Annotated in this window: 49 protein-coding genes and 1 tRNA gene (1 of these 50 running past the window's edge); 27 read left to right on the top strand and 23 right to left on the bottom strand. The window is 40.2% G+C overall.

Translation table 11 applies throughout. From position 1 onward, the window contains the following. The 6 genes from ACFE6N_RS20235 to ACFE6N_RS20210 all read right to left on the bottom strand — a co-directional run. Window positions 1–1,622, bottom strand: partial view of a penicillin-binding protein gene (locus ACFE6N_RS20235; RefSeq protein ID WP_134204015.1) — the 5' portion only. It extends 481 nt beyond the left edge of the window; 1,622 of the gene's 2,103 nt are visible here — the first part of the coding sequence; it begins with the start codon at window positions 1,620–1,622; the stop codon falls past the left edge of the window. Then, window positions 1,612–2,034: an FtsL-like putative cell division protein gene (locus ACFE6N_RS20230; protein ID WP_090982481.1), complete on the bottom strand. Its 423-nt coding sequence runs from the start codon at window positions 2,032–2,034 to the stop codon at window positions 1,612–1,614. Before ACFE6N_RS20230 ends, ACFE6N_RS20235 begins: the two co-directional genes overlap by 11 nt. Continuing rightward, window positions 2,031–2,936: a 16S rRNA (cytosine(1402)-N(4))-methyltransferase RsmH gene (gene rsmH / locus ACFE6N_RS20225; protein ID WP_378939495.1), complete on the bottom strand. Its 906-nt coding sequence runs from the start codon at window positions 2,934–2,936 to the stop codon at window positions 2,031–2,033. The genes ACFE6N_RS20230 and rsmH overlap by 4 nt, the downstream gene beginning before the upstream one ends. Further along, a complete protein-coding gene (mraZ, locus tag ACFE6N_RS20220; protein ID WP_090982477.1) occupies window positions 2,926–3,393 on the bottom strand; it encodes a division/cell wall cluster transcriptional repressor MraZ in 468 nt (155 codons plus the stop codon). The genes rsmH and mraZ overlap by 11 nt, the downstream gene beginning before the upstream one ends. A gap of 404 nt (window positions 3,394–3,797) precedes the next feature. Continuing rightward, the gene (locus ACFE6N_RS20215) at window positions 3,798–4,991 is read right to left on the bottom strand and encodes a phosphoglycerate kinase (protein ID WP_145856413.1); all 1,194 of its coding nucleotides are present in this window, start codon (window positions 4,989–4,991) and stop codon (window positions 3,798–3,800) included. A 6-nt stretch (window positions 4,992–4,997) separates the two neighbouring features. Next, entirely contained in the window at window positions 4,998–5,435 is a 438-nt protein-coding gene (locus ACFE6N_RS20210; protein WP_378939476.1) for a GNAT family N-acetyltransferase, read from the bottom strand. Window positions 5,436–5,802: 367 nt separating this feature from the next. On the opposite strand from ACFE6N_RS20210, the gene ACFE6N_RS20205 reads away from it, so the two are divergent. Next, the gene (locus ACFE6N_RS20205) at window positions 5,803–6,192 is read left to right on the top strand and encodes a hypothetical protein (protein ID WP_090982469.1); all 390 of its coding nucleotides are present in this window, start codon (window positions 5,803–5,805) and stop codon (window positions 6,190–6,192) included. Between the two features lies 1 nt (window position 6,193). On the opposite strand, the gene gap is transcribed toward ACFE6N_RS20205, so the two are convergent. Beyond that, complete coding sequence (gene gap, locus ACFE6N_RS20200; protein WP_378939473.1) at window positions 6,194–7,189, bottom strand: type I glyceraldehyde-3-phosphate dehydrogenase; 996 nt, start codon at window positions 7,187–7,189, stop codon at window positions 6,194–6,196. 178 nt (window positions 7,190–7,367) lie between these two features. Here gap and pepE point away from each other — a divergent pair, with 178 nt between their 5' ends. Beyond that, entirely contained in the window at window positions 7,368–8,063 is a 696-nt protein-coding gene (gene pepE / locus ACFE6N_RS20195) for a dipeptidase PepE (RefSeq protein WP_378939471.1), read from the top strand. 125 nt (window positions 8,064–8,188) lie between these two features. Here pepE and ACFE6N_RS20190 read toward each other — a convergent pair whose 3' ends face one another. Next, entirely contained in the window at window positions 8,189–9,460 is a 1,272-nt protein-coding gene (locus tag ACFE6N_RS20190; RefSeq protein WP_378939469.1) for an MFS transporter, read from the bottom strand. A gap of 452 nt (window positions 9,461–9,912) precedes the next feature. Here ACFE6N_RS20190 and ACFE6N_RS20185 point away from each other — a divergent pair, with 452 nt between their 5' ends. The 3 genes from ACFE6N_RS20185 (at window position 9,913) to ACFE6N_RS20175 (ending at window position 14,448) form a co-directional block, all read left to right on the top strand. Next, complete coding sequence (locus ACFE6N_RS20185; RefSeq protein WP_378939467.1) at window positions 9,913–10,668, top strand: hypothetical protein; 756 nt, start codon at window positions 9,913–9,915, stop codon at window positions 10,666–10,668. A gap of 613 nt (window positions 10,669–11,281) precedes the next feature. After that, window positions 11,282–11,878, top strand: a complete 597-nt coding sequence (locus tag ACFE6N_RS20180; protein ID WP_378939465.1) for a GIN domain-containing protein — start codon at window positions 11,282–11,284, stop codon at window positions 11,876–11,878. 296 nt (window positions 11,879–12,174) lie between these two features. After that, window positions 12,175–14,448, top strand: a complete 2,274-nt coding sequence (locus ACFE6N_RS20175) for a GH92 family glycosyl hydrolase (RefSeq protein WP_378939463.1) — start codon at window positions 12,175–12,177, stop codon at window positions 14,446–14,448. Window positions 14,449–14,538: 90 nt separating this feature from the next. On the opposite strand, the gene ACFE6N_RS20170 is transcribed toward ACFE6N_RS20175, so the two are convergent. After that, the gene (locus ACFE6N_RS20170) at window positions 14,539–14,829 is read right to left on the bottom strand and encodes a hypothetical protein (RefSeq protein WP_378939461.1); all 291 of its coding nucleotides are present in this window, start codon (window positions 14,827–14,829) and stop codon (window positions 14,539–14,541) included. Between the two features lie 275 nt (window positions 14,830–15,104). Here ACFE6N_RS20170 and ACFE6N_RS20165 point away from each other — a divergent pair, with 275 nt between their 5' ends. The 3 genes from ACFE6N_RS20165 to ACFE6N_RS20155 all read left to right on the top strand — a co-directional run bounded on the left by ACFE6N_RS20165 (window position 15,105) and on the right by ACFE6N_RS20155 (window position 17,419). Continuing rightward, on the top strand, window positions 15,105–15,614 hold the full coding sequence (locus ACFE6N_RS20165; protein ID WP_378939459.1) for a PRC-barrel domain-containing protein: 510 nt from the start codon (window positions 15,105–15,107) through the stop codon (window positions 15,612–15,614). Window positions 15,615–15,901: 287 nt separating this feature from the next. Beyond that, window positions 15,902–16,717, top strand: a complete 816-nt coding sequence (locus ACFE6N_RS20160; protein WP_378939457.1) for an MOSC domain-containing protein — start codon at window positions 15,902–15,904, stop codon at window positions 16,715–16,717. Between the two features lie 258 nt (window positions 16,718–16,975). Next, window positions 16,976–17,419 (top strand): GNAT family N-acetyltransferase, encoded by a 444-nt coding sequence (locus tag ACFE6N_RS20155; RefSeq protein WP_378939455.1) that lies wholly within the window; start codon window positions 16,976–16,978, stop codon window positions 17,417–17,419. A gap of 228 nt (window positions 17,420–17,647) precedes the next feature. Here the strand turns inward: ACFE6N_RS20155 and ACFE6N_RS20150 are convergent, their stop codons facing one another. The 7 genes from ACFE6N_RS20150 to ACFE6N_RS20120 all read right to left on the bottom strand — a co-directional run bounded on the left by ACFE6N_RS20150 (window position 17,648) and on the right by ACFE6N_RS20120 (window position 28,930). Further along, window positions 17,648–19,498 (bottom strand): glycoside hydrolase family 2 protein, encoded by a 1,851-nt coding sequence (locus ACFE6N_RS20150; RefSeq protein WP_378939453.1) that lies wholly within the window; start codon window positions 19,496–19,498, stop codon window positions 17,648–17,650. Window positions 19,499–19,733: 235 nt separating this feature from the next. Next, window positions 19,734–20,813, bottom strand: coding sequence for a 1,4-beta-xylanase (locus tag ACFE6N_RS20145; protein WP_378939451.1), 1,080 nt, complete (start codon window positions 20,811–20,813; stop codon window positions 19,734–19,736). Window positions 20,814–20,840: 27 nt separating this feature from the next. Continuing rightward, window positions 20,841–21,866, bottom strand: coding sequence for a family 43 glycosylhydrolase (locus ACFE6N_RS20140; RefSeq protein ID WP_378939449.1), 1,026 nt, complete (start codon window positions 21,864–21,866; stop codon window positions 20,841–20,843). A gap of 86 nt (window positions 21,867–21,952) precedes the next feature. Then, entirely contained in the window at window positions 21,953–22,918 is a 966-nt protein-coding gene (locus ACFE6N_RS20135) for a glycoside hydrolase family 43 protein (RefSeq protein ID WP_378939447.1), read from the bottom strand. Between the two features lie 170 nt (window positions 22,919–23,088). Then, entirely contained in the window at window positions 23,089–23,790 is a 702-nt protein-coding gene (locus tag ACFE6N_RS20130; RefSeq protein WP_378939445.1) for a DUF3823 domain-containing protein, read from the bottom strand. A gap of 12 nt (window positions 23,791–23,802) precedes the next feature. After that, window positions 23,803–25,707, bottom strand: coding sequence for a RagB/SusD family nutrient uptake outer membrane protein (locus ACFE6N_RS20125; RefSeq protein ID WP_378939443.1), 1,905 nt, complete (start codon window positions 25,705–25,707; stop codon window positions 23,803–23,805). Window positions 25,708–25,726: 19 nt separating this feature from the next. Beyond that, window positions 25,727–28,930, bottom strand: a complete 3,204-nt coding sequence (locus ACFE6N_RS20120) for a SusC/RagA family TonB-linked outer membrane protein (RefSeq protein WP_378939441.1) — start codon at window positions 28,928–28,930, stop codon at window positions 25,727–25,729. 467 nt (window positions 28,931–29,397) lie between these two features. Between ACFE6N_RS20120 and ACFE6N_RS20115 the strand changes: the two genes are divergently transcribed. The 6 genes from ACFE6N_RS20115 (at window position 29,398) to ACFE6N_RS20090 (ending at window position 36,424) form a co-directional block, all read left to right on the top strand. Beyond that, complete coding sequence (locus ACFE6N_RS20115) at window positions 29,398–29,916, top strand: hypothetical protein (RefSeq protein WP_378939439.1); 519 nt, start codon at window positions 29,398–29,400, stop codon at window positions 29,914–29,916. Window positions 29,917–30,106: 190 nt separating this feature from the next. Next, window positions 30,107–33,277 (top strand): two-component regulator propeller domain-containing protein, encoded by a 3,171-nt coding sequence (locus ACFE6N_RS20110; protein ID WP_378939437.1) that lies wholly within the window; start codon window positions 30,107–30,109, stop codon window positions 33,275–33,277. Continuing rightward, window positions 33,262–34,083 (top strand): response regulator, encoded by an 822-nt coding sequence (locus ACFE6N_RS20105; RefSeq protein ID WP_378939435.1) that lies wholly within the window; start codon window positions 33,262–33,264, stop codon window positions 34,081–34,083. The genes ACFE6N_RS20110 and ACFE6N_RS20105 overlap by 16 nt, the downstream gene beginning before the upstream one ends. 198 nt (window positions 34,084–34,281) lie before the next feature. Continuing rightward, on the top strand, window positions 34,282–34,728 hold the full coding sequence (locus tag ACFE6N_RS20100) for a DoxX family protein (RefSeq protein WP_134204038.1): 447 nt from the start codon (window positions 34,282–34,284) through the stop codon (window positions 34,726–34,728). A 173-nt stretch (window positions 34,729–34,901) separates the two neighbouring features. Beyond that, window positions 34,902–34,986, top strand: a tRNA-Ser gene (locus ACFE6N_RS20095). Between the two features lie 229 nt (window positions 34,987–35,215). Then, a complete protein-coding gene (locus ACFE6N_RS20090) occupies window positions 35,216–36,424 on the top strand; it encodes an ATP-binding protein (RefSeq protein WP_378939432.1) in 1,209 nt (402 codons plus the stop codon). Between the two features lie 42 nt (window positions 36,425–36,466). On the opposite strand, the gene ACFE6N_RS20085 is transcribed toward ACFE6N_RS20090, so the two are convergent. Genes ACFE6N_RS20085 through ACFE6N_RS20075 form a run of 3 tightly spaced genes read right to left on the bottom strand, consistent with a single transcriptional unit; the run spans window position 36,467 to window position 38,919 of the window. Further along, on the bottom strand, window positions 36,467–36,922 hold the full coding sequence (locus ACFE6N_RS20085; protein ID WP_378939430.1) for a pyridoxamine 5'-phosphate oxidase family protein: 456 nt from the start codon (window positions 36,920–36,922) through the stop codon (window positions 36,467–36,469). 30 nt (window positions 36,923–36,952) lie between these two features. Further along, window positions 36,953–37,990, bottom strand: coding sequence for an alcohol dehydrogenase AdhP (gene adhP / locus ACFE6N_RS20080; protein WP_378939429.1), 1,038 nt, complete (start codon window positions 37,988–37,990; stop codon window positions 36,953–36,955). A 53-nt stretch (window positions 37,991–38,043) separates the two neighbouring features. Continuing rightward, the gene (locus ACFE6N_RS20075; RefSeq protein WP_378939427.1) at window positions 38,044–38,919 is read right to left on the bottom strand and encodes a universal stress protein; all 876 of its coding nucleotides are present in this window, start codon (window positions 38,917–38,919) and stop codon (window positions 38,044–38,046) included. Between the two features lie 369 nt (window positions 38,920–39,288). On the opposite strand from ACFE6N_RS20075, the gene ACFE6N_RS20070 reads away from it, so the two are divergent. Continuing rightward, entirely contained in the window at window positions 39,289–39,828 is a 540-nt protein-coding gene (locus tag ACFE6N_RS20070; protein WP_378939425.1) for an AAA family ATPase, read from the top strand. A 95-nt stretch (window positions 39,829–39,923) separates the two neighbouring features. On the opposite strand, the gene ACFE6N_RS20065 is transcribed toward ACFE6N_RS20070, so the two are convergent. Further along, on the bottom strand, window positions 39,924–41,783 hold the full coding sequence (locus ACFE6N_RS20065) for a LuxR C-terminal-related transcriptional regulator (protein WP_378939423.1): 1,860 nt from the start codon (window positions 41,781–41,783) through the stop codon (window positions 39,924–39,926). A gap of 196 nt (window positions 41,784–41,979) precedes the next feature. Here ACFE6N_RS20065 and ACFE6N_RS20060 point away from each other — a divergent pair, with 196 nt between their 5' ends. The 3 genes from ACFE6N_RS20060 (at window position 41,980) to ACFE6N_RS20050 (ending at window position 43,590) form a co-directional block, all read left to right on the top strand. After that, entirely contained in the window at window positions 41,980–42,312 is a 333-nt protein-coding gene (locus tag ACFE6N_RS20060; RefSeq protein ID WP_378939421.1) for a DUF4870 domain-containing protein, read from the top strand. Between the two features lie 92 nt (window positions 42,313–42,404). Next, window positions 42,405–43,061 carry a suppressor of fused domain protein gene (locus ACFE6N_RS20055; protein ID WP_378939419.1) on the top strand — a complete coding sequence of 219 codons (657 nt, stop codon included), beginning with the start codon at window positions 42,405–42,407 and terminating at the stop codon, window positions 43,059–43,061. A gap of 7 nt (window positions 43,062–43,068) precedes the next feature. Continuing rightward, window positions 43,069–43,590: a hypothetical protein gene (locus tag ACFE6N_RS20050; protein ID WP_378939417.1), complete on the top strand. Its 522-nt coding sequence runs from the start codon at window positions 43,069–43,071 to the stop codon at window positions 43,588–43,590. A gap of 13 nt (window positions 43,591–43,603) precedes the next feature. Here ACFE6N_RS20050 and ACFE6N_RS20045 read toward each other — a convergent pair whose 3' ends face one another. After that, window positions 43,604–45,448, bottom strand: a complete 1,845-nt coding sequence (locus ACFE6N_RS20045; RefSeq protein WP_378939415.1) for a helix-turn-helix transcriptional regulator — start codon at window positions 45,446–45,448, stop codon at window positions 43,604–43,606. A gap of 228 nt (window positions 45,449–45,676) precedes the next feature. Here ACFE6N_RS20045 and ACFE6N_RS20040 point away from each other — a divergent pair, with 228 nt between their 5' ends. The 5 genes from ACFE6N_RS20040 to ACFE6N_RS20020 all read left to right on the top strand — a co-directional run bounded on the left by ACFE6N_RS20040 (window position 45,677) and on the right by ACFE6N_RS20020 (window position 49,088). Then, on the top strand, window positions 45,677–46,006 hold the full coding sequence (locus tag ACFE6N_RS20040) for an import component protein (RefSeq protein ID WP_090499355.1): 330 nt from the start codon (window positions 45,677–45,679) through the stop codon (window positions 46,004–46,006). A gap of 162 nt (window positions 46,007–46,168) precedes the next feature. Further along, complete coding sequence (locus ACFE6N_RS20035) at window positions 46,169–46,636, top strand: hypothetical protein (protein ID WP_378939413.1); 468 nt, start codon at window positions 46,169–46,171, stop codon at window positions 46,634–46,636. A 17-nt stretch (window positions 46,637–46,653) separates the two neighbouring features. Then, complete coding sequence (locus tag ACFE6N_RS20030) at window positions 46,654–47,145, top strand: hypothetical protein (protein ID WP_378939411.1); 492 nt, start codon at window positions 46,654–46,656, stop codon at window positions 47,143–47,145. Window positions 47,146–47,211: 66 nt separating this feature from the next. Further along, window positions 47,212–48,201 (top strand): hypothetical protein, encoded by a 990-nt coding sequence (locus ACFE6N_RS20025; protein ID WP_378939409.1) that lies wholly within the window; start codon window positions 47,212–47,214, stop codon window positions 48,199–48,201. Continuing rightward, a complete protein-coding gene (locus ACFE6N_RS20020; protein WP_378939407.1) occupies window positions 48,201–49,088 on the top strand; it encodes a hypothetical protein in 888 nt (295 codons plus the stop codon). The genes ACFE6N_RS20025 and ACFE6N_RS20020 overlap by 1 nt, the downstream gene beginning before the upstream one ends. Window positions 49,089–49,098: 10 nt before the next feature. Here the strand turns inward: ACFE6N_RS20020 and ACFE6N_RS20015 are convergent, their stop codons facing one another. Both ACFE6N_RS20015 and ACFE6N_RS20010 read right to left on the bottom strand, forming a co-directional pair. Beyond that, window positions 49,099–50,532 (bottom strand): ATP-binding protein, encoded by a 1,434-nt coding sequence (locus ACFE6N_RS20015; RefSeq protein WP_378939405.1) that lies wholly within the window; start codon window positions 50,530–50,532, stop codon window positions 49,099–49,101. 336 nt (window positions 50,533–50,868) lie between these two features. Beyond that, window positions 50,869–51,552, bottom strand: coding sequence for an arylesterase (locus ACFE6N_RS20010; protein ID WP_378939403.1), 684 nt, complete (start codon window positions 51,550–51,552; stop codon window positions 50,869–50,871). 88 nt (window positions 51,553–51,640) lie between these two features. On the opposite strand from ACFE6N_RS20010, the gene ACFE6N_RS20005 reads away from it, so the two are divergent. From ACFE6N_RS20005 to ACFE6N_RS19990, 4 genes are all read left to right on the top strand, one after another. Further along, the gene (locus ACFE6N_RS20005) at window positions 51,641–52,333 is read left to right on the top strand and encodes an ABC transporter ATP-binding protein (protein ID WP_378939401.1); all 693 of its coding nucleotides are present in this window, start codon (window positions 51,641–51,643) and stop codon (window positions 52,331–52,333) included. Continuing rightward, window positions 52,323–54,857 carry an ABC transporter permease gene (locus ACFE6N_RS20000; RefSeq protein ID WP_378939399.1) on the top strand — a complete coding sequence of 845 codons (2,535 nt, stop codon included), beginning with the start codon at window positions 52,323–52,325 and terminating at the stop codon, window positions 54,855–54,857. Before ACFE6N_RS20005 ends, ACFE6N_RS20000 begins: the two co-directional genes overlap by 11 nt. A gap of 265 nt (window positions 54,858–55,122) precedes the next feature. After that, a complete protein-coding gene (locus tag ACFE6N_RS19995; protein WP_378939397.1) occupies window positions 55,123–55,305 on the top strand; it encodes a hypothetical protein in 183 nt (60 codons plus the stop codon). 50 nt (window positions 55,306–55,355) lie between these two features. Continuing rightward, window positions 55,356–56,645, top strand: a complete 1,290-nt coding sequence (locus ACFE6N_RS19990) for a gluconate:H+ symporter (RefSeq protein ID WP_378939395.1) — start codon at window positions 55,356–55,358, stop codon at window positions 56,643–56,645. Window positions 56,646–57,671: the final 1,026 nt, after the last annotated feature.

Raw genomic sequence — 57,671 nt, 5'->3', positions numbered from 1 at the left:
TTTGCAGGAAAATAACCTACAAAAGAGGCTTGATACTGTTTATTCGCCCTATATCCTTTATTGGCATCAGCCACCTGTGCAGTACCGGTTTTACCAGCAATCGGGTATAACGGATTGTAAACAATCTGCTTTCCGCTACCCTCAGTTACCACCCCTTCAAGCATTTTTTTGATCTTGCTCAGTGTAACATCAGAACAAATTTTTTCATTGATCACCCTGGCTTTAAACTGCTCAATCGGGTTTCCCAACCTTCTGATCTCTTTTACAAAAATCGGCTGAAGCATCTTACCATTATTGGCCACCGCATTATAAAGCGATAACATTTTCAATGGTGTCAACTGCATTTCATATCCATATGCCATTTGCGGCAAGGTCATATTCTTGTTCCAACTTTTATTGGTAACCGGATTTTTTACTGCGGGCCTGGCTTCACCCGGAATCTGCAAACCCATTTTTTCATGCAAGTGCCAGTCATACAGATGATCGGTAAACTTTTTCGGATTTGCACCATATTTACTGTTAATCAGGTAGGCAATCGCCGCATTGGATGATTGTTCAAAAGCTTTTTTAACGGTTACCACACCGATGCTTCCGTGAGAATCTTTAATGGTATGCCCGGGGATTTTATAAGTACCCGTTCCAACCATGGTATTGGTATCAACCAGTTCATCCTCCAGCAAAGCCATGTAAGAAGCGAGTTTAAAAGTAGAACCCGGATCCTGGTTACCGGCGATGGCGTAATTAAATTTCTCTTTATAAACACCTTCTTCAACTTTGGAGAAATTAGCCACTGCACGGATTTCGCCCGTTGCCACTTCCATTACAATTACTGCACCATGATCTGCCTTTGATTTAATCAACTGTTTCTCTAAGGCACTTTGTGCCAGATCCTGCATATTCACATCAATGGTCGAGATAATGTCAGCCCCATCCTTTGGCGCAACCTCTGCTTCTTCATTCACCGGGATATAAACACCTCCGGCAATACGCTGCATCAATCTTTTTCCGGTTTCACCGTTAATATATTCTTTATAAGCACCTTCCAAACCTACACCATTGGCTACATTTTCGTTTTTATAACCGATGGTACGGGCAGCTAGTGCCTGAAAAGGAAGAATCCGTTTATTCTGTTGCACAGCAATTAAGCCACCACTAAATTTACCAATGTTATAAAGCGGAAAAGTCCTGATCGTTTTTAGATCGGCATAACCTACTTTACGGTGAATCAATAAATAACGTGCACTGTCCTGACGGCCCTTACGCAGGTAACGCGCATATTCTTTTGCAGTTTTATCCTGAAAAATCTGCGATAATTTATAACCCAGCGAATCTACTTTCTCATTGAATACTTTATCATCAGCAATACCGCCGGCAAACATATCCATACGCAGTTCATATTCCGGCACCGAAGTAGCCAGCAAACTGCCATCATTGGAGTAAATGTTGCCACGGGTAGCTTCTACATTTACATAACGGGTAGAAAGACTATCTGCCATAGCTTTCCATTTTTTTCCCTGTACAAACTGCACCTGACCCAGGCGTAAAAACACCGCGAAAGCAAAAAGCACAATTAAGCCAAATGCCAGATATACACGAAGCAAGATGTTTGCTCTAATATTCATCGCTTTTAACAATTATTTTTTTTGGTGGTTCAATCAGTTCTTTTATACCAAGGGTATCTACCTTTTTAGCAACCTCTGTTAATTTACTTTTGAACATCAGGTCGGCCTTAAGGGATTTATACTCCCATCTTAATTCTTTTACTTCTTTATTTAATTTATCAATACGGCGAACATTGTTTACCGCAAAATGGCTATTGGCGATATAAATCATCCCCAAAAAAGCCAGAAAACACAAATAAGGCAAAGCATCTGTTGCCGCCTCTTTACTTACCAATCCATCATTAAAAAGCTTGCTGATGAAGGAATTGCTATCCATCTTCTCTTCAGCAGTTTTCGGCTTTTTGGGCACGGCTTTTAACTCCGGTTCAGGCCCAGCTTCCTCTTCCTCTATCTCCTCTCTAAACCTGTTCATATTTTTTCTGCAATTCTAAGTTTCGCACTGCGGGCACGATTATTTTGCGCAATCTCCTCATCAGTGGCCACAATCGCTTTACGTGTAATTACATTAAATGGCTTTTGCTGATTTCCAAAGAAATCCTTTTCTACTTCTCCCTGAAATTTCCCTTTTGCCATAAAGTTTTTTACCGGCCTGTCTTCTAACGAATGATAAGACATCACCACCAAATGACCGCCCGGGGTTAACACATCGGCCGCCTGTTGTAAAAAATCTTCCAGCACCTGAATTTCTGCATTCACCTCTATCCTAAGCGCCTGAAAAACCTGCGCCAGGTATTTATTTTCTTTTCCCTTAGGGATATAAGCCGTTATAGCCGATTTCAGACTATTGATATCAGTAAACGGCTGTTCTAAACGGGCAGTAACAATAGCACGCGCTAAAGATTTTGCATTTTTTACCTCACCATAAATTCCAAATATTTTATGAAGCTTGTCTTCAGGATAGGTGTTTAAAATTTCAGCCGCCGTTAAATCACGGTGCTGATCCATCCGCATATCCAAATCAGCATTGTGACGGATGGAAAAACCACGTTCAGGCACATCAAACTGATGAGAAGAAACCCCTAGATCAGCCAGTATACCATCAACCTGCCTAAAACCTTTTAAACGGAGGTTATTTTTCAGAAAACCGAAATTCTGGTCGATAAAAATAAAACGATCGTCTGCCGGAATATTAGCCTGCGCATCCGGATCCTGATCAAAAGCAATCAGCCTACCCTTCGGACCAAGATGTTTCAAAATCTCTTTCGAATGACCACCACCACCAAAGGTCACATCAACATAAACCCCGTCAGGCCTGATATTCAGGCCATCAATACAAGGCTTTAACATCACAGGTACATGGTAATTATTCTCCATCAGCTCCTCCTTTCTTATCACCCATTACCTTTTGAGCAAGACTGGCGAAATTAGCCGGCACATCATCAAAAATATCTTCGTAAGATTTTTTATCCCAAACTTCAATACGATCTAACTGACAAGCCAGCACCAGATCACTACCGATACCCGCATAATCAACCAGCGATTTTGGCAAAAGCACCCGACCGGCAGCATCAAGCGAAAGCTCGGTTGCTCCACGCGTAAAGGCCCTTACAAAGGCCCGGTTTTCCTGATCGTAAATATTTAACTTAGAAAGATCAGCTACAACAGCATCCCAAACTTTCCTTGGATAGATAACCAGGTTTTTTTCGAAACCACGGTTGATGATCAACCCTTCCTTCTCAGATTCAGGCAATTGTTTCTTAAGCGCGGCAGGAACCATAAGGCGTCCCTTTGCGTCAAGTTTACAATCAAATTCTCCTAAAAGTTGGGTCATAGTGGTATCTACACTTTTTATCTAGTGTAAAAGTAAATAGTTCTACCACTTTTTACCACTTTTTACCACAAAAAAGTTTTCCACATCTTTTTTGTTACATTAATGGCTAGCAAATATAGCTACAACAAACCCACCCGTACAATTAAAAACACATTAATAACTGATAATAAGCAGGTTAAAAACAAATCAAATAAAAGTGTCACGTTCGCCCACTTTTTACACCTAAAAACAAATAACACTAAAAATGAGCATCTTAATAACTTATTGATAGCAAAAATCAACCAGATTTCAACACTGAATTTACATGTTGCACCATACATTAAATACGAATTGCATTTTTAGCCGTTTAAACAAAAAGGCCTTGCAAAGATCATCTGCAAGGCCTTTTATAAGGTTGTTATCTCTTATTCGTTAATGGCTTTGACACCTGGCAATTCCTTACCTTCCATATACTCAAGTAAGGCACCACCACCGGTAGAAACATAACTCACTTCATCTTCCATTCCGAATTTGGCAATCGCCGCAGCTGAATCGCCACCGCCGATTAATGAAAATGCACCATTATCTTTAGTTGCAGCTACTACCGCATCGGCAACAGCTTTGGTGCCTACCTGGAAGCTTTCCATCTCGAAAACACCCATCGGGCCATTCCACAATAATGTTTTGGAGTTTTTAATTACATCCTGGAACAGTTCAGCCGTTTTAGGACCGATATCTAAGCCCATCCAGTCAGCCGGAATATGACCTGCCGCAACATCTTGTTTAGCAGCATCGTTGGCAAATTTATCTGCAATTACGGTATCAACCGGCAAAATCAGGTTTACCCCTTTTGCTTTCGCTTTTTCGATCAGTTCTAAAGAAAGTTCCTGCTTGTCAGCCTCTAACAATGAGGTACCGATTTCGCCACCTTGTGCCTTGGCAAAAGTATAAGCCATACCACCACCAATAATCAGGTTATCAACTTTCTCCAGTAATTTCTCAATCAAAAGAATTTTATCAGAGACTTTAGCACCACCCATAATGGCTGTGAAAGGCCTTTCTGCATGATTTAAAATTTTCTCTGCATTTTCTACTTCAGAAGCCATTAAATAACCAAAGTACTTTGCATTTGGGAAGAACCGGGCAATAATTGAAGTTGAAGCGTGTGCACGGTGTGCAGTACCAAAGGCATCGTTAACATAAACATCACCCAATTTTGATAATTTCTCTGCAAAGGCTACATCACCTTTTTCTTCTTCTTTGTAAAAACGAAGGTTTTCCAATAATAAAACTTCGCCCGATTTTAGATCAGCTGCCTGTTTTACCGCACTTTCGCCAATACAATCGTCTGCAAACTTAACGTCAACACCAATAAGCGCAGATAAATCAGATAAAATGTGTTTTAAAGAATATTTATCGGTAGGGCCGTCTTTCGGGCGACCTAAGTGAGACATCAAAATAACCGCACCGCCATCTTTTAAAATCTTGCTGATGGTAGGTAATGCAGCCCTGATCCTTTTATCATCGGTAATTTTAAATTCATCATCCAAAGGCACGTTAAAATCTACCCTGATTAATGCTTTTTTATCTTTAAAGTCAAACTGGTCAATGGTGTTCATGATTAATTATTTTTGATTTAAGTTTAATTTCATTTCGTAATGGAAACCGATGCCCGGGATATCGAACTCAGGCGAATCAGTAGTGAAGCCGATTTTTTTATAAAAAGCTGCTGCGGTTGAGCGGGCATTGCACCATAAATAATCGGTTTTGTATTCTTTTAAATATTCGATAGCAAAAGTAACCAGTGCTGCACCGTATCCCTTACCACCTTCATCCGGATGCGTGGCCATCCCACGTAACTGATAACCTTCACCTTCTCCGGGAAAAAAATCATTGCGCATAAATGTGGCAATAGATTTTACTTCTCCATCTTTAAAAAAACCCAGGTGAAAGGTGTCGTAGGCCAGGTCCCCTTCAAAAACACAGGCTGCTAATGGTTTGCCGTTGCGTAAAACCAGGCTCCTTAAAGGCAGAACTTCTTCAGGAAGAATGAATTTGACCATATTTATTTTATGATTAGTCTGTACCCAAAGAAATCGCCATTGAATACACCGCAAACGTCTGCAAAGTTAATAAAGCAATTGAAACACGCTAATAATAATGCCAGAAAGTGCTAAAATTTTGATATAAAACCCATCTAATCAACTACCTTAGCTGAAGCGAACATAAAATGCACATCGTGCAAAACAGACATCCGATTTACTTGTTTGATTAATAAGGTCAGGGCTGAATGAGCAATTTTCGCCTTTGGATAGCTTAAAAACCAGCTTTTGATTAAAGCAAAAATCTATCTAAGGGCGTTTACAAAAACAGTTTTTCTTATATACCAGTTCAGGCCAAAGCAAATTGAATTATCATTTGATGTAAACAATGAAAGAAGAAAACATAAAAACAGCAGCCAGGGTATTAATGGGCGCGGGTTTAATAACCGCCGGGATTGGGCATTTAACTTTTGCCCGTAAACCTTTCCAGGCACAGGTGCCAGATTGGGTACCTTTAAAGAAAGACGATACCGTTGTGTACTCGGGTTTTGTTGAAATTGCCCTGGGCACTGCTTTGGTATTAGCGCCCAAAAAACATCAGGCATTAATTGGCAAAATTGCCGCCGGCTTGTTCGTTAGCGTTTTCCCAGGAAATATAGCTCAATATACCCACAAACGAAGCGCATTCGGGCTTAACACGGATAGCAAACGCTTTTTACGCTTATTTTTTCAGCCAGTGCTGGTTTATTGGGCATTAAAATCAACACAAAAACCCTAAATTATTTTGTATTAAGCATATTGATTTTTTTCACAACATCGATTAAACGACTGCTATAACCGTACTCATTATCGTACCAGCCCACCACTTTAACCAGGTCGCCAACAATCGAAGTCAATAACGAATCGAATATGCAGGAATGTGGATTATCAATAATATCAATGGAAACAATCGGATCTTCAGTGTACTGAATAAGGCCTTTCAATTCATTTTCGGCAGCATATTTAAAAGCTGAATTAATTTCTTCAATGGTGGTTTTCTTCTTTAACAAACAGGTAAAATCGGTTAACGATCCATTTAATACCGGCACCCTGATTCCCGCGCCACCTAAACGGCCATCCAATTCGGGGAAAATATGGGTGATGGCTTTTGCTGCCCCCGTGGTAGTGGGGATAATAGAAGATGAAGCTGCTCTTGCCCTGCGCAAGTCTTTGTGGTTGGCATCATGCAGATTCTGGTCTCCAGTCATAGAATGGATGGTTGTAATATAACCTTCCTCCACGCCCCAGTTATCGTTCAGAATTTTAATCATTGGGGCAATATTATTGGTTGTACAGCTTGCGTTTGATAATATCGTGCTGGTCAGATCAAGATGATCGTCGTTTACGCCTAACACCACCATCGGAATATCTTCTGCAGCCGGCGCAGAAATCAAGACCTGTTTTGCTCCTGAGGATATATGTTTTTCAGCTGATGTCCGCGTCAGGTTCCTGCCCGTACAATCAATAACCAAATCAACACGCAGTGCCGACCATGGCAGTTCATCAGCTGCTTCAATGGCAAAAACGGGAATGGAAAGGTCATTAATCACCAATGTATCGGTTTTAGCCGAAACGTTACCCTTAAAAACACCGTGAACACTATCATACTTAAACAAATGCGCCATTGTTCTGGCATCTGCAAGATCGTTAATGGCTACTACATCAAAGCCTTCGGCCAATGCCAGGCGTAAAAATGTTCTTCCTATTCTACCAAAACCATTTATTGCCAGCCTCATGATTATAAAATTAGAGCGCAAAATTAGTATTAATTTGCCATTATGAAAGTAGCGATGCCAGAAGATGTAGATGCGATGATAAAAATGCAACAAGATGCTGCAACGGCAATTTAACCATCAGATCAAAAGATATTATTTCAACCAAAAAACCTATAATTGCTTTATAAAGCAAAACAACATGAACGTTATCCTCGCTTCTACCTCTACCATATATGGCGGCAGTTACCTGGAATACCTGAAAGATGAGCTGATTAGCCTCTTTGCCGGATTAGATGAAATTATATTTATTCCTTTTGCAAGGCCGGGAGGCATTTCGCATGAAGAATATACAAACACCGCGCGCAGTTTTTTCTCCCGGTTAAATATCAGCGTTAAGGGGCTGCATGAATTTGATGATCCTGTTAGTGCAATCCACACAGCGAAAGGTTTTTTTACAGGTGGGGGAAATACCTTTCTGCTCGTAAAAACATTGCATGACCTGGGACTAATGGCACATTTAAGCGAAAACATCAAATCGGGAAAACCTTATTTAGGTTGTAGTGCCGGCAGTAACATTGGCGGCCTTAATATGAAAACAACCAACGATATGCCTATTGTATATCCTTCTTCTTTTGAATGTATGGGCCTGGTACCTTTTAATATCAATCCACATTACCTTGACCCGATTCCGGAATTAAAGCATAACGGAGAAACCAGGGAAACGAGGATTATGGAATTTTTAACGCAAAACAACATCCGGGTAATAGGCCTACGCGAGGGCAATTGGATCAGGATATCGGGAGATAAAATCACTACTGAAGGCAGTGAAAACACCAGGATTTTTGAAGCAGGAAAAGCGCCGTATGAATACCAGCCCGGTAGTTCGTTATTGTAATTTATCAGATAGCGATACAGCTATTGAAAATTAAAATTCAAATAGCTACAAGTTTATGATCTACCAAACATCATAAACTTGTAGCCAGTATTATCTACGAAGGATAATCTGTAGGCGGTACTTCGTTATACCACCACAGTACTTGTTTTTTTTCGTGAGCGAAGATAGATCACCAATCCGCCAAAAGCAACAATTAATATAATGGGTATAATCAAGGTGGCTCGTAAAATTTCGGGACCTGCAAGATTTTTGGCATTGGCCAGCGCCAGTGCATATTCAGAATTTTCCGGTGCTTTTAGGTAAGCATCAAATGAAGCACCTGCAGGCAGATGTTTAACAATCAGGCTATCGTAAAAACTCCCCATGAACATGGTGTAAATAGAAACGGCAAACATCCCGGCCCCTCCCATCAAGTTTAAACCGAGTGCGCCTGATTTAGGAACATTTTCAGCAACAAAACCGATCATGGTTGGCCAGAAATAACAAACACCTATTCCAAAAACGATTGCCGCGAAGAAAACTGAATTTCCGGTAAAGGTACTTAACATGTAAAGCCCTGCTGCCGCAAATATGGCAGATAGAAGCAGTACGCCCTGAGGGGCAAGACGGTGCACCACAGGCTCCGCAAAACCCCGCCCAATTACCATGATTCCGGTTGTCAGCGTCAGCAACAAAATGGCATTGTCGGTTACGTTCTTCAACAGTAAACCTATCCATTGACCAGTAAATAACTCTGTAATGGCGGTACCAAACATGCAGATGAACATGAAGATAAACAGTGGAGAAAGTACTGCTTTATACATATCTGAACTTGAATAACCAGACGATACCCTTTCGGTAACCGGAAAATCCAGCTTCGAAAAGAGGTACCCATAAATTAAGGTAGGGATAATCATCATGGCTACCTGCACTTTCCACCCTAATCCAAGCTGAACAAATAGCGTAACCAACAATGTGCCGATTACAATCCCACCAGGAAACCATAAGTGAAAGTGATTTAATTTAGTAGTTTTATTTTCCGGATATAAAGCGGCAACCAATGGGTTACAAGCAGCCTCAACAGTACCATTGGCAATGCCGATAAGCAAGGTAGATAAAAAGAGGCTCCAATAGCCCTGGGCGAAAATGGTCAGGATAATACCGGCCAGGTGAAAAATAAAGGCCATAACCAGTAAACGTTTCATGCCGATTATATCCACTACAAATCCTCCAACTACAATAGCCAGTGGAAACCCCCAGAAGGCAGCAGCCGTAATCGTACCCAATTCGGCGGTACTTAATTGAAAATCTATCCCCAGCTGGTTCATGATCCCGGCGCGGATACCAAAGGACAGCGAGGTGACGAGTAATGCCAGGCAACTTGCCCAGAATAATTTTGTGGTTTTAATGTTAAGCATAAGCTCAGATTTAGTTTATAATTGGTTTTTAATTTCAGAAGAAAGAAAGATTTTAGGAATGATGAAAGTCTTCTCTGCTTAGAGGAAGATATATTGTAAATTTAATAGGAATCCGGTCAGTTAAATATGCTAAATCTCCAACTAAAACCCTGAGGCAGGAAATATGCCGGGTTTTAAACCAGCCTGCTAATTTAATGAGTTGGCGCTCCTCTATTTTCATTGGAATATTTGGTTTTATAACATGCAAAAAGCAGTGTTATAGACAGATGATGATAGTTAAACGCCATAATAATAAACAATTGAATCGATTAATGCAACGGCTGATGGTAAACTTTATTCGTTTGCAGGTAATCTATGGTTAATGAGTATAAAGTATTACAGATTGATAAATTTGATTTTCTCCCTGTTAATCTATAAATTGAGGCAGAATCTTATCCAGACGACAATAACCTATGAAAAGCTATCTTTTTATTACCCTTTTAGCCATTTCTTTTGCTGTTCAGGCACAATCTAATACAGCAAATTATAAATATATCATTGTTCCAGAGAAATTCAGTTTTTTAAAGCAAGTTAATCAATACGGATTAAACACCCTCACCAAAGCACTTTTTGAGGAAAAAGGTTTTACAGTATATTTTGATAATACCGAGATACCACAGGAAATTGCGGCCGACAGGTGCAAAGCCCTTACTGTTGACCTGCAGGAAAAAAACAGCATGTTTGTAACCAACATTACCCTCCTACTTAAAGATTGTAAAGGTGCCGTAGTGATAAAAAGCAAGGAAGGCAAAAGCAGAGAGAAAGAATATAACACTTCTTATAATTTAGCGTTGCGAGATGCTTTTACAACCTTTAACGATTTTAGTTACTCAGCCGATCAACCAACAATGGTAACCAGCAACTTGCCAGCAACAGCAAACACAAACATAGAGACAAAAACTGCACCTTTACATATTGATCAGCCTACGGCCACCAAACCAGAACAAAAAGAAGCGTTATTATATGCTCAAGCCATTAGCAACGGCTACCAACTTATCGATGCGACACCCAAGATTGTAATGACCTTACTAAAAACCTCTGTGGAGGATTGTTATATTTCAAATAACGGCAATGCAAACGGCATCGTTATCAAAAAGAATGGCAATTGGTTTTTTGAATACTACAAAAACAATGTTCTTGTTTCGGAAAAATTATCGATTAAATTTTAATAGTTACATCACAGGGTAGCCTGTAAAAATTTATTGCATTCAACAGGAAGATTTTCATAATCAGATGAATTTATCACCTGCATCATGAATATAGATTGCTATTTTGAACTATCATTTTTTGTATATCCATATCAGTTACGCAACTTATTTCCTGTAGCACATGGCACGGCCTTGCCACGGCTCGCCGCCGGTTAGTTACTATTTTTGACGTCGAAAAGAATCAAAAGACTCCTTTATTATAAAAGGTGCTGACAACGATTAACTAACGGACATTTAAAACGCTATTCCTATCTGTAAAGTAAATCCAACAGCAATAGGATCAGGCATGCCGAATTGTTATGGTTGGAAGATCATTGAAAATAGTTCCGTTAAAATTCGAGTTCAAGGTTAACGTGTTAGCATCAAGCTGGAAATGTACGTCAATACAGCATTGTCAACTGAACAATTGAATAATCAAAATACAAACACTTTTTTGCCCGATTTTTAAACCCGTTCGTCGAGAATTAAGGTACGTTGGTATAATTGAGGATTTTCTGCTGCAACGTTTTGTACGCCACGACGTCTTATCTACAAAACAACAACAAATATTAATAAAAATATAAACAACAGCATTATGAAAACCTCTATCAAAACCCTAACAAAATCAGTATTAACAGCTATCGCTTTAACTTCTGCAATTTTCTCAACAAGTGTAATGGCACACGAGAAACAGCCAATCAAAATTTCAACGCCTAAAGATATCCAACAAGTTATTGTAAGCAGAAATGTAGAAATTACGCTGGTTCAAGGTGAAAAAGAAAGCGTAAGCTATAATGAAGATAATACCGGTAAAGTAAAAGTAATCCAGGATGGACATGCCTTAAAAATCAGTTCAGCCGATGGAAATGTGGCTAAAATTACCGTTTCCGTAAAAAACATTTTCAGAGTACAGGCATCTGATAACGCGGTGGTAAAAACTTCAGGTAAATTAAATTCAAAATATCTTCAATTATTCTTAAACGGAGATGCTGTTGCAGCGATCGACTCTAATACCGAAGGTCTATATACAGTAATTGAGGATCGTGCAGATCTAAAATTAAGTGGTGCTACTCAGGAGCATATCCTGGTAATGGGCAGCACACCAAAACTTAATTTAGACAGATTTGCTGCATTGAAAACACAAATGAGCTCACCAGTAGGTGCAACTCAAACTGCATCATTAGCCAAATAAATCATAAAATTTAAATAAAACGGGAGCGGTGAATTTATTCATCGCTCTTTTTGTTTATACAGCGCCGGACAAGCCTTACCATTTAGCTGACGAAAAGATATACCCGCTAAAATAAAAGGATTCCTTTCTGTATTTTTTTTGATAAACTAGCCCATAACATTAGATTTGATAAATCGTTTTACTAATTTGGCATCTTAAAAAGATATACATGATTAATGATACGGATGGTTCCACATCAATGCTGATATCGCTTTTTGAAAAGTTTCTTTTTGTTCCCTCTAATTAAAAGTCCTGACATGAAAAAATATACACATCCGGTATTAAGTGCAATATTCACCCTGATAGCCTGCATCAGTTTCGTGCATGCACAGACTAAAAAGCAACCGGTAGACTATGTTAACCCATATATTGGCAACATCAGCCATTTACTTGTGCCCACATACCCTACCGTTCATTTACCCAACAGTTTGTTAAGGGTTTATCCGGAGCGTGATAATTTTACCAGTAATACGATACAGGGTCTGCCAGTTGTGGTTACCAGTCACCGGGGCAGCTCGGCTTTTAATTTAAGTCCTTTTCAGGGCGACCTCAAAAACGCGGGTCATGTTATTTCTTATGGCTACGACAATGAGGTGATTAAGCCCTATTACTATCAGGTAGATCTTGATGATCATGGGATTAATGTACAATTTGCTCCATCTCATCAATCAGGAATATATGCACTTCACTTCTCGCAAACAAATGTTCCGCCTTACCTGATTTTAAACACCAAAAACGGCGAATTAAAAGCAAGCCAAAATGCGGTAAGTGGGTTTCAGAAACTGGACAACAATACCAGGGTTTACCTCTATTTTGAAACTGATTTAAAACCTGTTGAATCGGGTACGCACAGTGGAGATAACCTAAATTCAAGCCAACAGTCAACTTCCGGCCGGGATGCTTATCTGATTTTAAAATTTCCTGCTCAAACCCGGCAGATTAAGGCACGTTATGGTATATCATTTATCAGCGTAGAACAGGCAAAGCAAAATCTACGTCGCGAAATCAAGGATTATAACCTGGACCAGGTGGCGCAGACGGGCAGAAATATCTGGAATGCCACGCTTGGAAAAATCCAGGTAACCGGTACAGATGAAACCGCCAAAACGATCTTTTACACCTCCCTTTACCGCACCTACGAAAGGATGATCAGCTTATCTGAAGATGGAAAATATTTTAGCGCCTTCGATGGAAAAGTGCATAACGATAATGGTGTGCCATTTTTTACTGACGACTGGATTTGGGATACCTACCGTGCAACACATCCGCTTCGCGTAATTATTGAGCCGAAAATGGAAGGCAACATGATTAATTCTTATCTGCGAATGGCCCAACAGATGAACGACCACTGGATGCCAACTTTTCCGGAAGTAACAGGCGATAGCCGTAGGATGAACAGCAACCATGGCGTGGCTACTATAATTGATGCTTATCACAAGGGTTTGAGAAGTTTTAATCTTGAAGAAGCCTACCAGTATTGTAAAGCAGCAATTACTGAAAAGACCCTTGCCCCATGGTCATCAAAAAAAGCAGGTGTTTTAGACCAGTTTTTTAAAGATAAGGGCTATTTTCCCGCTTTACCTGAGGGCGAGAAAGAAACCGCAGCAGAAGTTCATGGATTTGAAAAACGCCAACCTATTGCAGTAACTCTGGGTACCGTTTATGATGAATGGTGCCTGGGCAATATCGCACAGCAGTTAGGTAAAACCGAAGAGGCAAAACATTTTTTAGATAAAAGTACCAGCTACCACACCGTTTTTAATCCTGAAACCAGGTTTTTTCACCCTAAAGATGCAGAAGGTAGATTTATTAAACCGCTGGATTACCGTTTTTCCGGCGGACTTGGTGCCAGAGAAACTTATGATGAAAATAATGGCTGGCTCTACCGTTGGGATGTACTGCACAACATCGGCGATCTGGTGAATATGATGGGTGGTAAACAAACTTTTGTTGATGAACTGGAAAAAATGTATAATACCCCGCTTGGAAAAAGCAGGTTTGATTTTTATTCGCAGTTACCCGACCATACCGGCAATGTTGGTCAATTTTCTATGGGTAATGAACCCGCTATGCATATTCCCTATCTGTATAATTATGCCGGACAGCCATGGAGAACACAAAAACGGGTGAGAAGTTTATTAACCCAGTGGTTTCGCAATGATTTAATGGGGATTCCTGGTGATGAGGATGGTGGTGGCCTTACATCTTTTGTCGTATTTTCGCAGATGGGTTTTTACCCGATAACCCCAGGCTTGCCTATGTACGTGATTGGCAGCCCAACTTTTGCCAATGTTAAACTGAACCTTGGAAACAACAAAAAATTTGAGCTGAACTGTATCAACTATTCCCCTGAAAATAAATACATTCAATCTGCTAAACTGAATGGTATGGTATGGAATAAATCGTGGTTTACCCACGATGATTTAATGAAAGGTGGCAAATTAGAGCTGGTAATGGGCAAACACCCAAATAAGCTTTGGGCAGCGGATGAAAGTTCACTCCCACCTTCATTTAAAATGCCTGCGAAATAAAAAGACCGGCGGCTTCAGGCAGATAATATCATTTTAAGTACATCTCTAAGCTAACCCAATGTCCGCTGCCATTAGGTTAGCTTATTTAGGTTATACCCCTAAAAAACGGTGAACCAGCGCTTCCCACTCCTGATCCAGTGATAGTAAAGGCAATTTCTCTCCAGCTTTAGTATACCAGTAATTCGCATTCCAGATATCGCCTTCTTTACGATGGAGGTATGCGTGGATACGCGCAGAGGCCAAATCGCCTAACTGATCAACCTGATCATGGGCCTTATGCCAATCTCCCTTTGCATCGTACCAAAGTGCCCGTAGCTGAACTGACAGGTGGGCATCCGGTCTGTCTTTTTCTAATAACTTTTTAAATTCAGTTATATTCATTAGCTTCTTATTCTATTTTAAGATTGTACAAAATAAACGTAAAACTTTACAATAGCTGACTGTTTTTTCCAATTAATATTTAACGGATTTCCACATCTGGCTATACTAACATAAAAAACTAGACAACAAACACTTATAAAAATTTCGACTTTGAGATACCTGGTTCGTTTCCCTTTATTCACAAACTACCTGATAAGTTTTAAAAAACCATCCGCTGGTTAAACCTGTTGTAAAAATGGGCACTTTATGAATAGCCCCCTTAAACAAAAGCAATTATGGATTCAGGAACTATTGTATACAGTAATTTAGAGGAACTTTCAAAAAGTAATTATCAATTAAGCGATGGCGAGGCCGACATTAAAGGATGGCCGGTAAGAAATGAAGCCGGTGATTCGGTTGGGAAGGTCCGCGATCTCCTGTTTGATCCCGCACAAAATGCAATTCGTTATATCATTGTGGAACTTGTTGACATGGGTGAAGATTTGGAGGAAAAGGCGATATTGATCCCTATTGGCCTTGCAAATTTAGGTGAAGATAAAAAAGAGGTTATTTTACCTGATATCCACCATGATCAGTTTAGGGCAATGCCAAGATATATCATAGGTGAGGTTACCCCTCAAATGGAGAATGAGATCCGCCGTGTGATAGGCAGTCCCGCGGCACTGCGACTGGAAGATGAAATTGTGGAGATAGACCGGGCAAACTTTTATCGTCACCACCATTTTGACCGTAATAGTTTTCCCGATCAAAATACCCGTAATCAGGATGCTGACCCATTAATTTAATGAACAATAGATTGGAATTACGGTAAAAGCATTTCCAATAGACTTAATAGCAGAACAAACGGAGCTTTCGATCAGGAAGCTCCGTTTTTTTTAGCTGGAGCTGGCCCGGTTAATCAGATACAAAACCCGAAATCTCCTGTATAGACTAAAAGTGATTATAAGCTTTTTAAGTTTAATAGTCTGGGCATTTGTAATAAATATGTTGGTTCATCTCCGTTGTCTCGTTCATGAGGTAATTCAATTCGGGCAAACAGCTAAATCCGGAATGTGTTTTTTATCTTTAAGGCATGAATCAATTTTTCCTTTCCGAAATTAACATTTATCCTATAAAATCGCTGGGAGGCCTAAGTTTACAGGAAGCCAAGCTTGAAGAAAAAGGCTTACAATACGACAGAAGATGGATGCTTGTTGATGAGAAAGGGATGTTTATTACCCAAAGGAAACATGCAGAACTGGCCCTTTTACAAGTGAACATCTGTAATGGTAAATTAATCGTTTCCCATAAGACATTGCCTGGGTTAAGTACATCCTTTTCCATGGATGAAGATACCGGAGAGCAGATTTCAGTTGAGATTTGGAACGATATGGTTACTGCGATTGAAGTAAATAAAATAGTAAGTGATTGGTTTTCTGATTTCCTAAAGTTTAAGGTTAGATTGGTAAAGATGCCATTAACTGAAAAGCGACTGGTTGATCGGGATTATGCCCAAAATAATGAAGTGGTGAGTTTTGCTGATGGTTACCCTTGCCTCCTCATCGGTCAATCTTCGCTTGATGAACTGAATGGAAAACTACCAGAGCCCGTTCTGATGGACCGTTTCCGGCCAAATTTTGTTTTCACCGGAGGTGAGGCCTATGTTGAGGATAGTTTTAAGGACTTTTATATTGGTGAGGTTTTATTTTCGGCTGTAAAACCATGCTCAAGGTGCGTACTCATTACAATAGACCAGCAAACGGGTTTTAAGGGCCAGGAACCTTTAAAAACACTGGCCAGCTACCGCAAGATAGGGAACAAAATCATGTTCGGACAAAATTTACTGCATCAGCAAAGGGGGACCATCTGTGTGGGTGATGAAATTAAGGTGGTGCGCTGGAATAAGTAAAACGGAAGATGTAAAATGGAAGATGGGTAATGTAAAATCGATGTTGGAGTTGATGCCATGACGAAAATTCCTGACTAACTTAACCGTAAAAAACTTAAGGCTTTTACCATTCCATATTTTTCGATCGACTTAATCATATCAATCTGCAAAGCTTCGGATACAAACCAAACGACCTTATCATCTAAAGCAAACTTTTCAGTAAATTTTACGTTTAGAAACTACTTTCCAAAGTATTGGAGATTAAATGATTCACATGGAATGAAAGAAGCAAGAATTTTAGCTGCCAGTGGAAAAGATTATGCAAAACTGATTGCGGTTTGGGAAAGCTCGGTAAGGGCCACACACCATTTTCTTTCTGAAAAAGACATTATCACCTACCGTTCGTTGATTTTAAATGAATATTTTGATCAGGTACAGTTATATGCTATCGAGGTTGAGGAAAAGTTGATGGGTTTTATAGGCATTAATGGTGAATCGATCCAAATGCTTTTTATCCATCCTGATGCAAGAGGAAAAGGATTTGGCAAAAGACTGATTGATTTTGCTAGAAAAGCACATCATGTTTATATGGTAGATGTAAATGAGCAGAATGAACAAGCAGTAGGTTTTTATAAAAAACTTGGTTTCACAACCTTTGAGCGGAGTGAGGTGGACGGAGCTGGAAAACCTTTCCCGATACTTTCTATGGCTTTAAAGGCGTAAAAAGCAACATATCCATAATCAGGGGAAACCTCGTAATTAGCCGATGAGTCAGCATAACTCAAAAAATCGTCATTGCGAGAAGGCTTTTTTAGCTGACGAAGTAATCTTACGGCTAGAATCACTAGTATGAGAGATTGCTTTGTCGTTCCTCCGCGCAATGACGACCGAACTAGTGGACGCTGCCAATGTAACGAAGGGCAGGTCAGTAGAGATGATGATTTTATAAATTTATTTCTGCACCGTTACGTTAATTTGGTATAGTTTATCGTGCAAAGCTTTCATCTGTGCTTCTGAAAATTTAATATCTTTTCTATCATAGGTCATCAATCCGTTGGTTTCTACTTCAACATCGGTAGTTTGAGTGTACACGCCCGCAGAAAGCCCTATCGCTATTAATTCTTGCAAACGTTTCATAAACTGGGCGTATTTGTTAAACAAATCTGTTTTATTTTTAAAACTCTGATAACCCCAGTTATTCTTTTGTTGCCATACGTGGCCATCAACAGGCAGGCCTAGTCCACCAAACTCACCCAATACCAAGGCATAATCTTTTCCAAAGTAATCAGGACTCGGCATAGCCGGATGCGGATAATTGTGCAGATCGATGATATCGCCTACCGGATGAAAGTTACCGCCGCTGGCCGTATTGACCAACCTTGAAGGATCTTTTTCTTTGGTCCATTTGGCAATTTCTACGGTTTTAAACTGGCCCCATGCCTCATTAAAAGGTGTCCATACCACAATTGACGGCACATTGTAAAGGGCTTCAATAATGGCATTCCATTCTTTTCTGTAATAAGCTTCTGATTCGGCAGTTCTGTTTTGATCCGAACCATGATCTAAAACACCTGGACGGTTTTCCCAACCGTTACCCAAATCGCCGCTTGGCATATCCTGCCAAACCAACATACCCGCCTTGTCGCAATAGTAATACCAACGGGCCGGTTCTACCTTAATGTGCTTTCTGATCATATTAAAACCCATTTCTTTGGTTTTATCTATATCATATTTCAAGGCAGCATCGGTTGGCGCGGTATACAATCCATCAGGCCACCAACCCTGATCAAGCGGACCATACTGAAAAACAAATTCGTTGTTTAACAACATGCGCTGAATACCGTTCTGATCTTTGCCCATTGAACTTTTACGCACGGCGAAATAACTTTTCACCTCATCTACCTTTTTATTTTTGGCCATCAGTTCTACTTTTAAATCGTATAAAAACGGACTTTTTGGACTCCATAATTTTGGATTGGCTATTTTTAAAATGATCGCGCCCGTACCGTCGGCAACCTCCTCAGCTACTTTGGTTGCACCATCCCAGGCCGAAACCTTAATCTGATCTGCCCCTGAACCGTTTATAGCTGGAGTAACTGAAACCGTTTGCTGGTCAATATCGGGTGTGATTTTGAGGTGACCGATATGTGATTTATTAACTGCTTCGATCCACACCGTTTGCCAGATGCCGGTTACCGGCGTATACCAGATTCCCTCTGGTTTTTTCACCTGTTTTCCCCTTGGCTGAGGACCGTCGTCAGTTGGATCCCAAACTTCTACAGTTAAAGTCTGTTTACCGCTTTTATTCAAAAATGGTGTAATATTAAAGCTGAAAGGATCAAAACCGCCTTCATGTTTACCTACTTCTTTGCCATTGATGCTTACAGTGCTTCTCCAGTCAACCGCTCCAAAGTGAAGTAGAATTTCTTTTCCTTTCATATTCGCCGGAAGCGTGAATACCGTTTTATACCATAAGAGGCTATCTTTTCCAACCGTTTTGCCCACACCGGAAAGTGCAGATTCTACAGCAAACGGAACTAAAATTTTCCCCTGGTTAATGGCCGGGCGCTGCGATTTTTCGGAAATGGCATAATCCCACAGGCCATTTAGGTTTTTCCAGTTACCCATACGCTCCAGCTGAGGGCGTGGATATTCTGGCAATACATTTTTTGGGTTAACTTCCTGTGCCCATGGCGATGAGATTTTTCCTTTTACCATCGACCATGAATTGTCTTGCTGCTGCGCAGAAAGGGATAGCGACAGCCCCAGCAGCGATAAAATAAGCGATATTTTTTTATTCATTTGTTTAAATTTGAGTGTTTAAATCTAGTTTGGCAATACTTGTGAAAGATCCCCGGAGTTACCGTCATTTCGAGCGAAGTGCAACGCAGTCGAGAAATCTTTTTAGATAAATCTCTCCTGACTGCGCTTCAGTAGAGGACGACTATTCAATTGAAGTCGACAAATGATAACCTGTAGAAAAATAAATATCTTTATTTTAACTAAGGTCTTCGACTCCGCTCAGACTGACCCTCATTTATTTGTTATTCAGTTTTTTAATCAGGTTAACTTCATCCTGGCGATAAGGGGTACCATCAGGCTGAAAGATTTCATGAAACCATTCAATCGGTTCAGATCCGTCTGCAAGCGGTGTATCCCAGGCATATTTGGTATTGGTTTTACCCGCAGCAAAACCCCAGTTTATTGCACCAACATTTTCTTCTTTTAACATCGGCAAAATGTTAGCGAAACGGCTGTTGCGCGTCCGTGCCATATATTCAGTACAAATTAATGGCCTACCGCTAGCTTTTAACAGATCAATGGTTCTTTGGTGCCATTCCGGTGCCTCGTAGTTATGGTAAGTTACAATATCTGAATTGGCCAGCTGTATCTCGTTAAGCTTTTCAAAACCCCAGCTCCACAATCCGATGGAAATGGGCTGATCAGGATTGACAGCTCTTGCCCAGCTGATGGTTTTAGTTAGCAAAGGGATGGAGGCCTCCAGCTTTCCACTATTACCAGGTTCATTATATAAATCCCAGAGCAAAATCCTTTTATCATGGGCAAAATGGCTTAGCACATCTTTAACATATTTTTCAAGTTCAGGAAAATTGGCCTCTTCTTTAAAAGCCGGATCGCCGGGATCCTGTAACCAACCTGAATTATGGATGCCTGTTTTTGGTGCAGGCTGTTTGCCAATAGCCGAAGTTTTATTCCAGCAATCATCAAAAAAAACAAACATCGGTTTAATACCATGTTTTTGAGTGATGGTTAAAAACTGATCCATTCTCTTTTTAAAACCCGCCGGATCCTGGCTCCAGGCTTTGCTGAACAAGAAAACACGCAAGGTATTAAAGCCGATGCCTTCGGCCCAGCCCAGTTCTTTATCAATCAGTTCGGGCGAAAAGGTATCAGCCTGCCACATTTCTAACTGGTTAATGGCATTGGAAGGAATATAGTTTGCACCTGTTAACCACTGATGTTCTTTGTACCAGGCATTGGCCTTTTCTACAGGCCAGACTTTTGCAGCTTCTGTGCTTTTTTTTGTTTTTTGTGCAAAGCCAGTGCTGACGATCAGGCTTAATGCGGCGAATAGCGCATAGTTTTTTAAATTCATATCGGTATTATCTGATTAGTTTTTGTTTTAGTTTGATGGCGATGCTAAGCGCGCTCCTGCTTTTACCGGCGTACCAAAATTTGGTGTACCATCCTTATTCCAAAAGAACTTTTGGGCCCGGGGTGAACGGAAACCTCCGCAACCCTGGCCCGGCTTATCATTGGCGTGATATAGGATCCAATCTTCTTTGCCATCAGGCGATTTAAAAAATGAATTATGCCCTGGTGCATAAACGCCATCTTTTGGCGACTGCTGAAAAACAGGTTTAGTAAATTTTGTCCACGAAGCAGGATCAAGCAGGTTACTTTTTGCAGAAGCAGATAACATGCCCAGTGCATAAAAATCGGTCCAGCAACCACTGGCCGAATAAATGATAAAAACTTTGCCTCCATGCACCAAAAACTGTGGTCCTTCGTTAACATCAACATGTTCTCCTCCGCCTAAATCACCGTTTTTTTCCCAGTCGAATTTTGGGGTAGAAATTTTTACGCGTTGCCCGTCTACCGTCCAGGGGTTTTTAAGCCTGGCAATGAAAATCTCCTGTTTACCATTTTTATCTCCCTCCCATCCCGACCAAATCATATACAACTGGCCTTTAAAATCAATCACATCGCCGTCAATGGCCCACTTATCGGTGGGGTCGCTAATTTTTCCTTTAAATATCCATTCTCCTTTCATTGGATCGGCCGAAGCATTCTCTAACACATACATGCGGTGGTTTTCGTTTCTTCCATCATCCGCAGCAAAATAGGCATACCATTTTCCCCTTAAAAACATCACTTCAGGCGCCCAGATTTCTTTACTGTACATGGTTCCTGCTGGTGCTTTCCAAATGGTTTTACGCTCTGCGTCCTTTAAACCGGCTAAGGTTTTGGTTTTCCAAAGATCTATCCTGTTACCAGTGGTATGGGTGTAATAGTAATAACCATCTTTATAATAACTATAAGGATCAGCGCCAGATGGCAGCAATGGGTTGGTAAATGTTTGCGCATTTAATCCGCCAATCACTAAAAGGCATAATGCAAACCATAATTTTATTTTTAATTTATTCATTTTCAAAACTTAAAGCCTGTCTTTTTCAGGCTGCTGCATTTTCGTAATCTTTTAAAATTATTTTTTTTTCTGATATTTATACTAAATCAATTGATTTCTTCTATTAAAAAGCGAAAACTTTCGTAATCGATCTGCAGATGGTAACCACCATTTTTATCGCTTACAAAAACAGCTTTGATAATAGCTGTAGCCCTTGGCGATACTTTTTGATTGTTATGGTGCGTATGGAATACATACTGTAAGGCTCCATTTTTGTCGGTAAAGAAATCGCCATGCCCGGTACCATTTATTTTCAGTAATTTTTTACTGATTACCGGATTGCCTGCATATTTTACCCATGGTCCTTTGGGTGAGCCTGAAGTTGCATAACCCACCGCATAGTCAGGATTCCGGAAATCGTTTGCGGAGTAAAAGAGGTAGTAAAGGCCGTTCTTTTTAAGAACTGTTGGTCCTTCGGTTACCGGCCAATCTGTTTTAGCCGTATTTTCCCAGGGTTCTGTTCCTGCCAAACAGGGCTGTGTTGTTTCCGGGATGATATCCGAAAAGTCAGCCTTCAGTTCGGTTACGAAAATCCGGTTTCCACGATCAAGTTTAACATGATAGAGGTAATTTTTACCATCTGTATCGGTAAATACAAATGGGTCGATCTGCTTCCCTGTGCCTGAGATGGCTTTTAATGTTTCCTGTTTGAACGGACCTAACGGGCTCTTGCTCAAAGCAACCGCAATCTGCTCGTCAGCAGTATAAGCCATATAATAAGTATTTTTCCTTTTAAATACCTGCGGGGCCCAAAAACCTTTGTTGCCAAAGGCATCTCCCTTTTTTAAAGCAAAACCATCAATTCCTGGTTTTCTTTTCCAGGTTTTGAGATCTTTTGAAACATAAACCAAAAATCCCTGGTCACTGCTGGTACCATATAAGTAATAGTTGCCTTTATCTACGAAAATGGTTGGATCAGCAAGGTATAGGGTATCATTTAGCTTTTGTGCAACTATTTTTTCGCTAATGAAACATAGTGAAAAACAGAAAAAAAAGGCGTAAATATATTTCATTAGCAAAGGTTTAACTAAAGATAAGGTACTGATTTTCAAGATATCGCCATTCCTATAAGAGATCGTCATTTCGAGCGAAGTGCAACGCAGTCGAGAAATCTATTTATAGATCTCTCCATTCCGCTGCGCTACAGTCGAGATGACGATTTTCTAGTGGATACTGTCATTAATTAAAAACCTATTTTGCTCACAGGTGTAAAAATTAAATCATCAACACCAGCAATCTTAACGCCTATTCTGGCAAATACATAATTTTGAGTTGGCGTAATGCCTGGGATCGTTACACTCATGTTCAGGTTATTAAGATCGGCAATGGCTGCGCCACTAATCTGCTGGGCAGCAATGTTATTGCTACCATCTACAAACTGTGTTTTGTTAATGTAAAGCGACACATTTTCAATGTCCTTAGCATCGGCATTGGTAATGATTTTTTCGAGCTTGCAAAAAGCATTTACTTTGCCTGCCGCAGCGGTGAGGGTAGCCCCGCGGATCATGTAGTAAGGCATTACCTCAATATCCATGGTTTTATTGCCGTTAATGTTTACCGCAATGGTATCCTGTTTACCAGCAGCATTCTTTTTCCATAAAAAAGGCCCCTGATTAGGTGAAAAAACAAGTTTATAATCTCCGTTGAATAACCTGGCAGAATAGGTCCCATCCTGGCTCACATTCACGTTCAGGGCAGCGTAGTTACCAAAACCCGACTGCCAGAGTTCGAAATTCACCTGACCATACTGAACACTAATCGATTCACCTTTATACACAATCCGTCCGGTAAAATCGGCTTCAGGTGCATCATAATTATCTTTTTTACACGAAACAAAAAGTATGGCAATAAGTGCCCCCATCATGAAATAAAATCTAATTTTCATATCTATATCTGCTTATTGGTTAGGGTTTCTTATAATTTTCGGGTTTCCGTTAAGCACATCCTGCCCGATAGAAGAGTAATAATTACCGATACGGAACCGGTGTGCAGCGGTTACGCGGCTTGGTTTGATTACTTTAAAAATATATTTTAAATGGTTGGCATTTCCAGGATTATAATACTTGTAGGGCCACAAGCCAAATACCTGCGTACTGGTGCGTGTCGCGCTACCTATATTTGTAGCATTAATAAAATCGGCCGCCGACATGTTACTGCCATTCCAAACTTTATCAGCCAGTCTCCAGCGTTTCATGTCCCAAAGTTCATGTCCTTCAAAAGCTAGCTCTACTTTACGCTCGTGTACAATACGGTCGAAAGTGATTTGTGCAGGTATTAAAGCTGTAGTTAAACCAGCACGGTCTCTTACCTGTTTCATGTAGTTTGCAGCTGTAGTCGGATCACCTAGTTCAAAAGCGGCTTCGGCTGCATTTAACAACACCTCCGCATAACGGTAGCGGATCCACCAAACATCACTACGGGTACCAATCTGTCCTGACCCTGTTGCCGGATCCAGATACTTGCGGACATAAAAACCAGATTGTGCACTGAATTCCAATCCATCAACAGGGCCATCTCTTCCTACTACCTGTACAGATGCCGGATTATCTGGCAATACCTCACTTTTGCTCTGCCCGAAATTATCTCCGGTAATGATTGTTCCATTAGCCAATTGATAACCCGCCCAGATATCAACCGTTTTGCCTTTAAACTGTGTTCCCGGAAGAATCACTGTTCCAGCCAAACGTGCATCACGGCCTGCAAAAATATCGGTGATACTGGTATAGTATACCGGGTTACCATTTCCATCAACCGAAGCCATGGATGCATAGGTATTATCCAGTTTTTCGAATGACTGTACCAGATTTAAGGATGGGTTTAAACGCCCGCCCTGTGCTTCTTCGGCTGAAGAACGTGGTTGATTATCAATGGTAAAACCATGAACCTTATTGGTTTTCAACTTAAAATCTTTTGCAAAAATCACTTCAGGATTGCTGCCTTTATCCGTAAATAGCGCGGCAAAATTTTCAGACAAATTGGGATTCTTTTTGTACAATGAATATTTACCACCATCTATAATCTCTTTGGCCGCAGCTAAAGCTTTGGTAAAATAACCGTTGGCTAGGCTTGATGATATGCCCACCTCTCCGCCAGGTAAGGTTAACTGCGAGTTGCTGTATTTGGCAATTGAACCTGCATATAATGCTGCTCTAGACTCCATGGCTAATGCAGCGGCTTTTGTAGCCCTGCTCTGCACGGTCGCATCATCAGGCAATATATTTTTAACGGCTTCCAATTCGGCAATTACAAAATCATAAATTTCGGTTTCTTTTGCCCTTGGAAACTGAAGATAGCTTGGGTCGCCACTATAATCATAATCCAGAACAGTTGTAATTAACGGCACACCTCCCATTCTTTTTACCATTTCGAAATATACTCCTGCCCTGATAAAACGTGCTTCGGCCAGGAAACGGTCACGGTCTTCTGCTTTTAGTGCGGTAGATTCCTGTCCGCGTTTAATAAACATATTTAAGTCGCGGATATAACCATAAGTGCCCATATCCCAATATCTCCAGGCATCATAACCGTACTCTAAATTCTGATGGCGAAAATAATCGCCACTAGCCGAAGCAAAACCCTCGTCAAAACCGGTGAAAGTCCACCATGCTTCAATGGTCTGGTAATCCGGATACCGATCGTAAAGATCGCCAACAACAGTTAGCACCAGGTTTGGGTCTTTCCATACCGCATCAATAGGTAGCGTACTGGTAGGTTGTTTATCTAAGAATGCTGAATCTTTTTTACACGACTGCGCAAAACTTAAAAAGGCAATGGCGGCAAATGCATATATAATTTTTTTCATCTGATTAGTCTTTTTCATGTTACAGCGTTAATTTAAGTCCTATGTTAAAAAACTTGTTCTGAGGATACTGTAAACCGTTATCATCTGCGATTTCCGGATCCACCCCATAATCGCTCAGGTTATCGATAGAAAACAGATTGTATCCGTTTACATAAACCCTGGCATTTTGAATCTTGATTTTTTCGGCCCATCTTTTTGGTATGGTATAGCCTATCTCAAGCGTACGGGCACGTAAATACCTTACATTATGCAGCCAGAAAGTAGAATTTTTGTTGTAGTTGCTGTGTCCGCCGTCATTAAAGCGCAATGCAGGGTATTTCCCTGCTACCCAGGGACTGTTGAGGTCGTAAAGATTGGTGCGGTGCCAGCTGTCATCAGCAAAATTCTGCAGCAATGCTCCTCCGTTCTGGAATGCCCAACGCTGTTCCCAGTTTTGGTTCCATGAATACATCGCGCCTCCAGAAAAATCTGCAGTAAAATCGAAGTTCTTGTAAGAACCACCAATGGTGAAACCAAAGCCAATGTTTGGTTGTCCTGACGTGGTGTAACCAATCGGTCTTTCATCCAAACCATCAATAATACCGTCGCCATTCTGATCTTTGTAAATTAAATCGCCTGGCAATAAAGAGCGGTTTCCTTTCCCATCAATGTTAACTTTATAGTTATTGATCTCATCACTGTTCTGGAACTGTCCGGTTACTTCATATCCCCAAAAAATATCAGTATAACGCTGATTATAGCTGTTTCTGTAATTGTCCCATGAGTTGCCATAACGAGGCTTGTACTGCTCTAGAAATTTTCTCCGGCTGATGGAGATATTTCCACCCACGTTGTAGTTAAATTCTCCGATTTTATCCCTGTAATTTAACGCAAATTCGGCTCCGAATTGCGCATCGCTTTCCAGATTTTCTGCTGCTAATGGGTACCCCAGTTCGATTGGCACCAGCACATCATTTTTAACCTGTTTTAAACCAGTACGTTTTCGATAAAAATAGTCCGCAGTTCCGCTAAGTTTGCTGTTGAACAACGAAAAATCAAGACCTATATCTGTAATTTTGCTCTTAAACCAGGTAAGATTATTGATAACCGGACCTTTATCCCTTGAAGTGGTGATATTCTTTCCGTCTAAAATTACAGTACCTTGGTTATAGCGGTATCCCGGAATGTAGGCAAAAGGATCGATACCCAGATCATCATCTCCCAGTACGCCATACGAAGCCCGAAGTTTCAGATCATTTAAAATGGTGCTTTCACCTAAAAGCGACTTCATAAATTTCTCCTGGGTAATTCTCCAGCCAATGGATGCGGAAGGGAAATAACCTACACGCCTGTCGGGTGCAAACTTCCACGAGGCATCTCTACGGCCAGAAAGTTCCAGGTAATATCTATTGTCATAGTTATAGTTTAACCTGGCTACATATCCGATGCGGGCTTCTTCCTCCTGAATATCGGCGAAGTCCTGCCCGTCCATATCTGCAAACTGCAAAACAGGCAAAATATTCGTTTGTGGTACCGCATGCTGGAAAGTATAGGTCCTGAAACGATCTAAACGCTCTGCTACTAAAACACCACCAACAGTATGTTTGCCAAAAGTGCGGTTATAGTTGGCCTGCAACTGATAAGTATTGGTGTATATCTTTTCGTTCCTGCGTTCCCGGTAAGGATTAGAGCTTCCTACTTTTTCTTCATAAACACCGGTTTCAGGGTGGTAACTATATACATTGTAGGTATACTCATGACCATTGATCACATTATCGGCGATATAATAAGAATACAAACCTTTAATTTCCAATCCTTTGATAGGCGTATCATAACTGGCTGATAAATTGGTCTGTAAAACCCTCCAGTCTGACTTCCAGTATCCGCTTAAGGCTTTACTTTGCACGGCGAATTGCTCGGTATTGTGCCCGATATCGTTCGGATAATCAGGATTGCCATTGGCATAAGCCTGCTCTGTTGGCCTGTTTCTCAATAAAGCAAAACGGGCAGCCCAATAATCATCTCCACCTGGTACGCCCGGCTGGTCGCGGCTCTCAATACGGCCATTAATAAGCATCCCCACTTTAAAACGGTCGGTTATTTTAGCTTCAATATTGCTTTGGATATTGGTTCTTTTAAAATCGAACTCCCTGGCCTTTCCATATACCCCCTTTTGATCTAAGTGTGTACCCGAAAAGTAGTAATTTACCTTGTCACTGCCACCGGAAGCGCTTAAATTAATCGAAGATTGTGGCGCATTGGGCGCAATGATGATATCTTTCCAGTTCTGGCTCTGGTAACCAAATTCAGTGCCAGCTTTCCATTTATCCAGTTCAGCCTGCGTAATACTGGTTGCTCCGTTCTGGTTCATTTCTGCTGTAGCCTGTCCCACTTTCCATTGGTAAGCATCGGTAGTTTCCGGGAAACGTACCCAGTTCTGCCATCCGGTATAAGCGTCAACGCTAAAGGTGTTACGCGTGCTGTTTTTTCCTCTTTTAGTTGTCACCAAAATTACCCCATTAGCAGCCCGGCTACCATAAATAGCGGCCGAAGCATCTTTTAGCACACTAATGGTTTCGATATCGTTAGGTGAGATATTATTAAACTGACCAGCATCCTGCTGAATCCCATCTATAACATATAATGGGTTGCCCATGTTACGGATCTGGATGTTGGCACTCGATCCCGGTCTGCCGTCAGGCATCCGGAACGATACACCGGGCAGTTTACCAGCAAGGCCCGTACTTACGGTTGAGCCACCGTGCACCTTCTCCAGGTCTTTACTGCTGATGGAAGAAATGGCCCCTGTTATGGCTTCCTTTTTCTGTGTGTTATAGCCCACTACCACCACTTCTGAAAGATCGTTGCTGGAAGGTTTAAGTTTAACGTTAAGTTGAGAACGCCCTGCGAGTGCAATTTCCTGATTGGCATAACCTACATAGATAAAAATCAGGGTCGCATTTTTATCGGTAACCTGAATTTTAAATTTTCCGTCGGCATCTGTTGTTGCCCCCGTACTTGTGCCCTTAATTTTAATACTGGCACCTACAACTGTTTCGCCCTTTTCGTCGGTCACGGTACCGGTAACGGTACTTTGCTCCTGCGCAATAAGCTGAAATGAAAATAAGAGTAAGGTAATCGAGGTTAAAATAGCAGAGCGGATTTTGCTTTTCAAAAATAGCTTTTGAAGCAAGTACCAATCCGGGCTTAAAAAGCCGTCATAGGAGAATAAACTTCTTTTCATATTTGGTTAGAGATTTGGTTATTACTGGAAGTAAATGGTTTTAGTTCCAATTAATTCTTTTCAAAGATTCGGTTTTTAGCTTTTAAGAAGGATATACATTTGTATCAATCTTTCTTCATTTTGTCTCGATTTGTGATGAATGATATTTGTCATGCAGTTAACTGAAAATGAGACTTAACCACGGATATTTGATTAGGACGATTTTGGCACGGAGGCACGGAACACACGGAGGGTGCCCCTCAACGCGTCATCCTGAGTTCAGCTCAGGATCTATATCGCATTTTTTTTGGAAATGATGGGGCTGATGCTTTTCGATTAAGGAAGCTCTACTATTTCTTCAAGTCCTCACTCATTCTTCGCTCCGGGCTATCCGTTCTATCAGTATCTATGTAATAAAGTGATCTTAGTTCAAGTGGTCTTAAGCAAGCCACAAATGTTAAATTTAAACAAAGAATAGAACTAAGATCATGACAAATTTAGCAGAAAAATTAGATTTTAGCGGTCATACGATAAGCTGTGGCATCGATGTGCACCTTAAAAGCTGGACAGTTTCACTGTATCTGGGGAGACAGTATCTCAAAAGCTTTGTCCAGTCTCCTCCATCAGTTGATGGACTGTGGAATTTTCTTTTAACCAACTATCCTAAAGCTCGTTATGAATGTGCCTACGAAAGTGGTTTCTGTGGATTCTGGATACAGCGTGCTTTTGCGGTTCGTTCAATAAGCTGTATTGCAGTAAATGCTGCAGATGTTCCACGGACCGATAAAGGGACAAAGAACAAGAATGACAGGAATGATTCCAGGCGTATAGCCGAGGCACTTCAGGCTGGGCAGCTGGCAGGTTTAGGAACAGAGGCCGGTAATCCTAATTTGGATCAGGCGCTGGGTTTTGCGTTAGGGATTGTAAGGGTTCAGTACCGATCCTTAATCGGTACCGGAGCGAAGCGCAGCCCTGCAAAGCCCGAGTTATCAGTTTGCAGTTATTAGTTTGCAGTTATCAGTTCATAGTTAGCAGGTTACAGTTTGCAGGTTTCATATCCATAGAAAAATGAGTTTCTATCTTTAAAGCTTTCATAAATAAAATCTGTCTCAATTTTTCTACATATCTGCTCAAATTTTATTTAGGCAAAAAGGCAGTCATTTCTTTAATATATTTGAAGCTACTGACCGAGATCTCTTGAAAAAACTGACCATCCTTTTATACCTGTTATTTTTTGCCAACCTGCTTTGGGCGCAGCCCTACTATTTCAGGCATTACCAGGTAGAAAACGGGCTTTCCAATAATACGGCCTTTTGCAGCGTGCAGGATGGAAACGGTTTTATGTGGTTTGGCACAAAAGATGGTCTGAACCGGTTTGATGGTTATGCTTTTAAAACCTACCGCCACGATCCTGACCAGCCTGGAAGTTTGGGCAACGATCTGATTTATGCGCTCCACCACGATCAGCAACAGACCCTTTGGGTAGGTACAAACAATGGTGTATACCAATATAATCCTGCAAAGGAAAGTTTCGCCATGATTAAGGCGACTAAAGGGATGCGGATTATCGATCTGGCTAGCGATCAGCAGGGAAATCTGTGGATCCTTTCTTCATTCAAAATCTATCTATATCAAAAACATACCAGGAAAATACGGGCGTTTGCGCATAACGCACCATTTGATGCCTCGCTGGTTACCGTTCTAAAAGATGGCAGTGTATGGATCAGTACCGGAAAGGGAACGCTGGAAAAGTACATTCCAGAAAAAAATAATTTTCAGCAGTTCAACATCAATGGAAAAAATGCCAAAGCTGAATACGGGTGGGTATCCAGGATTGCAGAAACTGAAAACGGAAATTTATTGGTTGGTACTACCAATCAAGGAGTTAAACTTTTCAACCCTGTTACCCTAACATCAAAAAATATACTGAAGTTGAACGACGACAAAACGCCAATTTTCGTCCGAGACATAAAAAAGACAGGTCCACACGAGTTTTGGATTGCCACAGAATCTGGTATTTACATTTATAATGACGAGAGTGGAGCTATTATCCACCTCAAAAAGCAGTACAATAACGATTATTCTTTAAGCGATAATGCGGTTTATACCATTTGTATCGACCGTGAAGGTGGTGTTTGGGCCGGTACCTACTTTGGAGGAGTAAATTATTACTCAAGCCATACTTCATTGTTTACCAAATACTTTCCGCAAAATGGCGCCAATTCAATCAGCGGAAGTGATGTAAGGGAAATTACAAAAGATGGAGCAGGTAATTTATGGATCGGTACGGAAGATGCCGGCCTGAATAAGCTCCATGTAAAAACAGGTATCTTTAAACATTTTTTGCCAGATGGTAAACCAGGGAGCATTGCTTATTCCAATATCCACGGCTTACTGGTTGATGGCGACAAACTCTGGATCGGTACTTTTGAACATGGATTGGATGTTTTAGACCTGAAAACAGAAAAGGTGATTAAACACTACCAGGCCGGTGTAGGAAACGCTCTGCGTACCAATTTTATCGTTACTTTTTGCAAAACGCGATCGGGCGAAATATTGGTCGGGACCATTAATGGCATTTACCGATACAACCGTAAAAGAGATGACTTTGACCCTATTGCAGGGCTTCCTTTTATTTTTTATTATTCGGTTATAGAAGATAGCCAGGGTAATATTTGGGCGGGCAGTTTTAACGATGGTATATTTCAATTTAATTTATCCAAACCAGGTTATGTAAACTACCGGCATACCCCGAATGATGCAAAAAGTTTAAGCCATAACTCCGTAAATAGTATTTTTGAAGATAGCCAAAAGCATATTTGGGTAACTACAGATGGCGGAGGGCTCTGCAGGTTTGACTGGCAAAAACATCAGTTTAAGCGCTATGGAGTAAAAAATGGCTTCCCCAGCAATTACCTGTTCCGCATTGAGGAAGATACCTTAAACAAATTCTGGATCAGCAGTACCAGGGGGCTTATCCATTTTGATCCGGCTACGGGCTTAAGTAAAACCTATTCAAAAGCTAACGGATTACTTTCCGATCAGTTTAATTACAGTTCTGCCTATCAGGATGAAAGTGGCCAGATCTATTTCGGTGGTGTAAAAGGATTGGTCAGTTTTAATCCGGCCAATTTAAAGACGTCAACGTACGCGCCACCCGTATTTTTGACCGGATTTCAGATCAACGGTTCAGAAATGGGGTCTAACGTGAAAGATCCGCTCGACAATAAATCAATCGTTTATGCCGATACTGTCGAACTTAATCATAATCAATCCTCTTTCAGCATCGATTTTGCGGCTTTAAGCTACCTATCGCCCGAAATGACCGAGTATGCTTATAAAATGACGGGGCTTTATAAAAATTGGGAATATCTAAAAACTAACAGGAAAGTTTATTTTACCAAACTTGCGCCTGGCAATTACATTTTTGAGGTAAAAGCACTCGTTGAAGGAAGTAACAGTTGGAGTACCAAGAACACTAAACTGCTGATTAAAATATATCCTCCTTTTTACTTCAGTCCCCTTGCCTATTTAATTTACCTGATGGCCACAGGCGGAATTATTTTCTTCCTGGTACGAAGTTACCATCGGAAAATTGCAGTAAAAAACAGCAGGCGGATGGAAGTTTTTGAGCATGAAAAACAGAAGGAAATTTACCAGGCCAAGATCGAATTTTTCACCAACGTTGCTCATGAAATCAGAACGCCGCTCACGTTGATCATCGGGCCGATGGAGAAACTGATTAAACAGGCAAATGCTATACCTGCGATAGAAAAGAATTTGCGGATTATGGCCCGGAATACTGATCGATTGCTCAAGTTAACCAACCAATTATTGAATTTCAGAAAGACGGAAACCAGCGAATTTTCATTAAACTTCGTAAAAGCCGACATTTCTGAAATTTTAAAAGATATATTTCTACAGTTCCAGCCAGCTGCAGAACAGCAAAACATTGTATATAACCTTCATTTACCAGAGCAAAACCTCCATGCTTATATCGATATTGAAGCTTTTTATAAAATAATCAGCAATCTGGTCAGCAATGCGCTTAAATATGGAAGAAGTACTGTGGAGATAAACTTATCGTTGCCGGAAAGCGGTCAGTTTATGGTGAAGGTTAAAAATGATGGGAACAGGATTCCTATAGAAATTAAGGACAAGATATTTGAACCTTTTTTCAGGGGCAAAGAAACAGCGGTAAAGGCAGGGACAGGAATAGGCCTATCGATATCAAAATCGCTTGCGCAGCTGCACAGAGGGGAACTTTATTTGGATTTTAATGAGGATGGATTTAATATCTTTGTATTAGCGCTGCCGATCCATCAACGGATAGAATTTAACCTGAACGGAAAATGGAAGAAATTGTAACTGGGTTTACCATTAAAGATACTGATGAAGACAGGGCTGTGGTGTTATTGGTTGACGATAACGAAGATATCCTTGATTTCATTTCGGATGATCTGGAAGAAAAATATCGTGTATTACAAGCCAGAAACGGTAAAGAGGCCTTTGCTATATTACAAAGTGAAATTGTCCAACTCATTGTCAGCGATGTGATGATGCCCGAAATGGACGGTTTTGAATTTTGTGCCAAAGTAAAATCGACCATGGAGTTCAGCCATATCCCTGTAATCTTGCTGACTGCAAAAAATTCGTTGCAATCTAAAATCGAGGGGTTAGAATTGGGTGCCGATGCCTATGTAGAAAAGCCTTTTTCACCCGAGTTTTTACAGGTACAGATTTCCAGTCTGCTTAAAAACAGAAACAAAATCAAAGAATATTTCTCCAATTCTCCCCTCCTCCACCTGAAAAGCATGGCCTATTCTAAGGCAGATGAGCTATTTTTGGAAAAATTACAGGATACCATTAACCAAAACATCAGCAATCAGGATCTTGACGTGGAGCATCTGGCAGAAAAGATGAACATGAGCCGGCCAACGCTTTACCGGAAAATTAAATCCATTTCCAATTTAAGTCCGAATGAACTGATTAATTTAGCAAGGTTAAAAAAAGCTGCGGAACTTTTAAATGAGGGATTATTGAAAATTTACGAAATCTCGGAGTTGGTGGGTTATAGTTCACAATCACATTTTGGAAGGAATTTTGCAAAACAATTTGGCCTGTCGCCTACTGACTATGTGAACAGTAAAATAGCAGAGAAGAAAAGAGGATAAATTAACGTGATTTTCGGCTGAAGCGGAACGGAGAAATCGGCCGCGTAATTTTTCCCGCATACATTTTAGTGGTGATCATGACCGCTCTGTCAACACCCCTCTCAAATAGGCAAAAGTCTCCTCAATTTCAAATCATTAGCTACGTATTGTTATTAATATTTATTATGTGTAAATTGTAATAACCAAAATATAGAAGCTATGAAAATGCTTAAGAAAATCGAAAACTGGGGCGATCACCACCACCCAAAATGGCTTGATTTTTTCAGAATCTTATTAGGCCTCGTGTTAATGTGGAAAGGCATTGATTTTTATATCAATATGCAAGCTTTTAGTAATTTAATGAGAGGTGCTTTTCTTGGTACGGCAATCAGCATCAGCCTGCTGGCGCACCTTATTATTGTTTTACATATTATCGGTGGTTTGGCCATCACACTGGGTACGTACACCCGCACATTCTGCCTGATAAACCTACCGATACTGATCGGTGCCGTATTCTTCATCAATATCTCTGGTGGAATTTTTAAACCCTATTCTGAATTCTGGATTTCCATTTCGGTACTGGCCGGATTAATCTGTTTCGCCATTGAAGGGAATGGATATTTATCTGTTGAACGACAGAAAATTAATCCTAAAGAAGCAGTTTAGTTAAAGTTAACGGTAACCGATTGTGACGATTAACGGCATGAAACGGCTGTTTATGGATGCTTTTTTATTTTTTTATCCATCCTAACTAAATGATTAGCAAGGCTTAAAATATTAATTAAAATATTTGATCGGAAAAGGTTTGGAGATTAACGCCAAATTCCTACTTTTGCAGCGGAGAGCTGGCAGAGTGGTCGAATGCGGCAGTCTTGAAAACTGTTGACTGTAACAGGTCCGGGGGTTCGAATCCCTCGCTCTCCGCCTGAAAAAACTAAAGCCTGAAATCGCATGATTTCAGGCTTTTTTCGTTTTGTCTCGTCTTTACAATCTCTTTTAACTTATACCCAAAATAGTTTTAAACAAATAGAAAAATTTTGGTACGCAATGTTTAGGATCGATTATTTCAACATAATACCTTTTGGTCGTAAACTACAATAGTTTTGTTTAATAAACAAAACTATTGTAGTTTTGTATCAAACACTTTTTTTTTATGATACCTCAAAATATCCTTAATCAGATTGTCCAGGCGCAAAGTCTAAATATAGCAAATAAAGATACAGGGCTAAAAAGAGATGCGCTGCCACTACTGCCAAATTTAGCTTCCCATGCTCTTATTGTATCAGGAATAAGAAGGTGCGGAAAAAGCACTTTACTATTTCAATTATTAAACAGTAAATATCCTGGAGCGTTATACCTCAATTTTGAAGATCCCAGACTATATGAATTTGAAAGCAAGGATTTCCTAAGGTTAGATGAGTTGATCAGAGAGCAAAAACGTTCTGTTCTAATGTTTGATGAAATTCAAATTATACCTGAATGGGAAAGATATGTACGACAGAAATTAGAGGAAGGTTTTAAGGTTGTTGTTACTGGTTCAAATGCCTCACTGTTGAGCAGAGAATTAGGAACAAAGCTTACGGGGAGGCACATTACTAAAGAGTTATTTCCTTTTTCATATCATGAGTTTATCTCTCATCAAAAATTAAAGCCTTCAACTGAATCGCTAATTAACTATTTGACAACCGGAGGCTTTCCCGAATATATTAAAGAAAGAACCGATGATATCCTAAATCACCTTTTTGAAGACATACTGATCCGTGACATCGCAGTGCGTTACAGTATAAAAGATATAAGAACACTCCAGCGCTTGGCCCAGTACCTAATCTCAAATGTTGGGAAGCCTGTATCGGGCAATAAGCTTAAAAACATTTTTGAAGTAGGTGCAACCAGTACTGTGCTGGAGTATTTATCACATATGGAATACTCCTATTTATTACATTTTGTACCGAAATTTAGTTACTCTCTAAAAAAACAAATTGCAAATCCAAGAAAAGTATATGCAATTGATACAGGTCTTATCAATGTAAATTCAGGATCTTTTACCGAGGACAACGGACGTAAATTCGAAAACCTCATCTTTTTGTATCTTCGCCGAATTTATAAAGAAATCTATTATTTTTCAGAAAGAGGAGAATGTGACTTTATTGCATTTAAAAACGGGGCTTTTCATCAAGCGATTCAGGTATGTTATGAACTAAATCCAGATAATCTTGAAAGAGAAGTTAATGGTATGATTGAAGCCTTGGAATTCTTTAATATCGAAGAAGGAATTTTAGTTACCATTTCTCAAAAGGATCAATTCGAAAAAAATGGTAAGGTTATCCGCGTTATTCCTGCTCACGAATATCTGCTGAACTAGCAACAACTCGTACTTAATGGCTACCGTGTCCCATTAAACTTATCAAGTACTCCTGTCATTAACCTCAAACCTGCCCGTTTTTATATCCAGTACAATTTTGAACACAATAATTTCTTCATCATGCGCATCTGCCTTACCTGTACCATGCGATGGCTGTTCAGATGGAGTATTGGTTAGAGGCATCATCCGATGGATAATCCCCTGTAAAACATTTTGTTTTTCTGAATCATCGGTGATTTCTTCAAATTTACCCCAGCAAACCACACTTTTCCAGTTAAAGGTATCACGAATCTGATCAGCCTGGAAGCATACCTGTGGGTTGCTTCTCATCATCCTGATTTTTTGTCCGGGAGCAGAATGGGCATAAACTTTACCATTGCTATACACATAATTAATGGGTACGATATAAGTCATGCCCTGTACATGGCAACCTAAACGACCGATACATTGTTCTTTAAGGAGTTTTTCAATATCCTCTTCTTTTAATGTCCCTAACATTTTCGAAAAATTAATGTTGAATAATTATTGCTACTGGCCTCCTGAAATATCTAAAACAACCCTGCCCTCTATTTCTCCCATTTTCATTTGTTCAAACACATCGTTGATGTCTTCCAATTTTGCATGATTAATCTGCGCCCTTACCTTGCCATCCACAGCGAATTCGATAGCTTCCTGCATATCTTTTCTCGTACCTACAATAGAGCCCCTGATCGTGATCCTGTTTAATACGGTATCAAATATGGGAAGATCGAAACTGCCCGGGGGTAATCCGTTTAGCGACAAAGTACCTTTTCTCCGCAATGCAGAAAGCCCCTGACTAAAAGCGATTGGCGATACTGCAGTAACCAATACGCCGTGCATTCCCCCTGTTTGTTTTTTAAGGAATTCCCCTGGGTCCTGTTCAAGTGCATTAACCACAATGTCGGCACCTAATTTTCTGGCCATATCCAATTTATCGTTAGAAACATCAATCGCAGCAACCTGTAAACCCATGGCTTTTGCATATTGAACCCCTAGATGGCCTAATCCGCCAATGCCTGATATAGCAACCCATTCGCCTGCTTTCACCTCAGTTTCTTTTAAACCTTTGTAAACGGTAACCCCTGCACAGATAATCGGCGCCATTTCTGCAAAATTTACGTGCGAAGGAAAATGGGCAACGTACCTGGAATCGGCGATTACATATTCTGCGAACCCACCATCAACACTATAACCGCCATTTTGTTGTTCGTAGCATAATGTTTCCCAACCTGTTAGGCAAAATTCGCAACAACCACAGGCACTGTACAACCACGGAACGCCAACTACATCGCCTTCTTTAACAGTTTTAACATCATGCCCCATTGCGGCTACCAAACCGATGGCTTCGTGACCAGGTACCAACGGCATTTTCGATTTTACCGGCCAGTCCCCGTTACAGGCGTGCAGGTCGGTATGGCATACACCGCATGAAATTACTTTTACCAGAACCTCATATTGATTGAGCGGTCTGACTGGCAGTTCTTCTATGGCCAGCGGTCCCCCATACTGGTGGACAACCGCGGCTTTCATTGTTTTAGGATACATATTTTCTTGTTTAGAATAGATTTCACAATTAAGTTTCAGAAAATCAACAGGCTTTACATCGGAATGCGGTGTTCGGGTGGTAAAACCAGGAGCGGGATCTGAATATGATCAGACATGGTTAATGTATAGCTACCATTGAACAAGCGATAAAAAAATCCTTGTTTACGATGTACCATCACCAGCATATCGATCTGACCATTTTCCACGATCCAGTCCAGGCCATCTTTAACCCGCTCGCTGTTTACATGCCTGTGGTAGATATTTCTATAGTTGACCCTATCGGCAACCCTGTTTAAAAAATCTTCGGTTTTTTGTTTGTAACCTGCCGGTTCCGATGCTGGATAACCGGTATGCATAATAAGTATATCGGCATTAAAAGGTTTTGCAAATTCGGCAAGCGCACATAAAACAGAGATGTCGCTATGGCTAAAATCGGTAGCGAAGGCAATTTTTTTTGGTTTCTTAAACAGATAGGCACCTGGGATGAGCAAAAGCGGTATATGGCGCTCAATCATTTTTCTGGCATTACTACCAATTAAAATTTTGGAGAACTTGCTTGCACTGTTCAATCCCATTACAATAAGGTTCATTTTACATTCGGTAAAATATTTATAAACCTCATCATCCACTTCTCCACGAACAAATTTCGCGTAAACTTCTGGTTTAAGGCTATAATCGTGATAGGCGGCTTCGTATTTCTTTTCGATCTTATGAAGCAATTTCTCCAGTGCTTTTTTAGCGTCATCTTCCATCTGACTGTACTCTTCAGCAGGCCGTACCAGCGACGCTGCAACTGGAGACACCACAGGAAGTTGAAAAACATGGAATAGTTCTAATCTCGCGCCGATATTAAAGGCTAAATCAGTTGCATAATTTGCTGCGTTCTCTGCTGTTGAAGAGAAATCAACAGGTACCAGGATCTTTTTCATATCGTGCGCTGTTTATTAAGCATAAAGTTTGCAAAAAACCAATGTTAAAAATATGACCAGCATCAGCGATTTAAATGATTTTCAACGAATGCAGTAAAGACTATACTTCCTACTGCTCGGTTTCAATAAAGAAAGATTTATAATAGAAGATATAGTGGCATGGTTATTCCCGTAATCAAAAGATTTTTAGGCATTTTACTTTTCGTCCAATATTGAACAATCAATAAGTTTAACGAAAGCGCACCTTAGGCCTTGTCGGGGCTGAGTACATACCTTGCGCCAGATAGGTAAAGACATGTAGACTATAGATAAAAATTTATAGACTATGAATGTTAAATTCAATGAAACATTTTGCGATATCTTTGCATCATGAAAATCCATATCCTTGGTGCATCCTGTGCAGGCACGACAACATTGGGCGAAGCTTTGTCTGCAAGATTAGATATCCCCTATTTTGATACTGATCGTTTCTTCTGGGAAAAGTCTGCTGTTCCCTATACAGTAAAAAGAGATCCCAAATTGCGGAACCAGATGCTCAAAAACGAGCTGAACCAAACGGAAAGCTATATTGTAGGTGGCTCGCTGGTAAGCTGGGGGGATGAATGGAAACAGATGTTCAACCTTGCGGTTTTCCTTTACCTGCCGAAAGAAATCAGAATGGAACGCCTGGTTAAAAGGGAAATAAAGCGATATGGGAATGATATCTATGACGATCCACAGCGGCACAAATTGTTTCTGGAGTTTATGGATTGGGCATCGAAATATGATGACCGCTCCTTTACGGGACGGAATATTGGCATTCATGAAACCTGGCTGGCAAGTGTAAAATGCCCGGTTATGAAAATTGAAGGAGATACCACTGTAGCAGAACGGTTAAGGCGTATTCTTGAAGCTGTTAAACGCGTTTAAAATCCTGAAATCAATTTGTTATCCTTAGTTTTTTAACGAAAGTTTTTTTCGAGCTATCGTTTTGCTGACTTTCTATTATTGAATCTAACTGATACTTACCCTAATTGTTGTAAAAACAAATTCAGATCTTCTTCCTTACCTAAACCCAACTTTTGTTTAATGCGGTAACGGCTCATGCGTACACTTTTAGGTTCGATACCTAAACGGACAGAAACCTCTTTGTTAGTCAAGCCCATCAACATATAAGAGCAGTATTTTAGATCGAGCCGGGTAAGTGCATGGTTAGCTTTCTCTTGCAGGCGTTCAAAAAAAGCGGGATTGGTTTCAAAAAAATCTGTCTTATGTTCTTCAAATACTTTATCCATTTTTTTCTGTTGGTTCACAATCCGTTTAATCTGCTCATCAAGCGAAAGATGGCTTTCAGGATTTACCTTTTCCGGTATAAGCTCCAGCAGTTCGTTTTTTTCTTCGATCTGTAAATTTCCTGCCAACACTTCCTTCTCCAGCCGCTCCTGGCGCTCTTTTAGCAAAACCTGCTCAGTTTGAAGCTGCATCGCTTCTGCCTCTTTTAGCTGCGCCTTCAATTCTACGGCTTTTTTTTCCTGGTCAATCAGTTCCTGCTTCCTGATCGATGCTTTGAGTTTATAATTATAAGACATCAGCAATAAAAGCAAAGCAGCAATCCCCGTTAATCCCGAAATAATATAAAATATATTCAATTTTTTGGTATACCTGGCTTGCTGCTGTAAATAAGCAATCTCCCGCTCATTTTTTTGAGATTGATACTGTGCCTCTATCCTAACGGTACTGTTTATTTTTTCTTCGTCGAAAGCTTTTTTATAATAATTGAAATACTGCTTTAAATAGTTTAATGCGGCCTGCTGATTACCTTTTTTTTCAGCAATATTGGCAAGCCCCTGGTATATCCTGGCCTGCGTTAGTGGCATTTTTACCACTACTCCCGAAATTTTACCCAATCCGGTGAGGAGTAGTTTTTCTGCTTCATCATAATTTCCATCGCGTAATGCATATTCGCTTCTTAACCCATAGCAGTTTAGTAAAACCTCAAGTAAATTTGTCTTTTCAGCAATTCCCATGGCGATATCAGCATATTTTTCGGCACTATCACGATAGGAAGCAGGATAATATTGGAAATAGGCGTTGGCCATATTTAAAGCTGCTGCAGCCGTATTACTGTAGGTGACCATGCGGCCAGCCTGCTCTTTCGAAAGTCGAAGCGACTTTTTATAGGTCAACAAAGCAGAGTCGAGCAGATTACGTTTTAGTGTATCCAGCTTAAAACGGTCGAAATAACTTTGTCCAATGGTAAAATAAGCATTATTTAGCAGATCAATCTGTTTACTTTGCAAAGCGCTCAAGTAACATAACCTGGCATATTTCTGTTGCTTTAACGGATCATTACCGTAGCCATAAAAACTGGCCAGATAGTGATATATGGTGCTTTCGTAATCATCTGCATGCTGGCCTTTAAAAAAATCGAGGGCTTTAAGCAGCTTGGGTACCGATTTATCATTCTCATCGTTTACCAGATCTAGCCAACCACTTCTAAACCAAACAAAGCCCAATGCAATACGGTCTTTTGTTTTTTGAGCATAAAGTTGGGCACTATCTAAACTTGCAAAAGCACTTTTAAGGTCTTTTTTCCAAATATATAAATGTACCAGTGTAGCATAGGCCATCGCTTTACTTTTTCCGTCTTTTAACCCCTCTGCAACTTTAATAGCCGCTTTGGCCTGTTGAAAGGATAGTGGAAGGTTTTTTTCAAAATTAGCCTTGGCCAGTCTGCAGTATATATTTGACTTTTCTTCTTTTGAAGTGCTTTGCACCAGCAAATGGTTTAACGAATCTAAATAGATCTTTTGCGCTTCTGCACTTTTTAAAAAAAATAAAAGACAAAGTAAAATAACCGGTAATTTTTTCAGTGGTAGCTGCATAATCAAAAATAGAAAGAAACATTTACAACAACAGAATTACGACAATTAATCGAAAATCAGCGATTTTTAAGGCTCTTGTAGTCTCCTTGTAGACGGTATTTTAAAAATTGGTAGTCGCGGTGTAGGTTCTCTTTTCTTGATGAAACATAAAGGCTCAGGTAATTTTGTATTGTTCAATTTACTAGAAATTTAAATTATGAAACAGAAAACAATTGCTGTAGTTGCCTACATTACACTCATCGGATGGATTATTTCTTATCTTGAATTTAAAAAATCGAAAGATAAAAGTGCATTGGCCAATTACCATTTGGGGCAGTCACTTGGCATTATCATTACTTCTGTCCTATTAAGCGTCTTGAGTAGTGTTATCCTGGCCATCATACCCTCGTTGGGCTTTGTATTTTATCTCATTTTATTACTTCCATTTATATTGATGCTGTTGGGTATGGTAACGGCCAATAATGGTTTAGAAAAGCCTGTCCCATTGATCGGAAAAGTATTTGAAAGGAAGTTCAATTTTTCTAACTGAGCTTACTAACGCTGTGTCGATATGAAAACGCGATAGCTCAACCTGCAAATGGCAGCATCTTTGAAAGCATTTTAAACTTAATTAACCTGATCATGACTCCTGAACAATATAAACAACTGTTTAACCCAGATGATAGCCCCGGATGGCAGGCGATAGATGATCAACTGGAAAAAATTTATGGTACTACCGAAGCCCGGCATTATCCGCCATTATGCGGAATCCATTATGTAGCTGGGGGAACCGACCCTATAGATGGTGCGAGTATTTATGATAGTAACCACCAAAGCCCTCACCGCCACATCATCAGCTACGGTATGAGCGAACTTTATTACGATGAAGAAAGAGCTGGCGGAGAATTTAGCAAGTGGGGATTCGAATTTACCTTTAGGTTAACACCGTTTAAAGATGATGAAAAAGATCCTATCTGGGCCATCCAGGTGATGAATAATTTAGCGAGGTATGTATTTACAAGTGGTAAATGGTTTGAAGAAAACCACTTCATACCGGCTAATGGACCAATAAGACTGAATACCGATACCCAGATAACGGGTTTTGTATTTGCATTGGATCCGGAACTTGGAAAAATTGAAACCCCTCATGGCGAACTTAGCTTTCTTCAGCTGGTGGGCATTACCGATGCCCAGGTAGAAGAACTGAAAAAAAATCCTTCCATAGAAGCTGTTGAAGAACTGATCGAAAACCTAAAAAAAGATAACCCTTTATTGATTACCGACCTGAACAGGAAATAAAACGGCTATGCGAAACATCCTTTTTACACTGCTCCTCTTTGGTTTGATATCTTGCCAGTCAAAAAAGGCAGTTCAGCTACATACAGTCCTTTCAAACTCAGAAAGGGCTGTATTTAATATCATGGTGGGTAAAAACGGACCCAACGAAAGAAAACTTCACTGTATCATTGATGGAGATTTTAAATGTGCGCTGCAGGCGGTTGATGATAAAGAAAAGGCTTTTAATACGGTAATCAATAAGATAAACGCGGTGGAAACAAACGACATAAAATATGGAAATGACTTAAAGAAAGCAGCGATCGGCTATTATAACGCACTTAAGCAATTCGAAATTGCTGACCGACAGGAGATTGCCCTACAACAGCTAAGCCATGATAAAACAAATACAGCACAGGTGCGAGATAGCGCGATGGCAAAACAGCTGCAATTACTGAACAGAAAACAGAAAATGCGTCAGCTTATTGATAAAAAGGAAAGCAAATTGACCGAAATACAAAAACAGTTTAACTCAGTTAACCACCTTGATTAATGGGAGAAGCATATTATCCCATTTCCTGTAAAAACAGTTTTAGGTCCTCATCCTTACCCAAACCCAATTTTTGCTTTATCCGGTAACGGCTCATACGCACGCTTTTGGCTTCAATATGCATTAACTGCGCAATTTTTTTGGTATCCATCTTTAAATGAAGGTAGGCACAGAGTTTTAAATCAAGCGGGGTAAGTTTTTGCTGGGCCTTCTGGTTTAACGTAGAAAAGAAATCAGGATACACCTGCTGAATCTGGAATTTGGCTTCTTCAAAATCATTATCCAACAGCAATTCTTCATTCCAGATTTTATTAATGTTGAGCTTTTGGTTATCACTCAGTTTTTCCTTAAGCTGAAACAGCACTTCCTTTTTGTGCTCCAACTGCAACTGACTGGCCATTACTTCCTTCTGCAATTGCTGCTGCTGACTTTCCAGCAAGAGTTGCTCTGCTTTTAATCTGGCCTGCTCTTCTTTTTCGAATTTCATCAGCAGTTCGGCATCCTGTTTTTCTAAATGCAATTGCCTTTCGCGCTGTAAAGAGTACCTTAACCTGAAGTGGTAAGAACGGAACATAAATATAAGGCCCAAAATGGAGGCAATGGCAATACCGATGTACAGGTACTTTTGTTGCCGCGCATATTGGGCGCGTTGCTTTAATAGCTTTACCTCATTGTTTCTTTTTTCAGCCTCATACTGTACCTCTAATTTTTGAGCATTTAAAGTCCGTTTTTCATCAAAATATCTGCTATTGTATTCGGTTACCCGTTTCTGAAATGCCAAGGCTTTTTCATAGCTTCCCTGTTGCTCATAAAACTTAGCCAGAGCGGTTACAATATTGATTAAAGTGTAATAAGATGGTACTTTTTGAGTTTTTAATATGCTATAGGCTTCTTGCAGATAGGCTTCAGTCATTACAAAATTTTTGTTCCTCTTGGCATATTCACTTAAAATCCCCAAACTGCTTGCCCTGATTTCTTCACCGTTGATGGCACCTTTCATAACCTCGTTAGCCAATCCCGCATAGCGGATGGCATTGGCTTTTGCAGCCTCATCGGTATCAGAAAAATAACGCAGGTAATAATCTGCGCTATTGATACAGGCAATACCATAAGTTTTGCGGGCAACATATTTAGGATATTGCTGATAAAGGTTTTGGGCTTTATTTAAATAGTAAATGACACTGTCTCGAAACATTGGATTTTTAGTGCTGGCATAATTATAATCTGCGGCAACAGATAATGCAGTATAACAATTGCCCAACAGATTATAATCGGTAGTTTTTAAGGCATTTTCGGTAGCAGCCCTCGCATATTTATTTACATTTTTAACATCATCCCAATGGGTATTGATCATATAAAGCAGGTAATATATTTTGGCGCTAAGGTAAGGGTCAGCTGTTTTCTCCAGCAACTTTAGTGCAAGTCCACAATATTTGGTCATCTGCTCCGAATTATCTATCGCATTATAGAACAAAGCCTGTGCATAATAAGCGTAGGCCATTGCGATGGGCTGCCGCGATTGCTGCGCAATAAACAATGCACTATCGCCAGCTTTTTTTGATGAAACAAAATTTTTGGTTGTGGCATATATACTAGCCTGTATGGTATAGGCTTTCGTAACCTCTGCTAAATTTTTAAATCTTAAAGCTAAAGCTGCGCTCTGTTGAGCTTTTCGTATCGCTGCTTTATAATCGCCATTAATTCTACTTTGCTCCGCAAGCTGCGTTAGCAATGTTGGTTTATCTTTATCGCTTAACTGATTGAGTGCAGTACTATCTAACAAAGTTTGCCCACTCGTCATCAAACAGCTGGTACAAATGATGATTAAGAGAAATATCTTTTTAAAATTTTGATGTTTCATAGGGTAAAATTAACATAAAGATTGGCCTTGATGGTAATTGTAGACAAAATCCGAAAAACAGAAAACAACATAAAAAACTGAAATACAGATAATTAAATTAAGCTGTAGATGTATTGTAGACGTTCTGCAAAATGCTGTAGATGCTCTGTAGGCGGCAGATTCTTTTAGATGATAATGGTTTACCCCAAATTTGACCTAAATAATTTTTCAACCTAAAAAACAGAAATCATGGACAACAAAACCCTTTCAATCGTTTCTTACATCACCCTTATTGGTTGGTTAGTCGCTTATTTTGTCGGAAAAGATAAAGCTGATACTTTGCTTAAATATCACTTAAGACAGTCGTTAGGCCTTGCCATTGTAAGTATTATTTTCAATATAGCCTTTACCATCATTGCCGGTATAGTACCTAGTTTATCCTTTTTAGGATTTGTGGGTTATGCATTTATCATCCTTTGGATCATTGGAATCATCAATGCGGCCAATGGCGCATTAAAACCTGTTCCATTTATTGGTAAATGGTTCGAAGACAAGTCTTCATTTGTTGGTAAATACTAAGATAAAGTTATGCGCCTCAAAATTTAAAAGATCATGCAATTGGTGATGGTATTTGCCATCACCGCATGTTTTTAACATTAGCCAAAGATTAAACTTAAAGTTAAACCTTAAACGGATGGTATAGGAATTGAAGCATATTTTATACTGTAGATAATCATAAAAATGGAAGCATTTAAATACTTCGAACAAGAAGGAAACAATTATAACCTAAAAGTACAAAAGGGACTTTTATTTACCCTTGCTATTGGCTGTGTTGCGGCCATAGTTGCCATATTGATGTATAGCACCAGCAAGGCGACATTTTTCTATGTTGCTTTATTTGCTTTTATAGGCATAATGTGCATCCTGCGTACAACGGGCGCCATTATATTCAATAATCAAACCCGCGAAATACAGCGTAAACGATTTTTCTTCAGTGCTCCGGTAAACTATAGTTTTGATGATTTTGACCATTTCCTCATCTCAAAGCAAAAAAGCTATTTTATCACCATCATGGTTCAGGCCATTATGGTCATGAGAAAAGATAATAAAACCAGACATATCCTACTGGCACAAACCTTATTTACCGCAAAACCCCTGCAAAAACTTAGTGAAGAAGTAAGTACGATCATGGGCTTGCCGCAAAATTAAAATCCCAATACCTAACTATGACAGGATATAATCTAAAAACTGAAAGTGGACGTTTAAGTTTTCAGCCTGAACGGGATTATAAAGGCAAAATTTTATTTTTTTCCTTCCTTGCGGCAGTAATATTTGTGGTAACGCCTATGCTAAACCTCTATCGGGATACGTTCTGGGGCGTAATGGCCATTGGGTTTGTAACGGCACTAACAGCACTTTATGATTTTATCTTCCATTTTAATGTCACCTATATTTTCGACCAGTACACAGGGCAAGTCTATAAAAAAATCCCCGGTTTACTTACCCGCAAGATTATGGCTTTCGAGGATGTATATATCCTCCATGTACAGGAAGATGGGCTGTTACACTATGCCTTATCACATAAACAGAATAAATTTGGCAAAAGCTTTACCATTAGCCAAGCCTTTGGCAGCAGCCGCAAAAGTCAGATCAGGCAGGCAGCTTTTGAAACAGAAGTTTTAGCGGAAATTGAAAAAATCACCCATCGAAGCAAATGATAAACAAGCGTTTCAAACGTCCTAATTAAATATGATAAAATCTTAATCTGGCCAACATAAAAAAACATGAACAAAGGACTTTCGATATTCTGGATAATTTACATGCTGTTTTTCGCTGTTCCGTTCCCCATGTTCATCTATTACAGTACCAGGGACGATAGCATACCCAACCTAATAACCGATAATCCATGGTATTCACTTTCGATACTGACCATATCTATACTATTTTGGGCCATATTGTTAATTGGTTATTTCCAGAAATGGGTAATCCGCAATTTTTCGATTAAACGTAATATAGAAAAACTTAAAACCACCGGTGAACCAAGGGAGGCCAGGGTTTTAGAATCCACAAAAATCCATAAAACTGATGCTGCCTATGACACCTATGAACTTACCTTGCAGTTTAAAAATCTGTCGGGTAGTCTGATTATGCAAAAAACCCTGGTAAATGATGCAAAACCTTATGAACGCCGATACGAAGCGGGCAAAACCATTGCCATCCTGCTGGATAAGGAAGTAAAAAACGTTCCTTATTTTATTGTTGCCGCTACAGTGGTAAGCATTAAAAAAATGACCATATTTTTGACCAGCCTGGCCTGGCTTACTTTTGCCTCCCTTGTTGTTTGGTATTATATTTATTCCTACAATTTAGAAAGCATGGGTATGGGCTGGCGTTTCATGGGAATCGGCCATCCTTTATTAACCTGCGCCTTTATGCTGCTACTTTATCGTGCTTTCGGTGCTTTTATAGCTAAAAAATTTATCGGTAAACCAGATCAATTGTTCCTGATTAAATTTAAAGGTACGCAGACTACTGCCAGGCTGCTCAAAGTGAGCCAGACCGGAACGTATATCAACGAGCAGCCGATGGTTGATTTTGAACTTGAATTTACCGATCAGTTTAACCGGAAGCACCGGGCAAACATCAAAAAAATTGTAGATCTGCTAGACCTGGGTAGTGTTAAACAGCCGAGTTTTTCTATTTTTTACCTGAACGAGAATCCACAAAAAATTGCCTTTGAAAGTGATCTTAACGAACTTAAAGGAGAGTTTTAATGAAAAATTTCAGAAAAATTTATGGCCTGGTTTTGCTGCTCAGCTTATTCGGTTTGAGTTGCAAACAAATTACCAAAAGTATAAATGAAACCTTTCAGCCAAACGATTCATTAGTAAGATATAATAAAGAAAACAGTTTTAAACAAAATGGCGCAGCTAAAGGCATTACAAAGCCATCTTCTACCACCTCTATAGAGCGCCAGCAAGAAAGAATTATTGTTAAAAACGATGATACCGTCGATATATCTGAAATGGAGCTCAAAACAAATGAGATGTTCAAAGACATTGAATTGTTAAAACAAAAACAAAGCCCGGCGACAGCTAAAGAAATAAAAAAAAGGGTAAACCGGTTTTTAAAAGAGATGAAACTGGAAGAAGGCGGGCTTAAAACCATTGATACAGAAAAATCTACAATAAAAACTAAAAAAGGATTATTAAGTCCTGCTGAACTGGCATTAGCACAAGAACGGTTAAAGAAAATCCCTCAATACCGTAACAAAGAAATTATCGTGTATCAATCTGTTCATTTTTACGATAATGGCGCTATAAATATAATGTTGCGGCACCCTGTAAACCTCCAATATGCCGATGCTTATGAATATCGGTATGGGGAATGGTCTTTACCGAAACCCGTATTGGCCAGAGATATTGAAGGCAGAACCTTCCCTTTAAGCAGAATACATTTTGAAGACGCATGGAAGGTTATCAAAATCTATAATGAAAAAGCAGCTCAGATTGAGGGGGCTGTACCAACTAATTCAGTCTACATTTCTATCTGGGATAACGATATGCGCTGGTTTCCCAGAAGTATCAACGGTACCCGCGATCGTTTCGATATACAGTTTAATGATGATGGCACACTTAAAAGTTTTAGGCAGGAGTTCTGATATCCTTCCCTTAAAGATCGAATAAATCATCCATAGTAACCTCATTTTGTACCAAGCCAGTTGCATACATATTACTCTTAATACCATATGTTGTAACCATTGCTAAAAACAGTGTTTTTTTAGTCTTACTCTCCCGGCGGAAAGCATCAAGTTTGTACTGTAGCTCGGTAGCATAGGCTTTGTCTATTGCAAACTCGGTATTGGAGAATTTCATTTCACATACACTGATCACATTATCCTGACGATCGAGCAATAGATCGATCTGTGCACCGTTTCCCGTTTTTGGCGCATGTCGCCAGGCTGAAGTTTCCGTAAACACACCAGCAATACCCAATGCTTGTTTAATATTACCTAGATGTTTCATGCAGATACCCTCAAAAGCATAGCCACTCCAACTTTTCCAGGAAGATGTAGATGATTTTTTTAGCCATGTACCTGCGCCGGTAGATCTGGAATGTTCGATAAATTTGAGGTAAAAAAGGCTGTATTCGTCACTAAGTTTATAAATGCTTTTATTGGCATTCTTATGTAGAGGCAGATATGGCGTAATAAAACCAGACTCTACCAATTCTTCAAGTAAGATACTTGTAGTTCCCCCGCTTTTTAGGTTACAGGCGGCAATAATTTCGTTTCTTGTCAATCCCGATGGTTTATCAGCAAGTGCTTTAACTACGGCAATATGCCTGTCTGCGGCTTCGAAAAGAGAGCGGTAAAGGTTTGCAAATTCTGTTGACAACAAGCCATCTTTAGTAAAGCAAAGCCTGTCGATAGCCTGAATTGCACTTTCACCTTTTTTAAGTTCCTTTAAATAATGGGGCACACCGCCCATTACCATAAAAACATTCAAGATCTGGTAACGGTCGAGATAGATATTATTTTTATTAAGGTACAACTCTGTTTCATGCAATGTAAAAGGTAAAAGACGTATTTTTCGCGTCAGCCGGTTATGTAAACCTCCTTTACTGTTCACAACTTTTTTAATCATCCATGTGGCAGCAGACCCACAGATGGCCACAATCAAATTTGGCTGTTGTGATGCCCATTGATTCCAAAAATATTCAAATGCAGAAAGAAAACCTGATTTATGCGAGCTTAGCCAAGGGAATTCATCAAAGAAAATTACCGCTTTTCTTTTTTTGAGTATTGGCGTTGCAAATTCTTTGAGTTGCCAGAAGGCTTCCGTCCAGTTTTTTGGTGTTGCAGGTGCCAATCGGGAACCTAAAGCCTCTGCCATCGCCCTGCTAAAATTAAGTAACTGCTCCGTAGCATTTGCATTATGAACGCCCGAAAGCTCGAAGATAAGTTGTTTTTTAAAGAACGAACGGATTAGAAAGGTCTTTCCAACCCTTCGCCTGCCAAAGATGGCTAAAAGTTCTGATGAAGGTGATTCGAGTATCTCTTCGAGTATTTTTCTTTCAGCAATTCTTCCAATGAGCAATTCCATTTTCTTTTAATTAATCAGCAAGTGCATTAATTTATCCGCGGCCAAAACATACGGTAAAAATATAATTTTGGCTGCAGATAAAAAATTATCCGCAGCCAAAATATACAACAAATATATAGTTTTGGCTGCAGATAAAAAAAGCACTTAAATAAAATACTTAAAATCAGAAGATAATAAGTAACGCTGTACACCTGTGCTTTTTCTTCGTGTTCTCTGTGGTTAAATAATGTGTAGCTTTTTTTTTGCGACGAACACACTGAAACCACTGAATATTACTTAAAAATACACCCAACTTAGCGCCCTTTGCGTTTGCTATTGCGTCCTTGCGGTTAAAAACTACAATAAATCCTTCAACACCACCCAAACATTCTCCGCCAAAATCTTATCCCCTTCTGCCGTAGGGTGAATACCATCGGCCTGGTTTAATTTAGGAACACCGCCCACTTTATCCAATAAAAAAGGGATAAGGGCCATTTGATTTTTCTTTGCCAGTGCCGGAAACATGTTTTTAAAGTCTGCAGCGTATTTTGCCCCCATATTTGGTGGAACCTGCATCCCGGCCAATACCATTTTAACATCAGGATATTTAGCTTTTACCTTATCGATAATGGCCTGAAGATTCTTAGTGGTTTGTGCAACGGGCAATCCCCTAAGCCCATCATTAGCCCCCAGTTCTAGCACAAAAACATCTACATGCTGTTTAAGCAGCCAGTCAATCCTTGCCTTACCACCAGCAGAAGTTTCGCCACTTAAACCACCATTAATTACGTTATAAGGCATTTTTAAAGAATCAATCAGATTTTGGATCAATGCAGGGTACGCTTCGGTTGGGTCGAGTCCATAACCTGCAGTTAAACTGGTACCGAAAAAAAGGATATTTTTCTGCTTGGTTACCACAGCAGTCTTCTTTTGGTCAGTTGAATCTAAAGTTTTATCTGAATTGTTTTTACTTTGGGGGTTTCCGCAGCTTATCACCACAAGGCTCAAAACAAACAGCCCCATTAATCGTTTTCGTAACATATCTAATTAATCTGTATCTAATTATCTTAACAGGCATTGCCACGTTATGTTTGGCTAAACCTATACGCAAACCTTAAAAATTCAGCTATTGGAAAGCATATTGAACATCCGAAATGTAAGCAAAATTTACCAAAGTGCGGGACGGGAACTCACCGTTTTGGATAACATTAATTTTTCGATAACTGCCGGCTCAACGGTAGCTATTACAGGCCCATCGGGGAGTGGAAAAACTACCTTACTAGGTCTATGCGCCGGATTGGACAGGGCCAGTAGCGGAACAGTTGAACTGAATGGTATTGCCCTGGAGAAACTGAACGAAGATGAAAGGGCAGCTGTTAGAAATCAATATGTAGGTTTCATTTTTCAGAATTTTCAGCTGTTGCCTACTTTAACCGCATTGGAAAACGTGATGGTACCCTTAGAATTAAGAGGCGCAAAAAACATCCGCTCACATGCCTTAGAACTACTGGATAAAGTTGGTTTGGCCGACCGATCGCACCACTATCCCATTCAATTATCAGGTGGAGAACAACAGCGCATTTCTTTAGCAAGGGCATTTTCCAACCAACCGGCCGTGCTTTTTGCAGATGAGCCCACTGGGAACCTCGATGCCGAAACCAGCGAAAAAGTAATCAAATTGCTTTTTGATTTAAACAAAGATGCCGGAACCACTTTGATCATTGTAACACACGACCTTGAGTTGGCTGCCAGAACGGAAAGAAACATTAAAATTAAAGGTGGCATAATCATTTCAGACGAAAATCCTACTTATGTCCAATAGCCTTCCAAAACAATCTGTTCCGTTTTCCTGGCTGTTCAAAATGGCCTGGCGCGATAGCAGGAAAAACCGTGCACGTTTGTTTCTTTTCATCTCATCAATCATTTTGGGCATTGCGGCTCTTGTTGCCGTTTATTCGTTTAAAGATAATCTGCAAAAAGATATTGATGCGCAGGCGAAAGAACTTACAGGAGCTGATCTGGTTTTAGACAGCCGTAAGGGGGTAAGCAAAGCCATGCAAAAAATGCTCGATACGCTTGGCGATGAGCGATCTCAAGAGAAAACTTTCGCCTCAATGATTTATTTCCAGAAAGGCGGAGGCAGCCGTTTGGTACAAATGAAAGCTTTGGAGGGAAATTACCCTTACTATGGCACCATAGAAACCATTCCGCTGGCAGCTGCAAAAAACTTTCAAACCGGAAGAAATGCCCTAGTTGATCAGACTTTGATGTTGCAGTTTAACGCAAAAGTTGGCGATTCGGTAAAAATAGGAGACCTTAATTTTAACATATTGGGTACTTTAACCAAAGCACCAGGTCAAACCGGTATTGGTGCCAGTATAGCCCCTACTGTTTATATTCCCTTACAAATACTCGACAAAACCAACCTGATCAAAACCGGAAGCCGGATCAATAACAAATTTTATTTCAGGTACAATGATCCTTCCGGAATAGATGAGTGGGTAAAAAAGAACGATAGTAAATTAGAGCATGAAGGATTTGATGCCGATACGGTAGAATCGAGAAAAGAACAAACCGGAAGATCGTTTAAAGATGTAAACCGCTTTCTGGCCTTATCTGGTTTTATTGCTTTGCTACTGGGTTGTGTTGGTGTGGGTAGTGCTATCCATGTATATATCCAGGAAAAATTAAGTGCCATTGCTACGCTAAGGTGCTTAGGATTAAAATCCCGTCATGCCTTTTTAATCTACCTGATACAGGTCTTTTTTATTGGCTTAATTGCTGCTGTAGTAGGGTCGGCTTTAGGTACGGGCATACAGTTTTTGCTTCCATTGGTATTAAAAGATTTTCTACCGATCGAGATTACCATGCAAGTTTCTTGGCCCGCTGTTGGCCAGGGTATTTTGTTGGGGTTGATCATCTCGGTACTTTTCGCCCTTCCCTCACTTTTATCCGTTAGAAAAATTTCGCCATTAAATGCCATCCGGATATCTTTCGAAAAAGCAGGCGGAAAAAGAGATCCGCTAATCTGGGTAGTGTACCTGCTGATGGCAGCCTTTATTATGGCTTTTACCCATTTGCAGATGAAAACATGGCTGCAGACACTGGTATTTGCCGCCAGTATTGCCATTGCTTTTTTACTGTTGATTTTACTGTCTAAAATCCTGATGTTTCTGGTGCGAAAGCTTTTGCCCAACTCATCCGGTTATTTATGGCGGCAGGGATTTGCCAACCTCTATCGCCCAAATAACCAAACCTTAATGCTCACGGTTTCTATAGGCCTATCAACCGCGTTTATCTGCACCCTGTTTTTCGTTCAAGGCATATTAATGAGCCGTGTTACGCTTTCATCGGGTAACAACCAGCCCAACATGGTGATGTTCGATATCCAAAACACCCAAAAGGAAGGATTGGATAGTTTAACCAAAGCTTTTAAACTACCTTTAATGAACCAGGTGCCGGTAATTACCATGCGCATTGAGGAGATTAACGGAAAGAAAGCCAGTGCAGACACTACTAACAGGAGAGCTTATCGCAACGAGATTAGAGCGACTTACCAGGATACTTTAACGGCAGCAGAGAAAATTACAGCAGGCAAATGGACCGGAAAAATAAAACCTAATGAAACGGTTTATATTTCGCTGGATCAGCGTTATGCCCAATCTATTCATGTTAGCCTGAATGATAAAATCCTTTTTAATGTTCAGGGCATGATGATCCCTACAGTTGTTGGAAGTTTAAGGGAAGTAAACTGGAGCCGGATGCAGACCAATTTCAGGGTCGTTTTTCCTGCCGGGGTATTAGAAGAAGCACCACAGTTTCATGTGTTGATGACCAGGGTACCATCTGGAGCAGTTTCAGCCCGTTTTCAGGGAGAAGTAGTACAAAAATTTCCAAACGTATCCGTTATTGATTTAGATCTGGTATTAAAACTGTTGGATGAGTTATTAAGCAAAATTGGCTTTGTGATTCAGTTTATGGCTGGCTTTAGTATGGTAACCGGATGGATTGTTTTAATATCTTCGGTATTAACCAGTAAAAACCAAAGGATAAAGGAAAGCATTTTATTGCGGACAATGGGTGCGAGCAGAAAGCAGATTTTAGCAATAAATGCGATCGAATATTTCTTTTTAGGTGCTTTTGCGGCAGGTGCTGGTTTAATTCTGGCCATAGGCGGGAGCTGGGCATTGGCTAAATTTACTTTCGACGCGGCCTTTTTACCTCCGTTTGTACCAACCCTATTGTTGTTCGGCTCAATTGTATTACTTGTGGTCGTTACGGGTGTGTTGAGCACAATAAGTATTTTGAACCAACCGCCGTTAAAGATTTTAAGAACGGAGGGGTAAGCATGTTCAGTTAATAGTTTTCGGGAGTTTTTTTAAAGTCATCATACTGAATTTATTTCAGAATCTGTCGCGCAATTAAGATAGCGTCCTTAGATTAAGTTTAACTTAAACACGGCTACTCTTCGCTTATCGTTAAAAGACCCTGAAATAAATTCAGGGTGACGATACCGTTTACAACGCGCTAAACGCCATCCGCCGAACGCTACCCAATTCCAATTTATTTAAACCAGCCTGTAGTTTTATTAATAATCAATACTTTTACATTATGATCAGATTAAACAGCGATACCCCCAACGATATTCTTCAGGATGTAAAAATCGGAGATATGGTTACTGATACTTTCAGCAAAACCGGCCTGGTAGAAAGCATAGAAATAAAAGATGATGGCCTGTACCGGATTTACGAATTTAACCTCGTTACCGGAAGAACCATTACGATTAAAAAATAGCTGGGGTTAAAAGCCTATATTTAATCACATCACCTAATATTTCTAACCAAATGTCATTATTGATCCTGCTTTTCGGTATTCTATTGCTTTTCATATTGATCTTAAAAAAGATTAATCCTATGATTGCCTTAATAGCTGTGGCAATTATTACAGGTCTTTTATTAGGAATGCCTGCTACTAAAGTGATGAATTCCATTAGCAACGGAATTGGCAGTACCTTAGGCAGCATGGTAATGGTTTTGGCCCTCGGCGCCATGATGGGGAAATTGATTGAAGATAGCGGATCGGCAAAAAAGATCGTTTTCATCTTAATCGGCGCTTTTGGCAAAAAGAATATCCAATGGGCTGTGCTGTTAACTGGCTTATTGGTTGGGATTCCATTATTTTACAATGCTGGTTTCGTGGTGTTAATTCCTTTGGTTTTTGCCATTTCAGCAACAACGGGGCTATCGAAATTATATATTGGCATCCCCATGGCCACAGCCCTTTCGGTTACCCATGGCTTTTTACCTCCTCACCCCGGTCCTGTCGCTTTAGCCGGAATTTTCCATGCCGATATTGGTAAAACCTTAATTTATGGATTAACTTTAAGCGTACCCATTGCGGTTATTGCCGGAATTTACTTTCCGAGATTGATTCTCAAACGGGATCAATCAGCAACAGTCTACAACTTTAGTATCAGTGAAGAAGAACATCTTCCCTCTGCCTCAAGAAGTTTTATTACTGCATTGCTGCCCGTATTTTTAATTATTGCCGGAACCATTGGGAGCAGTATTAAGATAGACTATATTGGTAAGCCACTGTTTACATTTTTGGCCGATCCTACAGCAGCCCTGCTAATTTCAGTTATTATCGCGCTGGCACTTCAAAGAACTTCCATTACAAAAGCAATGGAATCTTGTGCAGAAGGAGTGAAAAGCATTGCCATGATTATCCTGATTATTGCAGCTGGCGGCGCCTTTAAACAAATATTGATTGATAGCGGCATGGGCGAAACGGTGAAACAGCTTACCGGAGGTTTAAATTTATCGCCTTTACTTCTCGCCTGGTTAATTACGGCATCACTTAGGGTAACCCTCGGTTCGGCAACAGTGGCCGCTTTAACGGCTTCGGGTATGGTACTTCCTTTAATTGGCCCGGGTGCATCGCCAGAGTTAATGGTATTATCTGTAGGCGCGGGAAGTTTAATGTTTTCGCACGTAAACGATACCGGCTTCTGGATGTTTAAAGAATATTTTAACCTCAGCCTTAAAGAAACTTTCAGTACCTGGACCATGATGGAAAGTCTGGTTTCGGTTTTGGGGCTTGTTGGGGTACTGGTTTTGAATCAGTTTATGTAGAAAATAGAGTTGTCAACTTTAATAGCCATGTTGCAAATAAGCTGACAACTCTCCAATAGCCTAAAGATGAATCCGATATATCATGCACAGTCAGGATGAAAACAAATTGGAATGATTTTTTTTGGAAAGCAATTGCAGAAGCTTTTCGGTTAAAATAGCCCCGCTCCCGCTTCTGCCGATTGAAAAAATCGGCATCCCGCTCCGATGGGGTTTAAATGGCTAAATAGTGCTTCTATCTTGGGTATGATAAACCCGACCGACAACGTTATTACTTCCGATTTCAAATCCAACGTACACAAATGTTTTTAGATAACCTACATTGTCATTCTGAACGCAGTGAAGAACCCTTAGGCTCGCAAAGCAAATCTTTCCATCAAAAGATCCTTCGTACCGCAGGATGACAGAAAAAAATGAGGCAAAACCGAGCGAAAGCATTAAGATTCCCGCCTGCGCGAGAATGACGACCGTATTATAGCGAGCGCCTTAAGTCCCTATCCGCCTATCGGCACCTTTCCCCTGAAAGGGAAAGGACTAAAAAACAAATCATCGCATCCTGCAATACGCACCTGCTATATGCACCCTGCTACCCGGCCTCGCAGATTTTTTTGAGTAACAATCGCCCGTCATTTCGACTGTAGTGCAGCGGAATGGAGAAATCTTTGAACCACGTTATAGCAAGCGCCTTAAACCCCTGTCCGCCTATCGGCACCTTTCCCCTGAAAGGGAAAGGGCTAAAAAACAAATTATCGCATCCTGCAATACGCACCTTGCTATATGCACAATGCGATCTGCACCCTGCTATCCGGCCTAGGATATGATGGAAGGAAAAGACGTTAAAGCTTTTGCACCTACTTTCAACCTACAACTGACCAGAGGCAGCACACCCTCCCCGATTCTTCCCTAAAATCCGCAAGTTAGGAAAAAAAATGCTGCAAAACTTTGATAAACAATGTTTTGCAGCAAGGTAATATTCACTTAAATTAGTGTTGACCAATATTACTGCTGTGAAAATAATAAATTCAGACC

Source organism: Pedobacter sp. BG31, assembly GCF_042464845.1.
GTDB classification, from domain to species: domain Bacteria; phylum Bacteroidota; class Bacteroidia; order Sphingobacteriales; family Sphingobacteriaceae; genus Pedobacter; species Pedobacter suwonensis.
The sequence above is the reverse complement of the archived record's forward strand: the minus strand, read 5'-3'. Positions and strand labels throughout refer to the sequence as shown.

Excerpts from the sequence above, each read along its gene's own strand:
- pepE (WP_378939471.1), top strand. The coding sequence starts at position 7,368 with ATGAACGTTATCCTCGCTTCTACCTCTACCATATATGGCGGCAGTTAC.
- ACFE6N_RS20135 (WP_378939447.1), bottom strand. The coding sequence starts at position 22,918 with ATGAAATATATTTACGCCTTTTTTTTCTGTTTTTCACTATGTTTCATT.
- ACFE6N_RS20180 (WP_378939465.1), top strand. The coding sequence starts at position 11,282 with ATGAAAACCTCTATCAAAACCCTAACAAAATCAGTATTAACAGCTATC.
- ACFE6N_RS20070 (WP_378939425.1), top strand. The coding sequence starts at position 39,289 with ATGAAAATCCATATCCTTGGTGCATCCTGTGCAGGCACGACAACATTG.
- ACFE6N_RS20155 (WP_378939455.1), top strand. The coding sequence starts at position 16,976 with ATGAAAGAAGCAAGAATTTTAGCTGCCAGTGGAAAAGATTATGCAAAA.
- ACFE6N_RS20100 (WP_134204038.1), top strand. The coding sequence starts at position 34,282 with ATGAAAATGCTTAAGAAAATCGAAAACTGGGGCGATCACCACCACCCA.
- ACFE6N_RS20075 (WP_378939427.1), bottom strand. The coding sequence starts at position 38,919 with ATGAAAAAGATCCTGGTACCTGTTGATTTCTCTTCAACAGCAGAGAAC.
- ACFE6N_RS20105 (WP_378939435.1), top strand. The coding sequence starts at position 33,262 with ATGGAAGAAATTGTAACTGGGTTTACCATTAAAGATACTGATGAAGAC.
- ACFE6N_RS20150 (WP_378939453.1), bottom strand. The coding sequence starts at position 19,498 with ATGAATAAAAAAATATCGCTTATTTTATCGCTGCTGGGGCTGTCGCTA.
- ACFE6N_RS20040 (WP_090499355.1), top strand. The coding sequence starts at position 45,677 with ATGGACAACAAAACCCTTTCAATCGTTTCTTACATCACCCTTATTGGT.
- gap (WP_378939473.1), bottom strand. The coding sequence starts at position 7,189 with ATGAGGCTGGCAATAAATGGTTTTGGTAGAATAGGAAGAACATTTTTA.
- ACFE6N_RS20125 (WP_378939443.1), bottom strand. The coding sequence starts at position 25,707 with ATGAAAAAAATTATATATGCATTTGCCGCCATTGCCTTTTTAAGTTTT.
- ACFE6N_RS20090 (WP_378939432.1), top strand. The coding sequence starts at position 35,216 with ATGATACCTCAAAATATCCTTAATCAGATTGTCCAGGCGCAAAGTCTA.
- ACFE6N_RS20010 (WP_378939403.1), bottom strand. The coding sequence starts at position 51,552 with ATGTTACGAAAACGATTAATGGGGCTGTTTGTTTTGAGCCTTGTGGTG.
- rsmH (WP_378939495.1), bottom strand. The coding sequence starts at position 2,936 with ATGGAGAATAATTACCATGTACCTGTGATGTTAAAGCCTTGTATTGAT.
- ACFE6N_RS20165 (WP_378939459.1), top strand. The coding sequence starts at position 15,105 with ATGGATTCAGGAACTATTGTATACAGTAATTTAGAGGAACTTTCAAAA.
- ACFE6N_RS20205 (WP_090982469.1), top strand. The coding sequence starts at position 5,803 with ATGAAAGAAGAAAACATAAAAACAGCAGCCAGGGTATTAATGGGCGCG.
- ACFE6N_RS20120 (WP_378939441.1), bottom strand. The coding sequence starts at position 28,930 with ATGAAAAGAAGTTTATTCTCCTATGACGGCTTTTTAAGCCCGGATTGG.
- ACFE6N_RS20145 (WP_378939451.1), bottom strand. The coding sequence starts at position 20,813 with ATGAATTTAAAAAACTATGCGCTATTCGCCGCATTAAGCCTGATCGTC.
- mraZ (WP_090982477.1), bottom strand. The coding sequence starts at position 3,393 with ATGACCCAACTTTTAGGAGAATTTGATTGTAAACTTGACGCAAAGGGA.
- ACFE6N_RS20085 (WP_378939430.1), bottom strand. The coding sequence starts at position 36,922 with ATGTTAGGGACATTAAAAGAAGAGGATATTGAAAAACTCCTTAAAGAA.
- ACFE6N_RS20045 (WP_378939415.1), bottom strand. The coding sequence starts at position 45,448 with ATGAAACATCAAAATTTTAAAAAGATATTTCTCTTAATCATCATTTGT.
- ACFE6N_RS19990 (WP_378939395.1), top strand. The coding sequence starts at position 55,356 with ATGTCATTATTGATCCTGCTTTTCGGTATTCTATTGCTTTTCATATTG.
- ACFE6N_RS20065 (WP_378939423.1), bottom strand. The coding sequence starts at position 41,783 with ATGCAGCTACCACTGAAAAAATTACCGGTTATTTTACTTTGTCTTTTA.
- ACFE6N_RS20230 (WP_090982481.1), bottom strand. The coding sequence starts at position 2,034 with ATGAACAGGTTTAGAGAGGAGATAGAGGAAGAGGAAGCTGGGCCTGAA.
- ACFE6N_RS20215 (WP_145856413.1), bottom strand. The coding sequence starts at position 4,991 with ATGAACACCATTGACCAGTTTGACTTTAAAGATAAAAAAGCATTAATC.
- ACFE6N_RS20050 (WP_378939417.1), top strand. The coding sequence starts at position 43,069 with ATGCGAAACATCCTTTTTACACTGCTCCTCTTTGGTTTGATATCTTGC.
- ACFE6N_RS20210 (WP_378939476.1), bottom strand. The coding sequence starts at position 5,435 with ATGGTCAAATTCATTCTTCCTGAAGAAGTTCTGCCTTTAAGGAGCCTG.
- adhP (WP_378939429.1), bottom strand. The coding sequence starts at position 37,990 with ATGTATCCTAAAACAATGAAAGCCGCGGTTGTCCACCAGTATGGGGGA.
- ACFE6N_RS20175 (WP_378939463.1), top strand. The coding sequence starts at position 12,175 with ATGAAAAAATATACACATCCGGTATTAAGTGCAATATTCACCCTGATA.
- ACFE6N_RS20055 (WP_378939419.1), top strand. The coding sequence starts at position 42,405 with ATGACTCCTGAACAATATAAACAACTGTTTAACCCAGATGATAGCCCC.
- ACFE6N_RS20130 (WP_378939445.1), bottom strand. The coding sequence starts at position 23,790 with ATGAAAATTAGATTTTATTTCATGATGGGGGCACTTATTGCCATACTT.
- ACFE6N_RS20190 (WP_378939469.1), bottom strand. The coding sequence starts at position 9,460 with ATGCTTAACATTAAAACCACAAAATTATTCTGGGCAAGTTGCCTGGCA.
- ACFE6N_RS20185 (WP_378939467.1), top strand. The coding sequence starts at position 9,913 with ATGAAAAGCTATCTTTTTATTACCCTTTTAGCCATTTCTTTTGCTGTT.
- ACFE6N_RS20060 (WP_378939421.1), top strand. The coding sequence starts at position 41,980 with ATGAAACAGAAAACAATTGCTGTAGTTGCCTACATTACACTCATCGGA.
- ACFE6N_RS20030 (WP_378939411.1), top strand. The coding sequence starts at position 46,654 with ATGACAGGATATAATCTAAAAACTGAAAGTGGACGTTTAAGTTTTCAG.
- ACFE6N_RS20170 (WP_378939461.1), bottom strand. The coding sequence starts at position 14,829 with ATGAATATAACTGAATTTAAAAAGTTATTAGAAAAAGACAGACCGGAT.
- ACFE6N_RS20000 (WP_378939399.1), top strand. The coding sequence starts at position 52,323 with ATGTCCAATAGCCTTCCAAAACAATCTGTTCCGTTTTCCTGGCTGTTC.
- ACFE6N_RS20140 (WP_378939449.1), bottom strand. The coding sequence starts at position 21,866 with ATGAATAAATTAAAAATAAAATTATGGTTTGCATTATGCCTTTTAGTG.
- ACFE6N_RS20160 (WP_378939457.1), top strand. The coding sequence starts at position 15,902 with ATGAATCAATTTTTCCTTTCCGAAATTAACATTTATCCTATAAAATCG.
- ACFE6N_RS20015 (WP_378939405.1), bottom strand. The coding sequence starts at position 50,532 with ATGGAATTGCTCATTGGAAGAATTGCTGAAAGAAAAATACTCGAAGAG.
- ACFE6N_RS20035 (WP_378939413.1), top strand. The coding sequence starts at position 46,169 with ATGGAAGCATTTAAATACTTCGAACAAGAAGGAAACAATTATAACCTA.
- ACFE6N_RS20025 (WP_378939409.1), top strand. The coding sequence starts at position 47,212 with ATGAACAAAGGACTTTCGATATTCTGGATAATTTACATGCTGTTTTTC.
- ACFE6N_RS19995 (WP_378939397.1), top strand. The coding sequence starts at position 55,123 with ATGATCAGATTAAACAGCGATACCCCCAACGATATTCTTCAGGATGTA.
- ACFE6N_RS20115 (WP_378939439.1), top strand. The coding sequence starts at position 29,398 with ATGACAAATTTAGCAGAAAAATTAGATTTTAGCGGTCATACGATAAGC.
- ACFE6N_RS20020 (WP_378939407.1), top strand. The coding sequence starts at position 48,201 with ATGAAAAATTTCAGAAAAATTTATGGCCTGGTTTTGCTGCTCAGCTTA.